Here is a 57,671-nt window from a genome sequence, read left to right as displayed (position 1 = left end):
AACCACCGCCAGAGCCACCACGCCCCAGGGCGGAACCAAGCAGCGCGCCGGCCAGCAAGCCACCGCGACCTCTACGCCGTCCGCGACCGCCTCCACCGCCGCCGCGCGAAATTAGCATGACGATGACGAACATGACGAAGAACCAGATTGAAGCAGGTCCCGCCTCCCTGTCGCTACTCCCGGAAGCCTGTCTTTTCGGCTCCGCCAGGGGGTCGCCGCCCAGCACCTGAATCATCGCCGCCGCCCCCTGGGTAATACCCTTGGCATAATCGCCCTGCTTGAAGGCCGGAGTGATGACCTGGTTGATGATGACCGAGGACTGGGCATCGGTCAGCCGTCCTTCCATGCCGTAGCCGACCTCGATGCGCAGCTTGCGCTCCTCCGGCGCGACGATCAGCAGGGCGCCGTTATCTTCGCCCTGCTGGCCGATACCCCAGTGGCGACCCAGCTGATAACCGTAGTCCGCAATGTCATAGCCTTGCAGGCTCGCTACGGTGACCACCACGACCTGCTCCGTGGATTGCTGCTCATGCGCCTCGAGCATCTCGGTCAGCTGAGCTTCAGTTTGTGGATCCAGCAATTCTGCCTTGTCGACCACCCGACCTGTCAGCTCAGGGAATTCAGGTTGCTGGGCCTGAGCGCTCAACGTCCAGACTGGCAAGAATAAAAACAGTAGCAGCAGTACCGGCGTGCGCAGATTGATCGCCATCAGAATTCCACCTGTGGCGCCTGTTCCGCGTTCTCGGCAGTCGCCTCGAAGTTCTCGCGTACTGGCATATCGCTGTAGAGAATGCTATGCCATATACGGCCCGGGAAGGTACGAATCTCAGTGTTGTAATGCTCGACGGCGGCAATGAAATCGCGCCGTGCTACCGAAATACGGTTTTCGGTGCCTTCCAACTGAGACTGCAGCGCCAGGAAATTCTGATTGGAGCGCAACTCTGGATAGCGCTCGGAGACCGCCATCAAGCGGCTCAGTGCGCTGGTCAGCTGTCCTTGAGCCTGTTGGAATTGCTGCATCTTCTGAGGGTCATCCAGCGTATCCGCGTCGACCTGAATGGAGGTCGCCTTGGAGCGTGCCTCGATCACCGCTGTGAGGGTTTCTCGCTCTTGATTGGCAAATCCCTTGACCGTCTCTACCAGGTTGGGTACCAGATCCGCCCGACGCTGATACTGATTCTCGACCTGAGACCAGGCTGACTTCACCTTTTCGTCCAGACGTGGAATGTTGTTCACACCGCAGCCCGTCAACACGAGCACGATGAATAGAAGCAGTATCGAGCGCCAGAGATTTCGGTAAGAAGGCACTAATTGTTGCATTGGCATGGTCGTGTTCATTCCCATCGTTACGTAATCAATAGGTAACCAAGGTACAGGTCGGCGCTCGAAGAAGAAAGCGGCGGTTTGGCGACCCGTGAGGATACGGCTTATAGTGCTTGCGCCATCGTCATAAAATCAACGCGGGAACAGTCATGAGCAGGCCATATGTCGGACGGGGTCGACAGTCGGGATACAACGCCTTCTTTCGCGGCTTTATGATATTCACCTTGTTGTGTGTTGCTTCTATTGCCCAGTCCAATTCGGATATGGAAAAGCCGAGCGTCAGGATTTTTGCCGCCGCTTCGTTGACCGACGCCTTGAACAAGGCCATCGCACGATACGAGTCCCAAAATGAGGTGGATATCGTGCCGGTCTATGCATCCTCTTCCACCGCTGCACGCCAGATCGCCAGCGGCGCGGCCGCCGACCTGTTTTTTTCCGCAAGCAGTGAATGGATGAACTGGCTTGCGGGCCAGGGCATCGAGCTGGACGAACGCGCCGACATAGTGCAGAACCGCCTGGCGCTGATCGCTCCCAGCGGGCGTGAACACGCTTCTTTCACTCCGGTGGATGGAGAAACGCTGAGTTCATCATTAAGCGGCCGGGAACGTTTGTCGGTCGGTGACCCGGACCATGTGCCCGCGGGTATCTATGCCAAACAAGCACTGCAGTCCTTGGATGAGTGGAAAACGCTGCAACCACGACTAGCCCGGGCTGATAATGTACGCGCCGCCCTGGCGCTGGTGGAGCGCGGAGAAGTCCCCTTGGGCATCGTCTATCAGACCGATGCCCAGGCCAGCAACCGGGTTCGTCAACTTGGGTTGTTTCCCAGCGATAGTCATGACCCAATCCTCTATCCGCTGGCTCTGGTCAACCCACCAGCCAGCGGTGCCGCCCGGGACTTCCGTCAGTGGTTACATGGCGACGAGGCTTTGGCGATCTTCTCCGAGGTCGGTTTCTTTCCCGCTGCTGCTGTCAGCCGCTAGTCAGGAAGCATTACCATGCTCTCCAATGCCGAATGGGAAGCCATCCTGCTCAGTCTTCGGATCGCAGGTACCGCCGTAGGCTGGATCTTGGTGCCCGGCGTGGCACTGGCCTGGTTCATGGCACGCTTTGAGTTTCGTGGCAAGGCGCTGCTTGATGGCCTGCTGCACCTGCCCCTGGTGCTGCCCCCCGTAGTGGTCGGCTATCTTTTACTTGTCTCGCTGGGCCGCCAGGGTTTTATGGGACAATGGCTGGATCAATGGTTCGGCATCACTCTCCCCTTCACTTGGCAAGGCGCGGCCATTGCTGGCGGCATCATGGCTTTCCCGCTGCTGGTACGCGCCGTGCGGCTTTCCCTGGAAGCGGTGGATATGAAACTCGAGGCGGCGGCCAGCACCCTGGGCGCCAGTCGTTGGCGGGTGTTCTTCACCATTACCCTACCACTGGCGTTTCCCGGGCTCCTGACCGGCACGGTACTGGCCTTCGCCCGGGCGCTGTCCGAATTCGGCGCTACCATCACCTTCGCCTCGAACATTCCCGGCGAAACACGCACCCTGCCGCTGGCGCTCTATACGCTGATCCAGAGTCCGGGCAAAGAAGCGGCGGCGGCACGCCTGTGCGCCATCGCCATCCTGATCGCCATGCTCTCCTTGCTGATATCGGAATGGCTGGCGCACAAAGCCAAGAAGCGGCTACGGGAGCGCGATGATTGACGAACCCCACGACGAGCCCGGGCTCCGTGTCGCAGTGGACAAGCGCCTGGGAGATTTCTCGCTCAAGGCATCGCTTACGATACCAGCACGTGGCGTTACCGCCCTGTTCGGCGCCTCGGGCAGCGGCAAGACCAGCCTGCTGCGCTTGATCGCCGGGCTCGATGTTCCCGATAGCGGCGTCATTCGCATCGGTGAGCAAACCCTCGTCGACACTCAGAAAGGCGTATTCGCCCCCCCCCACCGACGGCGCCTGGGTGTGGTGTTTCAGGAAGCGCGACTCTTTCCCCACTACCGGGTGCGCGGCAACCTCACCTACGGAATGCGCCCGAGTGCACGTCCGCGCTTCGACGCGATCGTTTCCTTGCTAGGCATCAAACCCTTGCTGAACCGTTTTCCCGCCACCCTCTCCGGTGGCGAGGCCAGGCGTGTCGCCATCGGCCGGGCCTTGCTTACCGAGCCGCGCCTGCTGTTGATGGACGAGCCCTTGACCGGCCTCGACGGCCCGCGCAAGCAGGAACTGTTGCATTACATCGCCCGCCTGGCCCGGGATATCGACATCCCCATCGTCTATGTCAGCCATGACCCGGACGAACTGATCGCCATTGCCGACCATCTGGTGCTGCTCGACCAGGGTCGCCTGCTCGCCCATGGCCGCCTAGAGGAGTTGCTGATGCGCTTCGATCTCACCGAATACCTGGGAGGGTTCGATGCCGCCTCAGTCATTACCGCCACCATCGCCGAGCACGATCATCACTACGCCCTGAGCCTGCTGCGCCTGGAGGATGGACAACGCCTCAACATTCCCCTCGTCGACAATCCCCCTGGCACCACGCTGCGCCTGCGCATCCCGGTGCGCGACGTGGCCCTGGCCCTGTCGAAACCCGAACAGGTCAGTTACCGCAACCAGCTAAACACCAAGATAGAGCAGATAGGCCTGGTAGCCGGCAACAAGACCTCTATCGAACTACGTCTGCGCATCGGCGAACAGGTATTGAGAGCTCGACTGACGCGCAAATCCTTCGATGAACTGAGGATAAAGGAAAACATGCCGATCGTGGCGTTGATACGCAGTGTGGCGTTCGATACGCGGTAGCGCCACTCGTTGACCTGATGTGCGAATCCTGAGCGTGCTGGCAAAAACCTCCATTAATGCCGACACTGGGCAGTAGTGGGTGTTCAAGCATGTTTCAGGAGGTTTGAATGTCGGAACTTCCCTTTGCCAATCGCCTCGCGGCAGGGCGAGCCCTCGCCAAGCGACTCTTTGCCTATGCCGGTAGTGAGACACTCGTATTGGGGCTACCTCGTGGCGGTGTACCGGTGGCTGCAGAAGTCGCCCGGGAATTGAAGGCACCTCTCGATGTCATGGTGGTGCGCAAGCTGGGTGTGCCGGGTCATGAGGAGTTTGCCATGGGCGCCATCGCTAGCGGCGATGTGACGGTGCTTGATGAGGCACTAGTCAAGCGGTTGAGTATCGATGAACAGCGCCTGCAGGCGGTGATCGACAAGGAACGACGCGAACTCAATCGACGCGAGGCGAGCTATCGCGGTGAGCGGCCCTACCCCGATCTGGAGGGACGTCAGATCATTCTGGTGGACGACGGTATCGCCACCGGCGCCAGCATGCGCGCGGCAATTCAGGCAGTGCGTCGCCTGGGCGCCAAGCGCCTGGTACTGGCGGTGCCAGTGGCGCCTCAGGAAACCCTGGAGCAGCTCGCCGGGGAAGTGGACGAGGTCGTCTGCGTGGCCACGCCGGATCACTTTCATGCAGTGGGGCAGTGGTATATCGATTTCGGCCAGACCACCGATGCGGAGGTACATGAATGCCTGGAGAAACATAACTAACGCTCTCCGTTCTGGTACTGCTCGCCGCATGGTCAACGACCTGTAACAACGGGTATGCTGATTATTTTCCGGTAAGGTGCTGACCATCCTTCATGGACGATAGCGTTTCCAATCCACTTCCCGATGTTCTGGCAGGCCCCATCCTTCGTCGTGTCGAGACCCGACGCCTAGTGCTATGGCTGGCGGCAACGCGTCCTCTGACACTGCGCCTCGTACTCCACCCGGATCATCTCGAGCCCCGTTCCATCGCGCTCGACAAGACGCTATGCCGATGCGTACCGATAGGCCGGCACGCCTATGTCCACTTGATCGACGTCGCCCTGGATACACCGCTACCCCAGGACGTTGTGACCGGCTACGACCTGCGGATCGCTCAATCCGACGGTGGCGATATCGGCATCGCCGAGTGGGCGCCGCATCTTTTATATGGCGATGAATCGCATCCGGGCTTCGTGATCAAATCGCGTCTGGACGGCATTCTTCATGGCTCCTGTCGCAAGCCCCACTACGGCTCCGGTGATGGCTTGGCGCGCGGGGATGCCTGGCTGTCTGAGCGTCACGATGACGCCCAGGAACGCCCTGCGCTGCTGCTGCTGACCGGCGACCAGATCTACGCCGACGACGTTGCCGGACCCATGCTCACCGCCATTCATGAGCTGATCGAGCGTCTTGGGCTTTGGGGCGAGCGCCTTGAAGGCGCGGTGGTAGACGATAGCGAGGCACTTTATGCCGCAGAGGATACCTATTACCACCGGGAGCGCCTGTTGCCCCAGTTCGAGTCCGCAGAGGCCCTTCGAGAGCGTTTTTTTGGCGGGGTGCGCAAGCCAGTCTTCACCACGGACAGCGCCGCCAACCATCTGATCACTCTGAGTGAAGTCCTGGCCATGTACCTGCTGGTATGGTCGCCAGTGCCCTGGGGGCTGATTCAACGTGGCGAGCCATCACTGAACGACGAGCATCGCGAGCGATTCGCCGCAGAACGTGAGGTGATCGATGCCTTTGCCGCCGAACTACCGGCGGCAGCGCGGTTGTTGGCCCAGGTACCGACGTTGATGATCTTCGACGATCACGATGTCACCGACGATTGGAATCTGACTGCCGCCTGGGAGGAGACCGTCTACGGACACCCGTTTTCACGCCGCATTGTCGGCAATGCACTCATCGCCTATTTGCTTTGCCAAGGCTGGGGCAACGCCCCGGAACGATTGAAAGCTCCTCTCGATCAGTTGCAGCAGTTTCTCGAAGCATGCGGCGCAGAGGGTTATCTGCCGAACAAACAACAGGATGACTTGATCACCGAACTTATGCGCTTCGAAGGCTGGGGATTCTGTCTGACCGGGCCGCCCAAGCTTGTGGCCCTGGACATTCGCACCCGGCGCTGGCGCAGCGAGCGCAAGCGACATCGCCCCTCGGGACTGATGGACTGGGAGGCGTTGACGGAGCTGCAGCAGGAATTGCTGGATGAGCCCTCGATCATCATCGTCTCGCCTTCGCCGATGTTCGGGGTCAAGCTGATCGAAGGCGTTCAACGCCTGTTCACTTGGGCCGGCAAGCCCTTGCTGGTGGATGCGGAAAACTGGATGGCGCATCGTGGCGCGGCCCAGGTCATGCTCAACGTCTTTCGCCACACCCGCACGCCACGCAATTACGTCATCCTATCCGGCGACGTGCACTACTCCTTCGTCTACGACGTGCGCATCCGTCATCGCGATGAGAAACCGCATATCTGGCAGATCACCAGCAGCGGGATCAAGAATGGTTTTCCCGATACGCTGCTGGACTGGTTCGATCGCATCAACCGCTGGCTTTACGCCCCCTGGTCACCGCTCAACTGGTTCACTAAGCGTCGGCGCATGCAAGTACGCCCCTTCATCCCGGATCGGGCCAAGGCCGGCGAGCGCCTGTGGAACGGCTCGGGTATCGGCCACGTGCGCCTGGATGAACAGGGCCGCCCGTCAGAAATCAACGAGCTGGGCGTCAACGGCGTCACGGTGTGCTTTCATCCCAAACGGGACTGAGCACCTTGCTCTGATGTCCCGTATCCAACCTCTCGACGCTTCACCCCCACTTCAGGCAACCGTCTTCTCACGCGTTGGACGCAACATCAGCACGCTCAAGGGCGGCAGACTCAAGGCAAGACTCGCGGACTGGCCGTGCAGGGATTCGTCTCGCGTGGTGAGTTCTCCCAGATTGCCCTGGTTCGAGCCGCCATAGTGCTCCGCATCGCTGTTGAAGGACTCCTCCCAGCGTCCGGGCAAGGGCACTCCAAGACGGTAATCGTCGTGAGCCACCGGTGTCATATTGGCGACCACCAATAGCGGCTCACCGTCAGCGCTGAAGCGCAGCCAGGCAAAGACGCTGTTGCTGGCATCGTCACCCACGACCCAGGTAAAGCCGGAGGGTTCCGTGTCCCGCTCGTGCAGCGCCGGCAGATCCGCATACAGCCGGTTGAGGTCGCGCACCAGGCGTTGAATGCCTTCGTGACGCGGTTCGCCGAGCAGCGACCAGTCGAGCTCCCGGTCATGACTCCACTCCCGCCACTGGGCGAACTCGCAGCCCATGAACAGAAGCTTCTTGCCGGGCTGGGTCCACATAATGGCAAGGTAGGCCCGCAGATTGGCGAAGCGCTGCCATTCATCGCCGGGCATCTTGTTGATCAGCGAGCCCTTGCCGTGTACTACCTCATCGTGAGAAATAGGCAGCACATAGCGCTCGGAGAAGGCATAGACCAGCGGAAAGGTCATCTCGTTATGGGCGTAACTGCGATAGAGCGGATCATTGGCCATGTAGCTCAAGGTGTCGTGCATCCAGCCCATGTTCCACTTGTAGGCAAAGCCCAATCCGCCTTCTGCTGTAGGCTCGGTCACTCCAGGCCAGGCGGTGGATTCCTCGGCGATGACCGCTGCACCAGGCACTTCCTCGGCGATGACGTCGTTGAGATGACGCAGGAAATCGATCGCCTCCAGATTCTCCCGGCCACCGTGGCGATTGGGAATCCACTCGCCGTCATTGCGGGAATAGTCCCGATACAGCATCGAGGCCACCGCATCCACCCGCAGGGCGTCCACATGAAAGTGCTTCACCCAGTGAAGAGCCGAGGCCAGCATGAAGCCATGCACTTCGCGCCGGCCCAGATTGAAGATGTAGGTGTTCCAATCCGGGTGAAAACCCTCGAAGTGGTGCTCGTACTCATACAGCGCCGTGCCGTCGAAGCGCGCCAGGCCATGGGGGTCCGTGGGAAAATGCGCCGGCACCCAGTCGAGAATCACGCCAATTTCGGCGGCGTGACAGGCGTCGACGAAATAGGCGAAATCCTGAGGGCTGCCGAAGCGCCCGCTCGGGGCAAACTGGCCCAGGGGCTGATAGCCCCAGGAGCCGCCGAAGGGGTGCTCCATGATCGGCAGAAGTTCGAGATGGGTAAAGCCCATCTCCTTGACGTAGGGGATCAGATGCTCGGCGAGATCACGCCAGCTGTACAGTTCGCCGTCATCCCCGCCGTGTTTGCGCCAGGACGCTGCGTGCACCTCGTAGATGGCCATTGGCCTGTTCAGGGCCTGATGCTCGCCGCGCTTTTCGATCCAGTCGTCGTCCTGCCAGGTAAACGGCGTGGTATCCGCCACCACCGAGGCGGTATCCGGCGGCATTCGGGTCGCCAGGGCCACCGGGTCGGCCTTGAGCGTCAAAGCGCCATGGGCATCGATCATCTCGTACTTGTAAGCCTCGCCGGGCCCCAAACGCGGCAGGAAAAGCTCCCACACCCCCGCGGGGTGGCGAAGGCGCATCGGGTGACGCCGACCGTCCCAGCTATTGAACTCTCCCACCACGGACACCCGGTGTGCGTTCGGTGCCCATACCGCAAAACGCACCCCTTCTACACCGTCGATGGTCATGGGCTGCGCGCCTAGGCAGTGACCCAGGTTGCGATGATTGCCTTCGCCGATCAGGTACAGGTCCATCTCGCCTAGCAATAGGCCAAAGGCGTAGGGGTCTTCCGTTTCCTGTTCGCCGCCCTGGGGCCATCGGATACGCAGCTTGTAGGGAGCGGCATGAGGCAATTTCGCTGCAAACAGACCCGGAATCTGCACCGGCGTCATGCAACAGCGAAACTCACCGCTATCCCGATCCAGCACATCCACCCCCAAGGCACCGGGCAGATAGACCCGCAACAATGGGCCGTCCGACCCTTCTTGCAGGCCTAGCACTGCAAAAGGGTCCGCGTGAGAGCCTCGGGTCAATGCTTCCGCGTCATCCGCGGCCAGCTTCAGCCCATCGTCTCTTGTATGTTTGGCATATTCGACGCGTTGATTACTCATTCGCTCCCCCCATCCATTGATCGGCGATAGTCATCAGGCCCCGCAAGGGCACGCTCAACCAGGCCGGACGATTGGCGGCCTCGTAGGCAAGCTCGTAGACCGTTTTTTCAAGCAGGAACAGATCCAGCGCTGCCTTGGCCTTGGCGTCATCCTGCAGGCGGTGCGGCAAATCCTGGGTGGCGTGATCATAACCCTCAAGGAACAGGCGCCGGCATTCGCCCAGAATCTGCTGTGAAAGCGCGCGGGAATCACTACTGCCACTTTCCCCCTCGAGACCGATTTGCCCTTCCTCGAGCTTCACACCGGCGTAATCGAATGAGCGCAGCATGCCCGCCACGTCCTTGTACGGGCTATCCTTGGCACGACGCTCCTCCAGGGTTCGCGCGGGCTCGCCCTCGAAATCGATGATAAAGGCGTCCCCGTTGGCCACCAGCACCTGCCCCAGGTGCAGATCACCGTGGTTGCGAATCAGCAGACTTCCCTTGGCCTGCTGGGCCAGCGGCGCAATGGCGCCCAACAGCTGGTCACGGCCTTCAAGAATCCTGTCGATCATGCGCTGCTCGGCTTCTGCAGCCTCGCTTCTATGATGCGACAACAGCTCGAGGGCGCTTTCGACTTGTTGATGAATGCGTCGGGCCCAATCTGCTACCTGCCCCTCATCTGCGATTTCGGGACTGAAATCCACATTTTGAGTAGAGGCAGCTAGAGCCTGATGCAGTTCACCCAAGCGCTGACCCAAGATCTCCGCAAAGGCCTCGAGTTCGCTTCTGGCGCCAAAGCTCTCTTCCATGGCCTGGGTTTGTGTTTCCTCCTCCGCGTCCCGTAGGGCGCGCTCAAGCGTCGTGCGCGTCCAGGACCAGGCGTCCCCTTGATTGTTGATATAGCCTTGCAACAGCATCAAGGTTTGAGAACCCTCTTCTTCGATGCGTGCTACTTCACCGTACAGCGGAGCCATGTTGGCAAAGCCTTGTTCGCTCAGATAGCGGCCCATTTCCGCTTCCGGGTGCTGACCGCTTTCGACACGACGCAGTACCTTGAGCACGACCTGGTAGTTGACGATGATCGAACTGTTGGACTGCTCTACCCCTTGCTGCACCACCTCGGGCTGCTCCGGCAACTCGAGTTCGTTCATGAGAGAAGTGGGCAAAAAGCGTATCTCGCCGGCAGTGCTTGGTAAGGTGGCAGCGTTGCGCAACGCATCTACTACCGCCAAGGCAAACTTGTCCCGAGTGATCGCATCCGTCAGCAGACCGACCTGGTTGGCGCGACGCACTCGAGCCATGGCCAGCTGTCTGGGAAGCACCCGCTCCTGCTCCTCTTCGCCGAGAAACGCGAAAGGCAACTGATAGCGCTCCACCCCTTGAGCATGGCGTACTTCGATTTCACTGAGTAGCCCGACACGCCCCGAGTTCGTGAGAGGCGTGGCGTACAACAGCGTCACCTGTTCGATGCGCTGCTGCTTGGCGGCGAACCAGCGCCGCTTGGGCAGGTAACTGGGCAGTATTTCGTTTTCAAGCAGTTTCCGTGGCGAGCCCTCAAGGATCTCCTCGAGCTTGCGTTTGACGATCAGGGTGGCGTAATCAGGCATCGGCTCCGGTGTCGGCACGTGCCATTCGGGCATGGCGGTTTCCGGGGCCAGATAGAACCAGTAGAACCCGTAGGGCGGCAGCGTCAGCAAGTAAGGCAATTTGCCTATCGGCGGGAAGGCGCTGCCACCCACCATTTCCACCGGCACCTGACCGGCAAAGGCGCTCATGTCCAGCTCCACCGCCTGGGCGGAGCGGGCCAGGTTGGCCACACACAAAAGCACTTCCGTCGTGCCATCGTCCAGGGTCATCTCCCGCAGGTAGGCCAGCACATGACGGTTGGCGGGATGCAGTGTACGCATGCTGCCACGGCTGAAGGCACGGTGCTTGCTGCGCACCGCCAACAGGCGGCGCATGCTGTTCAAAAGCGAATGCGGATCCCGGGATTGGGCTTCTACATTGATGGACTGAAAGCCATACAGCGGGTCCATGATCGGCGGCAGTACGAGACTTGCCGGATCCGCCCGGGAAAAACCGCCGCTGCGATCCATGGACCACTGCATGGGCGTGCGCACGCCGTCGCGGTCGCCAAGATAGATATTGTCTCCCATGCCGATCTCGTCGCCATAATAGAGCACCGGCGTACCCGGCATGGACAGCAAGAGGCTGTTGAGCAGTTCGACACGTCGACGATCCCGCTCCATCAGCGGCGCCAGACGGCGACGAATGCCCATATTGATTCGAGCGCGCCGATCCGCGGCGTAATGGTTCCAGAGATAGTCCCGCTCCTTGTCCGTGACCATTTCCAGGGTTAGCTCATCGTGGTTACGCAGGAAAATCGCCCATTGACAGTTGGGCGGAATCTCAGGGGTCTGGCGCAGTATATCCGTGATGGGAAAGCGGTCTTCCTGGGCGAGCGCCATGTACATGCGCGGCATCAGCGGGAAGTGAAAGGCCATGTGGCACTCGTCGCCTTCGCCGCTCTCATTACCGCCAAAATAGGGCCGGGTATCCTCCGGCCATTGATTGGCTTCCGCCAGCAGCATGCGGTCCGGATAGCGCTCGTCCAGGGCTTGCCTGATTTTCTTGAGCACCACGTGGGTTTCCGGCAGGTTCTCGTTGTTGGTGCCTTCCCGCTCCACCAGATAGGGAATGGCATCCAGGCGCAGGCCGTCGATCCCCATGTCCAGCCAGTAGCCCATGACCCTGAGCACTTCCTCGAGCACCTTGGGGTTGTCGAAGTTGAGATCCGGCTGATGGGAGTAGAAGCGGTGCCAAAAATAAGCGCCCGCCACCGGGTCCCAGGTCCAGTTGGAGGTTTCCGTATCGAGAAAGATGATGCGGGTGCCCTGATAGGCCTGATCCGTGTCCGACCAGACATAGAAATCCCGCTCTGGTGAGCCCGGCGGCGCGTTACGGGCCCGCTGGAACCACTCATGCTGATCCGAGGTGTGGTTGATGACCAGTTCGGTGATGACTCGGAGGCCGCGCTTATGGGCCTCGTCGATGAAGCGCTGGGCGTCTTCCAGGGTGCCGTAATCCGGGCTGACGTTGCAGTATTCGGCAATGTCGTAGCCGTCGTCCCGCCGGGGGGACGGGTAGAACGGCAGAATCCAGATCGTATTGACGCCGAGGCTGACGATATAGTCGAGCTTGTCGATCAACCCCTGAAAGTCGCCGATACCGTCGTCGTTGGCATCGAAAAACGACTTGACGTGTACCTGGTAGATGACCGCGTCCTTGTACCATAGCGGGTCGTCCAGAAAATCAAACGTCTCGACGCTGTGGGTTTCGCTGCTAGCATCCATCATGTGCTGTGTCTCCCTGCCTGTTCTGTTCCATGCGAGCGGTTCTTGCGACCGCTGCAGCGTCTAACCCAGTGGCTGAATGCGCCAGATGGCAAAGGGCAGATGCGCCGGATCAAGCCGCATCCACTGGTGTTTTCCTTGCCAGGTGAAGCGCTGGCCGGTCATCAGATCCTCGACCTGGAGTGCCGCATCATCCGGCAGATCCAGCTCCCATAGAGGCAGTTCGAAGCTGCCCTCTTGAACTTCAAAGGGATCGAGGTTGACCGCGACCAGCACGAAGTTGTCTTGCGCGTCGTCGCGCTTGCCGAAATACAGCAGCCGCTCATTGGCCACTGGATAAAACGCTATTCCCAGGTGGGTCTGCAGCGCCGAGTTTTCCCGGCGAATGCGATTGAGCTGAGCGATCTCGTAGATGATGTTGCCTGGTGCGGTATAGTCCCGTGGGCGTATCTCGTACTTCTCGGAATCGAGATACTCCTCCTTGCCCGGCACCGGGGCACCTTCGCACAGCTCGAAGCCGGAATACATGCCCCAGAGCCCGGAGCCCATGGTGGCAAGAGCCGCCCGAATCAAGAACCCGGGCCGACCGCTGGACTGTAGAAAATAGGGGTTGATATCCGGTGTATTGACGAAGAAGTTGGGCCGGTAGCACTCCCGCAGCGGCGACTCGTTCAATTCGGTGAAGTACTGGGTCAGCTCGGCCTTGGTATGGCGCCAGGTGAAATAGGTATAGCTCTGGGTGAAGCCTACCTTGCCCAGCCGCGCCATCATCGGCGGCCTGGTGAAGGCCTCGGCGAGAAACAGCACGCCGGGATCGCGACTTCTGATATCCGCGATCAGCCACTCCCAGAAAGGCAAGGGCTTGGTGTGGGGGTTGTCGACCCGAAAGATGCGCACGCCTTCATCGACCCACAGCTGCACGATGTCGCGTAGCGTCAGCCATAGATCCGGCACTGCATCTTCGGCGTAGAAATCGACATTGACGATGTCCTGATACTTCTTCGGCGGATTCTCCGCATAGCGAATCGAGCCGTCCGGCCGCCAGGAAAACCAACCCGGGTGCTCTGCAAGCCAGGGGTGATCCGGGGAACACTGAATGGCGAAATCCAGCGCAATCTCAAGGCCATGGCGAGCCGCTGCCTGCACCAGCTCTCGAAAATCCTCGCGGCTGCCAAGCTCCGAGTGAATGGCCTCGTGGCCGCCTTCCGGGCTACCGATGGCATAGGGGCTGCCCGGATCATCGGGGCCCGCTTCCAGAGTATTGTTGGGCCCCTTGCGATGAGCCCGCCCGATGGGATGAATGGGCGGAAAATAGAGCACATCGAAGCCCATGTCGCGGATCATGGGCAGACGTTTCTGCACATCGGCAAAGGTGCCATGACGTCTGGAACCCGTCGTTTCCGAGCGCGGGAAGAGCTCATACCAGCTGGCGAAATTCGCCGCCCTGCGATCCACGTCCAAGGGGTAGACGGCATCGCTCACGCTCAGGTGCGCTTGCGTATCCGCCGCTGCCATCAGGTTTGCGGTATCGGCGCCAAGCAGCACTTCCACCCGCTGACTGTTCTGCTCGCTCTGCTCAAAGCGCGCCAATACCGCAGAAAGGTTTTCGCCCAGCTCGCCCTCGCTTCGCTGCGCGGCCTTGGCCACCAAACGGCACCCTTCCTCGAGTTCGAGCTCGACAGGAACGCCGGCCTGATGCTTCTTGGCCAGTTCATCCCGGTAAGTGCCATACAGATCCCACCAGGCCTCGATGATGAAATGATGACGCCCTACCTGAGTCGGGACGAACTGGCCCTCCCAGACATCCTTTCCCAGAGGGCGTACCAGATGCAGGGGCGCCTGCTGGGTAAGCCCTTGGGGGTCAGTCCAGCTAATCCGCGCTGCCAGCACGTCGTGACCGTCCGCAAAGATGACCGCCGATACAGACACAACGTCGTTTACCACGGCCTTGGGTGCGAAGCGGCCACCGGTGAGACTCGGCGTCACCGACTCGATGGCGATACGGGCTGATCTTGCCGCCGCCAGCACATTGGAGCCTCTTGTTTCAGCGCCATCTATTTCAACGTCATCCGATTCGACGTTCTGGTTGGCGGCGGCGTCTTTCGACATCCGAGAACGAGATGAAAGACTCATCGCGACATGCTCCTTATGTCTTTTCGCGCAAATGAACGATCAGGCATCGATCTTGAGTGACATCGGCCTAAAGCACGGGCGGTGATTGGGTTGCGCGCACCAGCTCGAGCATTACCAGAGAGTGTGCCGCCACCGTATAATTGTCGCCTACGCCGTAATGCCGGTTATCCACGTCAAGACCTTGCTGGGTATCCAGGCGGCAGATCCAGCTGCCGCTGTCCGGCACCTCCGGCAGGACGAAGCTTTCTTCTTCATGATTGGCATTGAACAGCAACAACAAGGTGACATCGACCCCCGCTCGACGAATCCCCGAGGGACGCGCGCGACCATCGAGCAAGAGCCCTAGACTGCGCGCTTGAGGGTCTTCCCATCGCTCGACACTCATCTCATCGGCTTGCGGGGTAAGCCAGGTTACCTCTTTAAGGCCCATCTCTTCGCTGTACTCGCCGCTCAAGAAACGTCCGCGACGCAGGATCGGATAGCGTTCGCGCAATTCGATCAGTCGGCGTAGATACTCGATCATGGCGTGGGCATCTGCGCCCAGATTCCAGTCCAGCCAGCTGACTTCGTTGTCCTGACAATAGGCATTGTTGTTGCCTTGCTGAGTGCGCAGCAGTTCATCCCCGGCCAAGAGCATGGGCGTACCCTGGGCAAACAGAGTAGTGGCGAGGAAGTTGCGGATCTGGCGCAGGCGTAGATCGCGAATCTCGGGATTTTCCGTCGGGCCTTCTTCACCGAAATTCCAGGAACGATTGTCGTCGTGACCGTCGTTGTTATCCTCGCCGTTGGCATCGTTGTGCTTGTCGTTGTAGGCGACCAGGTCATACAGCGTGAAACCGTCGTGGGCAGTAACGAAGTTGACCGAGGCAAAGGGGCGGCGCCCGCGATGATCGAATATGTCCGCGGACGCGGTCAGGCGCGCGGCAAGCTCTGGCAAGGCGCCTTCGTCGCCTTTCCAGTAGGAGCGTACGGTATCTCGGAAACGATCGTTCCACTCCGACCAGCCCGGGGGAAATTTGCCGACCTGATAGCCACCGGGTCCGCAATCCCAGGGTTCGGCGATCAACTTGACCTGGCTGAGTATCGGATCCTGGCGAGTGGAGTCGAGAAAACCACCGCCTTCATCGAAGCCATGGGGTTCGCGCCCCAGGATGGTGGCCAAGTCGAAACGAAACCCGTCGACCCGCATCTCGGTGGCCCAGTAGCGCAGAGAGTCCGTCACCATCTGCAACACTCGCGGATGACTCATGTTGAGTGTATTACCGGTACCGGTATCGTCTATGTAGTAGCGTGTTTGATCCGGCAGCAGTCGATAGTAAGAGGCGTTGTCGATACCCTTGAGAGACAGGGTCGGCCCCAGCTCGTTGCCCTCGGCGGTGTGGTTGTAGACCACATCGAGAATGACCTCGAGATCCGCCGCATGGAATCGCGCCACCATCTCCTTGAACTCATTGATATTGTCACCGGCCATATAAGGCGAATGCGGTGCAAAGAATCCCAGGGTGTTGTAGCCCCAGTAGTTGTGTAGCCCTTTCTCCTGCAAGTGCTGATCGTCGACGAACGCGTGGATAGGCAACAATTCCACGGAGGAGACACCGAGGGAACGGATATAGTCCACTACTTCACTGACCATCAAACCCGCGAAAGTGCCCCGCAGCGGTTCCGGCACTGCTGGATGGCGCATGGTGTAGCCGCGAGCGTGGGTCTCGTAAAGAACGGTGCGATCCCAGGGCACGTGCACCGGCTGCGCCCGCCCCCAGGTAAAGGCCGGATCGACGACACGACAGCGCGGCATGAAAGGCGCACTGTCCCGTTCGTCGAAACTCAGATCGCCATCTTCATGGCCGATGGTGTAGCCGAACAGCGCCTCGTCCCATTTTATTTCCCCGACGATCTGCTTGGCATAGGGATCAAGCAGCAACTTGTTGGCATTGAATCGGTGCCCTTCTTCCGGAGCGTAGGGGCCATGTACCCGATAGCCGTAGAGCTGCCCGGGACGCGCATCCGGTAGATAGCCGTGCCATATCTCGTCAGTATATTCCGGCAGTTCGATACGCTCGATTTCATGCTCGCCGCTGGCGTCGAACAGACACAGCTCGACACGGGTAGCATGAGCAGAGAACAAGGAAAAATTTACTCCCAGCCCGTCCCAGGAAGCGCCCAGCGGAAACGATTTGCCCTCGCTTACCTGGGAGCGATCTCTCACCCCAGGTGCCTCGACGCTGGTAGCATTCGTTTCATTGCCCTGGTCGGTATTCTCAGTATCCATGGTTCATCCTTGAGGTGATATGCCAAGCGATATTTGCAAAGCGCAAAAGCACCGCGCCAATAAAGGGTTCGATCGATAGAAGCTCAGGGCTTGCGTGCCCGGGTCGCGGTTTTCCTTGTCGCTGTCGTCTTGGCTGTCGTCGTCTTCTTTGCAGCGGGTTTGGCTGCTTTCTTCTCAGACTCCTTGCTTGAAGCCTTCTTGTTCGCGGATTGCTTGCTCGCAGCGCTCTTGCTCGCAGTACACTTACTCGTCTTGGGTACGCGCTTGAACTCGACCTCCGACTCTGCAGCGGAAGCATTCACCTCGACGGTGCTTTCGAGCGGTTCCTCCGTGGGCTCGGCCCGGTCTTGTACCGGAACATCCTGGGTAATGACCGTATCATCCCGATAAGGCACCTCCTCCAGGGTTGGGTCGCCCTCCGGGTCGATCATGGAGTCGGCAGCCGGATCTTCAAGCGGTAGACGATTCTCCTCGATGCCTCGCTCATCGTCTTCAAGCGGCAGCTCGTCGTCCAGAATGGGCTCCTCTTCTTGAACCTCCCCTTCCTCTTCCAGATACGTTTCATGACCGGCGTCCTGTTCCGCCCTCACGATCTTGAGTGCCATATCCCAATGGCGCTGCTGCTGGCCGTCGGGGCGCCCTTCGGATTCCCAGATACGATAGGCCAACTGGCGTACACGCGGTTCGTCATCCGTCATCTTTCACTCCCCCTGCACTAACGCTGACAAAAACACCGGCAGTAAAATGTGCCAGCAATTCACTGATCATTATCGTCTCTTGAGTCAATTCCACGGTATTACCGGTCAGCACGTCGCGCCATTGGCCTTGCAGTGATTCCGGTATCTGCAGCCGCGTATTGCTCCACTCTTCGTGAGGTATCAATGGCAAAGAGGCGGAACCGAGCAGGGTCGCGGGCAGCCGGGGCACGACCACCAGCAGCGCCTGCTCCCCATGCTCGCGGCTGAATGCCACCACATGCTCCTTTCGGCCACCCTCTACCGTAATGGCTGTGTAGTCGCCCTGGGCAAAAAGCGTCGGAGCCCCCTGGCGCAATGCAAGCAATCGAGCAATGACCGCTTGCTTGACCCGCCCATCACGCCAGTGCGTCAATGCCTCCTGAGGCAAATGACTTTCCGCGAGTGCCGTTTGACGTGCCTGATAGTGGACACTGCGGCGATTGTCCGGATCCACCAGGCTATAGTCCCAAAATTCCGTGCCTTGATAGAGATCCGGCACGCCGGGCACGGTCAGGCGCAATACCACCTGTACCAGGCCATTGACCGCGCCGGGCAGATCAAGGGCTCGCGCCGCATCGCTCAACTCATTGCGCAAGGCGGAGTCTTCGATCAGGCCAAACAGGAAATTCCGACAGGCTGCCTCATAGTCGCTGTCAGGCCATAGCCAGTGACTGCGCAGTTTGGCCTCACGCAGCGCTTTCTCTTGCCACTGGGCGATACGCTCAGCAAAGCCGCGCATGGCCTCATCGTCTTCACGATCCTGGTTGGGCGCCCAGGCGCCCAGCAGCATCTGGTAAAGAATCAGCTCATCTCCCGGTGAAGGCGCACTCCCCGCGCTCTGCTCTTCTCGCATGGAGGACGCATTCTCGTGCCAGCGGCGCATCTGCTCTGCAAACACCCCAGGCAGTTCACTGAGTACCGCCAATCGTGCCCGCACGTCCTCTCCGCGTTTGTGATCATGGGTGGCCGTAGTGACAAGGGATAGAGGAAACTGCTCCGCGCGCCAGCGACATGCCTCATGAAAATAAGCCGGAGTATGGCTGAAATGCTGTGGATCGAAGCCCACGTCGTTACGCGAAATCAACACCGTGGAACGATAGCCGGCAGTATCTTCCACCGCCTTGGCAGCCACCGGCGAGGTCAGCTGCTGAAAGCGCTGCATGGCACGCAGCCGTAGTGCACGCGCCTCTTCATCCTGACACTCGTCGGGCGCTTCTTCTCCCAGCCAGCGATCGAGCTGATCGAGCAGATCGCGCTCCGGTGGATTCACGTCACCGCGCGCCTCGACCTTGGCTTGCTCGAAATGCGTCCGGTCGGCCTCGGGGCGCCCTTTCGCATCCGCATAAGTGCGATAGACAGGGAAATGCACCACCAGCGCCTTGAGCACTCGTTCGATGGCGCCGAGAGTGATGTCCCGGGTAGCAGTATCGTGTCGTGCCAGGGCCAGCAGCGCCCGAGCGCAGGCGTGAAATTCACTGGACAAGGCGCTTTCGAGCATTTCCGCCCGGGCCTTGCGCACCTCGACAAGAAAATCGCTGCCACGACCGCTTGTTTCCCGCCATAGCGCGCGCAATGGCGCCGCGCCTGCCGGATCATGCTGCAGTCCGGATACTTCGTTCATGAATTCATAACCGGTGGTGCCGTCCACCCCCCAATCGGTATGCAGGGCTTCCCCCTCAGCCAGAATTTTCTCGACGTAAAGCGCAACATAGCGCGGCACATTATCCGGGCGATGCTGTGCCAGACTCTCCAGGCATTGGCGCAACTTGCGGCAATAACCCCCGGGATCCGCCAGACCATCCACATGATCGACCCGCAGGCCGTCGACCCAGCCTCGTTCCACCAGGCGCAGGATCACACTGTGGGTTGCATCGAAGACCTCCGGCACTTCGACACGGAGCCCGCCCAGCTCGGTAATATCGAAAAAGCGCCGCCAGTTGATCTCATCCGAGGCGGTACGCCAGAAGGCCAGACGATAGTGCTGTTTTTCGAGCAGTTCGTGCAGTGCAGCCGCGCCCTGTCGATCGGTCGTATCGAAGCAAGCCAAGGCCTCCTGTAACGCGGTCTGAACATCCGCTTTTTCATTGGCATGAGCAAGACGCTCCCGCGCCTCGATCAGAACGTGTTGAGAATCAGCACTACTCTGTGCCTCATCGAAGCGCCTCGCCAGAGACTGCAAAGTGTCCTCGTTGGCATGACGCAGGATGGCGCCATAGTGCAATGGATCGATGGGGAAATGATGCTCATGATAGGCGACGTAGAAGCCTGCGGTTGACGCCTCGTAACTCAGTTTCAGTTCCCCGGAATGCAGTACTTCGCCATAGGGGCCGCCGAGAAACGGTAGCAGCACCTTACCGCTGAGTAACGGGTCCGGCGAGTGCCAGTCGATATCGAAGTAGTTGGCGTAGGGGCTGCGTTGACCCTGAGTCAATACATCCTGCCACCACAGATTTTCGGAGCCGCCCACCGCCACATGATTGGGTACGATATCGAGTATCAGCCCCATATCCCGTTCGCGCAGCTTGGTGACCAGACGCTCGAGTGCTTCTTCGCCACCCAGTTCCGGGTCGAGGCGGGTCGGATCGATACCGTCGTAGCCGTGGGTCGATCCGCTACGCGAGGCGAGCAGCGGCGAGGCATAGACATGACTGATGCCTAGATCCGCATAGTAGTCGATCCAGGGCAGCGCGTCGTCCAGGGTGAATTTGGAGTGAAACTGTAGTCGCACGGTGGCGCGAATACTGTTAATCAAAGATGACCTCCTCGTCGCATTTCTTGCTGTGCTATCGGTGCGTTCGTTCGGCAATTGTGTCGGGGATGCTTGTTCCAGCGCCTCTTTCCTGGAAGTCGAGTTTTTATGGGCAGCGTGACGCGCCGTATCGAGTCCACTCAGGCGCTTGCGTATCGAAGCCCCGGCGAGCAGTTCTCCCGCCGGTTCGGCCCAGCGTCGACGCCAGTTGGGATGTTCATCCACGGTGCCCGGTAGATTGGGCTGGCGTTCAAGACCCAGCGCATCTTCCATGGGAAGCACCACCAAGGGCGATGGGGTATGGCCAAGGTAGGCGGCGCTGGCATCCAGTATCCTTGCAAGGGGAATATCGTCGGCGGCCAGCCTGGCGGAGTTGGCGGTGGCGTCGCTTACACCCAGCGCTCGTGCCAGGCTAACTCGCTCCCGGTCCCGCTGACGGTGCTCCAAGGTAGCGTCCTGCTTCTCGCCAAGCAGGCCGAAACGATCTCGCAGATCGATGTCGTAACCCGACCACCACCCCGCCACGGTGGGCAGATCGTGGGTCGAGGACATTGCCGCGGCCTTGTCAGTCCACTCATCTGGAGCGATGAAATCCCCCTGGGTATCCTGCTCGAACCAGAGCACGCGCATGCCCAGGATGCCGCGCGCCGCGAGCTGGTCGCGAAAGCCCGGCGCCACGGTACCCAGGTCCTCCCCGATAACGATGGCGCGATGACGCCAGGATTCCAAGGCGACCAGCCGCAGCATGTCGTTCAATGGAAAGCGGATGTAGCCGCCCTGCTTGGCAGAGGCGCCATGAGGCACCAGCCACAGTCGCAGCAGACCCAGAATATGATCGATACGCAGCCCGCCAGCATGACGAAACGCGGTGCGCAGCATATCGATGAAACTGCGAAAACCGGAGCGCACCAGGCCGTGGGGCGAGAAGGACGCCAGGCCCCAATCCTGACCGTGCACGTTGAACGAGTCCGGCGGCGCACCGATGGAGACGCCTTCGAGCATTTCTTCCTGGCGGCTCCAGGTCTGGCTGCCGGCACCATCCGCCCCGACCGCCAGATCGGCGATTAGCCCAAGGGCCATGCCAGCATCGCGCATATTGTCCTGGGCATACTCCAACCCTTCCGCGACCAGCCATTGCAGGAAGGCATGGAAAGTCACTTCCTGGGCATTGTCCTGGGCGAATCGCGCAACATCATGACTGCGCGGATCGCGTAGCGCTTCGGGCCAGTCACGCCAGTTGCCTTCAGAACGCGCCATTTGCAGGGCTTCGAAACGACAGTGATCCTCGAGGAGTTCACCACCGGCGGCCCGGAAGGCATTGAATTTGCGCTTCAGCACATCGGTTTCATCATCCTGATCGCTGCGCTTCTGGAACAGAACGAAAAGCTCGCGCAACCAAGTCAACTTGGCTTGAGCCGCCCCAGGCCAATCGATGAGCTCTGCCGCCTCGAGACGAGCGAGCTCTTCCTGCAGTCCGCACCGATCGATGGCCTCTTCCACCAGTTCCTTGCTCAGTACGATCCTCGGCGATGCATACAGGACGTTGAACAACAGGCGGCTGGAGGGAGAATAAGGGCTATAGCGCTGAGTATCCGCGCTGAACATGGCATGCATGGGACTGATGACCAAGGCATCCGCCTGGCGTTCGGCGGCGGCGCGTCCGAGCGCTGCCAATGCCAGGGTATCGCCGATGCCGCCAGCACCCGTACGACGCAGGGAATACACCTGCACCGCCAGCCCCCACAGGTGCGGTTCCGATTGAGTCTCGCCGTCGATGTTGCCGCAAGCATCCGCCACGCCAAAGCAGCGCCGGGGTGCCACGGCCAGAGTCAGCGTTGTCTCGCCCAGCTGCAGGCGATGGTAACCCGGACTCTCGATGGCGGGTAAGCGGCCTTCATGATCGGCTTGCCCTTCTCGCTTTTCACCGGTTTCCAGTATCACCGTGAATGTCGTACCCGATGCGAGCGGACAGGGCAGCTCGATGGGAGTATCACAATCCACGCTGATCAGCGGCGGCAGCTCATCCGGGCCGGCAGGATGATATAGCCGCTGCAGGCGTTCGGTGCTGGCACGCAGCGCGACTTCATTGTCGACATCAAAGCCCAGCGCCTTGAGCAGTGTATGGCGCGTCTCGTCGTCAAGATGGCATAGGTTGCCTTCGCTATCTTCCCATTGCTCGATCAACCCGACGGCGTCGGCAAGTTCTCTCAAGGCCGCATCGTTCATACCCATCATCCTTGCGTATCGGTGTGCAACCAGGCAACGGCGCTATATCTTTCGAGCCATCCTTCCTCTGCGCTTGCTGCGGTCCCTTCCTGAGTCTCGTAGAGAAGCCCTGTTATGCCGGAAAGCCCTGTCACAGTGACTCTGTCATCGCGCAAATTCAATGCGATGACGAGTTGACTGCGATCATTCAGGCGCCACCGGGCAAGCCATGCCTTTTCTGCCAGCACCTCGACGGTTTCGGCGACAGCGCCGGGCAAGCGAGGTACGATCTCACGCTGACGCAGCGCCAGCAGTTTTCGATAACGTGTCAACCACATGGCATGAGACGGCGTTTCCCGGTAGTCGAAGTCCGGAATGGAATCGACGAAGGTCTGACGATCGTTGGGGTCCGGGATCGCTTCTCGCGTGGCTGCATCGCTGAAGGCGCTGAAAGCCGCGAATTCGTTACGCCGACCTTTACGTACCGCCTCGGCCAGTTCGCCATGATGAGAAGTGAAGAAGCAAAAAGGCTGCGTCGAGCCCCACTCTTCCCCCATGAACAGCAGCGGGATCATCGGCGACAGCAACAGGGGCACCGTTGCCGCGACCAAAGCCTGCGGCTCGGTCAACAACCCAAGCCGCTCGCCCAGGGCGCGATTGCCGATCTGATCGTGGTTCTGCAGAAAGATCACGAAGGCACTGGGGGGCAGATGCGCGCTGGACTCGCCTCGCGCATGGCCGCCGCGAGTCGTCTCACCTTGATAGATGAAGCCTTCGCCCAGGCAGCGCGCCAGGCGCTCGGTAGCGCCTTCGGTAAAGTCGCTGTAATAGCCTTCATACTCGCCGGTGAGCAGTACATGCATGACATTGTGCCAGTCGTCATTCCACTGGGCATCGAAAAGTGTCGGATCGAGCAGACTGGCCTGATTGCTCTCGTTCTCGAGCATCAGATGTACGTGACGCCCGGGCTCGACCCGCGCACGAATCTCCCGGGCCATCTCCGTAAGAAAATCCTGCTCACCAATGGCATGCACCGCATCGAAGCGAAGTCCATCGAAGCGATACTCCAATAGCCACATCAAGGCATTATCAATGAAGTAGCGGCGCACCTGGGGCTGGCGAAAATCGATGGCGGCACCCCAGGGGGTGGGCAGGTCTTCACGAAAGAAGGTGCCTGCGTAGGCGGCCAGATAGTTGCCATCCGGCCCGAAATGGTTGTAGACGACATCGAGATACACCATCAGTCCATGACCGTGCGCCTCGTCGATCAGCGCTTTCAGATCGTCCGGATCGCCATAGGAGGCTTCCACTGCGTAGGGCAGTACGCCGTCGTAGCCCCAGTTGCGCCCGCCGGGAAACTCCGCTACCGGCATCAGCTCGATGGCGGTGATGCCCAGAGAAGCAAGATACGCCAGACGCTGACGCACTCCCTCAAAACCGCCAAGCGTTCCGACATGAAGCTCGTAGATGACGCTCTCGTGCCAGGGACGACCTTGCCATTGAGGATGTTGCCAGGTGTAACGATCAGGATCGATTACCAGGCTGGGCCCGTCGATATCATCGAGCTGGGCGCGAGAAGCAGGATCGGGGATCGCAAGTCCTTGAGCGTGTTCGTCGCTGAACACTCGGTAGCGATAACGCGCCCCTGCCGCGCATTGAACGATCAGCTGATGATGGCCGTCTTGCATAGGCTGCATTGACTGGCTGTCGCCCCCCTCTATCTCGAGCCACACCTGCTCTGCGGTAGGCGCCCATAGCGTGAAGCGTGTTCTGCCATCGGTCTGTAACTGGGCGCCGAAGCGGGGATCGAATCGGAAGCTGGCAGCAGGTGTTTCGTCCATACTCATGCTGGCCAATCTCCTTGTCTCAAGAACAACGCCCCTAGGGGCGGTAGCGTCAATGATACGGATACCGGGAAACCATGACTCGGCTCCAGCAGGGCCTCGACGCCATTGGCATTGCCCACGTTCGAACCGCCGTAAAATACGCTGTCGCTGTTAAGCACCTCGTGCCAGGCGCCCAGGGTCGGCACACCGATGCGATAATTCTCAAGGACGCTGGGGGTAAAATTGATGACGACCAGCAACGGCGCGGTACCCTCACTGCCATAGCGCAAGAAAGCGATGACACTATTGGTGACGTCATCCCCTATCACCCAGGTGAAGCTACTGGATTCGATGTCGCATTCGTGAAGCGCCGACTCGTTGCCATACAGGCGATTGAGATCCGCCACCAGACGCAGCATGCCCGCATGGAAGGTTTGGTCCAGCAATTCCCAATCGAGGGATTTACCAGACTGCCATGCATGCCCCTGCGCAAACTCGCTGCCCATGCCCAAAAGCTTCTTGCCGGGGTGCGCCCACATGTAACTCATGGCAGCACGCAGATTGGCGAACTTCTGCCAGGGGTCTCCCGGCATGTGCTCGAGCCAGCCCTGCGGCTCACCTTCCGATGACTCGTCCGGCAGCGGCAAAATAAAATGCATGTCAAAGGCTGTGCCCGTGTTTTCATGCAGCAGGTGGTGCTCCCTACCTCGCCACTCCGCAGGCACGCGTAAATAATTCAAGGTATTACGTGACCAGCGCGTGTGGCATATCAGCACTCGAGTCAACAGATGAACCGGCATATCTACCGGCCGATCAATCAACATGAGAACGTCGTGGCGGCGTTTCGCGATGCCCTGTATCAAGAACTCGATGAGACCGTCATCGACCCGTTCTTCACGCTCTTTCAGATGGAGTCCGTCGATATGGTAGTGCTCTACCCACCCGAGCAACTGGCGGAGCAGATCGTCAAAGGCCTGGGTGTCTTCATCGGCTGCACGTTCCGATTGCGGGGCAACCTCCCAGTCCAGTATCACGCCGATATCGCTTTCATGGCAGGCGAGAATGAAAGTGGCAAATGCTTCGTCATCGACTTGCCTTACATTCACTCCGGTCAATGCGATATGGGTGAAGCCAAGATCCGACACATAGGGCAAAAGACGATCGATCAGCGCCATCCAGGACAAAGGTCTGCCTATCCCGTCCAGACGCCAACCCGCTGGACTGAAGCGGTAGACGGAAAGAGGCGCCGAGGTGAAGTTCTGACGGCTCCGCCGTAATAGCCATTGCCCGTCGTACCAACGATCAGCCGGCGCCAGGGGTGGAAGAAGCTCCGGCAGACTCGAGGTGGTTCTTCGATTGGGCGTGGACGATTTCTCGTCCATTTGCAGCATCACGTCAATTGCCAGCTTGCCCATGGGAAAACTCCATTTCGTCGAGGGTCGTGCTGTACAACTGGTTGTAGGGCTCGATGGATTGGCACCAGTGGTAACGCCCCGCCATTGCAGCACGACGCATGGCGTAGAATAGATCCGTCGCACGAAAGACCCTGAACGCGCGGTCGATGGCTTGCATGTAGCTTGCAAATGTCACTTCGTCGAACAAAAAACCGGTCACTCCATCCTCGATGGTATCCACCAGCCCGCCGGTACGATGGGCAATGGGTAGCGAGCCGAAGCGTTGGGCGTACATCTGACTGAGCCCGCAGGGCTCGAAACGCGATGGCATCAACAGGAAGTCGCTACCGGCGTAGATGCAGCGTGCTTCGCCTTCGTCGAAACCGATATTGACACCGATCGCCCCGGGGAATCGGTCTGCCAGAGTGCACAACGCCCGCTCGGTCCCACGCTCGCCACGCCCGATGAACACGATCTGCCCGCCTCGGCGAATGATGGACTCCGCCACACCAATGGTCAGGTCGATACCCTTTTGATGCACCAGACGCGAGACCACGGCAAACAAGGGGCCAGTGCATACTGCCAGACCGAACAGCTGGCGCACATAGTCAGCATTGGCACGCTTGCCGCGCCAATCGTTCTTGGCGAAAGCCCGCGCCAGATGGGCATCGGTACGCGGGTTCCAGCTTTCATCGATACCATTGGGTATACCGATGAGGCGCCCCTGCTCGGCCTTGGTGCTCAGCAACCCTTCGAGCCCGCAGCCAAACTCCGGCGTAGTAATTTCCCTGGCATAGGTGGCGCTCACCGTGGTCACTCGACCGGAGTAGGCAATCCCGGCTTTCATGTAGGACAACTGGCCGTGATACTCCACCCCTTCAATGGTCATCGCTTCTTCCGGCACGCCGAGCACCTTGCAGCGAGAAGCGTCGAACACGCCTTGATAGGCAAGATTGTGGATGGTGAATATGCAGGGCGTGGCTTCCCCCCACCACTTCAGATAGCCTGCGGTCAGCCCACAGGTCCAATCATTGAGATGCAGAAGCTGAGGACACCAGTTGAGTCCTGCGTTGCCCGCGGCGATTTCAGCGGCGGCCAGACTCAGGCGTGCGAAGCGTATATCGTTGTCTTCCCACCCGACTCCAGAATCGTCGCAATAGGGATTGCCCTCTCGCTCGTACAGCTCGGGGCATAGCAACACATAGATAATCAGTCCATCAGGATAGGTAATCTGGCCTATGTCGCAGGCGGGGATGTCGGCTAGTGCCGGGAGGTGCCCCACCACTTCGATCCTGCGCTTCGACTGAATGACTTCGCGGTAAGCCGGCAGCAGAACGCGCACGTCGTGACGCAAGCGAAGCGCGCGAGGCAGCGCCGATGAGACGTCGCCCAGTCCTCCCACCTTGACTAGATCGGCTATTTCAGGCGTGACGTATAAAACGTCATATTCGTTCTTGCCTTCCTTGTCGATACGCCTGGAAGGGGTTCTTGCTCTGGCCGCCTTTTCGATAACGGCAGGTAGTGTGATTTTCTGCTGGTCCTTCGCAAGTGGATCATCCATATCCACGTCGGCAGGAACCATCTCTTGCGAAATGCTACGCAACGCCGTGTTGCCCATAGAGCAACCTCCTTGTACGACTACGACTCACAAGCTCTTAATAATCCAATTTGTGCAAAAAAACATTAACTTAAGTAATTACCGTCTTTTTATTACGAACTAACCATACTTAAGAATTAGATTAACAACATTCGAATGTTAAGTTTCTGATGTATCTTCATGATTGAAGGCGTGGCGGCACTACTCTTCGGCCGTGACCGCTTGGTCCAAGACACAGTTGCAAACGGTCACCAGAAAATAAGTCTGGCGACCGTTTGCTGAAAACTCGTTATTACTCAAAGTCTCTTATCGGCGTTCTCTACTCCTACCAGATCTTCGTAAGCATGCCAGCTGGCGTAACCCAATACTGGCAGAATCACGGCGAGCCCTAAGTAAAAAGTGACGAATCCCAGGATCGTGCAGCCCGTCAGGATGACGGCCCATAGCAGCATGACTCGGAAGTTGTTCGTAACACTTTTCACGCTGGCTTCGATGCCTTCCATAAAGGTCAGATCGCGATCCATGAGCGTGGGAATGGCGACCACACTGATCGCGAAGGCGCCAAAGGCAAGGCTGCCACCCAGCACCGTGCCCGTCAGCATCATCCCATAGCCTTCAGCAGTGGTGAAAAAGGCGATGAGCAGCGCCTCGGGATTAGGTGCCGATAAACCAAAGAACAATGCAAACAGCATCATCGATAGGTTGAACCAGGCGATGAAGAACAACAGCAGCATTAACCCAATCATGGCCAGTTGACTAGTATGAGAGGTCCAGGCCTTCAAGGCGTCGCCCAACGTGGCTTGTTTCCCTTGTCCAAGACGACGACTGATACCGTAGCAGCCCACTGCCACTAGCGGACCAACAAACATGAAGCCGCCCAGCAAGACGGGTAGCCAGTGCCATAGCCCTAGCAGATAGGCTTCCAAGGTAATTATCAGACTCACCACAGCCCAAAATAACCCATAGAGCAAGCTGGTGACAGGTGCATGACGAAAGTCGTCTATTCCAGCCATCAACCATCGTCGCGGATGATCGAGAGAAACGCGATGAATGGTCAACTGGGACCCTCGAGGCGTCGAAATATTCTTGTTGGTATCCACCATCATAGCGCTACCCCTTGATACTGACTGCTCATTGCCGGTCACATCCGCCTAGCCGGAATCTCTAACTTGCGGATGGCTTGTTAGGAATGATGGGAGCGGCACATCAGGGGTGTTGCAGAGGGTTGGAGCAATAGTACGCCGGTCGCCAGCATGCCTGTTTTTACTATAGTCGACCTTGCTGATCACTGCATGAATGCCTACAAGGCTTCGCTGCTTGAACGAATGGCTCCGTTGCAAGGCACAAAAAAACGCCCGGTAGTCAAGCTACCGGGCGTTATCGCCCTGATGACAATCAGCGAACGATCAATACCGACACGCCGGCGTGTCGCATGACGTGCTCGGCATTGGGTCCCAGCAGATAATCCGCAAATCGACGTTTGTTATGGGACGCCATGACAACCAAATCGGCGCCTACTGCCTTGACCGACTTGATGATGCCTTCGTAAGGAGAACCATCAACGACCATGCAATGCGTCTTGATCTCGCTAGGAACATGCTTTTCCACGAATGTTTGCTGGGTCTCGGCAAGTAACTTGTGCGCCTTTTTATGGAAGTCCGCAGGGAAGTAACTCCCCACTAAAGGCATGCGATAATCCGGCAAGACGGTAACGACGAAGAGTTCGGCACCGAAAACCCTGCATAGCGCCAACGCTTCCGGCAAGGCTCTTTCCCAGGACTCGGCGGCGTCGAGATCAATGGGCAATACGATCTTCTTGTGCATGGTCGTCTCCTCCTCTCAGGCGGTGGCCTTCTGTGTGCGACGCCGACGTCGCTGCAGCAGTACAACCAGCGCAAATACCGCAAGTCCCGGAATCCACATCCACTCCTTGTCCCAGCGCTCTACCGGCGCCCTGACGGATACAATTTCCTGGTCGAATTCAAAGCCCAGCTCCTCCGCTTGGCTGCCGAAGGTGGTCATGTCTACCAGCGTACGATCATCCTCCTGCATCAGCTGAAGCCCGAGGTTTTCCATACGTGTGGCACCTGTATCCCCTTCTGGCACCGGCACCAGCACCACGAAGCTGGTGGGATTGCCATAGGCATCGAGACCATCGATACGTACCCGCAGGTTGCTGTTCTTGTCCACATCGCCCAGGGCCTGCTCGAACTGGCTCGGCGGTACATCGCGATAGGGGTCGTGGATCATGTCCATCCAGAAACCGGGGCGGAATAGCGTGAAAGCGACCAGCAGCAGCAGCAAGCTCTCGTACCAGCGGTTGCGAGTCAGCATGTAGCCTTGGGTCGCCGCGGCAAAGATCAGCATCGCAAAGGTTGCGACAATGAATATCACCACACCCTGCAAAGGGCTCACGTCGATCAGCAGCAGCTCGGTGTTGAAGATGAACAGGAACGGGAGTGCTGCAGTGCGAAGGCTATAATAAAACGCCTGGAAGCCGGTTCGGATCGGGTCTCCTCCCGAGACCGCCGCGGCAGCAAAGGAGGCAAGCCCTACTGGCGGGGTGACATCAGCCATGATGCCGAAATAGAACACGAACAGATGCACGGCGATCAGCGGCACGATCAGACCATTCTGCTGACCGAGCGAGACCACGACCGGCGCAAGCAGCGCCGACACCACGATGTAGTTGGCGGTGGTCGGCAATCCCATGCCGAGAATCAGGCTGAGCACGGCGGTGAGCAACAGGATCAGCAGCAGATTGCCCATGGACAGGGTTTCGACCAGATCCGCCAATACCAGTCCTACCCCGGTCTGGGACACCGCGCCAACGATGATACCCGCCGCCGCAGTGGCAATACCTATCCCGATCATGTTGCGCGCGCCGGCAATCAACCCGTCCCACAGATCGACAAAGCCGCGCTTGACGTCCGCCGCCATATCGCTTTGGCCGCGAAAGAGCGCATTAATCGGGCGCTGGGTGATCATGATGAAAATCATTAGCACCGTAGCCCAGAAAGCAGAAAGCCCCGGCGATAGCCGCTCCACCATCAGACACCAAACCAGCACGATGACCGGCAGTATGTAGTGCAACCCGACCATGACTGTGGGTTTGGTCTGCGGCAGCTCGGTAATATCATCGTTGGGATCGTCTACGTGAAGCTCTGGATATTGCGCGCCCAGCTTCAGCAGTAGCACATAAACAACGGCCAGAACGACGGCCGCGACCCAGGGGGTGGCATCCCCCAGCACGGGTTTCAACCAGCCCAGGCCGTAGTAAACCGCAAAGGACAAGGCCATCAACAGCAATAGGCCTGTTAGAAAACCAATGATCTTGCGCAACCAGGGTTTAGCTGGGTTGCTGCTTTCAAGCCCCTGCATACCCGCCTTGAGCGCTTCGAGATGGACGATATAGATCAAGGCGATATAGGAAATCAGGGCAGGCAGGAAGGCGTGCTTGATGACCTCGACATAGGAAATGCCGACGTACTCCACCATCAGAAAGGCGGCAGCCCCCATGACCGGCGGCATGATCTGGCCGTTGACGGAAGACGCCACTTCCACTGCGCCGGCCTTTTCGGCGGAAAATCCGACACGCTTCATCATGGGAATGGTGAAAGTTCCGGTGGTCACCGTATTGGCAATCGAGGAACCTGAGATCAGCCCTGTCATGCCCGAGGCTACCACCGCGGCCTTGGCGGGCCCACCGCGGTAGTGCCCAAGCAGGGAAAATGCCACCTTGATGAAATAATTGCCCGCGCCGGCCTTTTCGAGCAAGGCGCCAAACAGCACGAACAGGAAGACGAAGCTGGTCGATACTCCCAAGGCGATACCGAAGACCCCTTGGGTCGTCAGCCACTGGTGATTGACCAGGCCATACAGACTCACCCCTTGATGGGCCAGCATGGCCGGCATGTAGGGGCCGGCAAGAGAATAGATCAGAAATACCAGTGCCACGATCATCAAGGGAGGGCCGAGCGCTCGCCGGGTGCCTTCGAGCAGCAGCACCAACCCCATCAGCCCCACGATGACATCCTGCAATATTGGCGCCCCGGGGCGCTGCGACAGCTGATCGTAGAAGATATAGATATAGGCTGCGGCAAACGCCGCCGCAATGCCCAAAACCCAGTCTAGAAGGGGCACTCGGTCCCGAGGCGAGCGCTTGAGCGCCGGGTAGGCCATATAGGCCAGAAACAGCGCGAAGGTCAAATGGATAGAACGCGTTTCGGTAGCGCTGAAGACGCCAAACCCCACCATGTAAGGGACCGGCGACGCTATCCACAACTGGAATAGTGACCAGGCTGTCGCAAGACCCAGGAAGAGCTTATTGGGCATGCCGCTGAGTGAGCGGGATCCTGTATCGGTGGAAAGCAGGTCATCCAGATCCTTCGACGAAGACGATGTCTGCTGTTTATCTTCAGCCATATTGTTTCCCTACTTATCGATGGCGGCACAAGAACATTGTAAGAGCTCTCCTGCAACATCCCCTAGACCAAAAGATGCGCGAGGCCGATTGGCACCCGCGCATCCCTGATATGTCAACGACCGATTGCCATGGTCGATGTCATCATCACTATCACTCGATCCAGCCACGCTCCTTGTAATAACGCTCGGCGCCTTCATGAAGCGGTGCTGTCAACCCTTCGCTGACCATCTGCTCAGGTTCAAGGGTAGAGAAAGCGGGATGCAGACGCTTGAAGCGATCGAAATTGTCGAAAACGGCCTTGACGGTGGTATAGACCACATCCGCATTCGTGTTGGCATCCGTCAGAAGAGTCGCCGCCACACCGAAGGTTTCGGTATCCTCATCGTTACCCTTGTACAAGCCGCCAGAAATGGTCGACTTGGTGTAGTACGGATACTCCTCGACAAGTTTGTCGACTTCCTCTCCGGTGATCGGCACGAGATTGGACTCCACCGTGGTGGTGGCTTCCTGAATAGAACCATTGGGATGACCTACCACATAGGCCATGGCGTCGATATTGTTGTCCGCCAGTGCGGAGGCCATTTCAGCAGCAGTCAGCTCAGAGGCCAATGAGTAATCGTCCATGGACCAGCCCTTGGCATCCATCAGCACTTCCATTGTAGCGCGCTGTCCGGAGCCTGGGTTGCCAACGTTGACTCGCTTGCCCTTGAGATCGTCAAACGACTCGATACCCGCATCCGCCCGGGCCAGAATCGTCAGCGGCTCACCGTGCATGGCAAAGACCGAACGCAACTCTTCGAAGGGCTGATCGAAGTTGTCTTCACCGTTGTAGGCGCGATAGGCCACATCCGACTGCACGACTCCCATGTCCAACTCACCGGACTTCAGGCCGTTGACGTTGGCAACCGACCCGCCGGTGGATGGAGCATTACATTTGATGTTGGCTTCCTTGACGCGATTTACCATACGGCAGACCGATTGGCCCACCACATAGTAGACCCCGGTTTGTCCACCGGTGCCGATGGTAATAAACTTCTGCTCTTGGGCCATCGCTGGCGCAGAGAACATGGCTGCACTGAGTAGCGCACCTGAAGTCAATGCTGCAGAGAAGAAATGACGTTTCATGCAAGATACCTCATAAATTTGCATTATTGTAAAACATTGTGGTGAAGCGTTGTCCGCAATGGCCGATACGTATCCGCCTTCGTCAATAGTGCCATATCTTATTGCCTTGAAAACAATTGCCAAGAAGCGTGTATGCCTGCACGACGAACATGTTTTCACTATTGATGCCGACCATAACCGGACTTGCGTACCCTGATTCTCATGCGAGTCGATCATTCATTCAGCATCGAGTATCGCTTTGTAAACATACCGGCTCTACCGACGCGGTGCAAAAGACATTGCTAAACTTGTGTTATGCACGTCAACCCTCTTAGGAGCAAAATCCTTCAAAAGGTTAGCTCAGGATTAGCGTTTAAGGTACGTTAAACTTGCATTGGGCCATTGTTTCAGCCCTAATTAACACTTTCGAATTAGGTGATTAGAACGGCAAAGTCGATCGATCGAAACCCATGTCGCTACCCTTGATCCATCATCCCGGCTATACCATCGACCTACCGGCCAGCCACCCTTTCCCCATGGCCAAGTTTCGCGAGCTGAAAAAACAGCTGGACAAGGAAATCGCCGGACAAGAAGCACGCTGGCTGATTCCCGATACGGTCTCAGAAAGCGATCTGCGTCGCGTACATACCCGTGATTATCTGCAGACTTTTCTAAACGGCAAGCTCGACCACGCCGACCAGCGACGCAGCGGCTTTCGCTGGTCAGAGGAACTGGTGGAACGCACGCGACTGGAAGTTGGTGGCACCTTGCTTACAATCGAAGCCGCGCTGGAATATGGCCTAGCCTGCAATACCGCCGGCGGAACACATCACGCCCATGCGGATGCCGCCAGTGGCTATTGCCTACTCAACGATCTCGCCGTGGCAGCGGCTTACGCGCTGGCCAAGCGCTGGGCAAGGCGCATTCTCATCGTCGACCTGGACGTGCATCAAGGCGATGGCACTGCACTGATCTTTCGCGACGATAAACGGGTCTTCACCTTTTCCATGCACGGTGCCGATAACTTTCCTGCCCGCAAGCAGCAAAGCGATCTCGATATTCCCTTGCCTCGGGGCACCGGTGACGATGACTATCTCGCCACTCTTGCCGCCCATCTCCCCAAGCTGCTAGAGCGTGTAATGCCGGATCTTGTGATCTTCGATGCCGGCGTCGATGTGCACGCGGATGACCGGCTCGGCCATCTGTCACTAAGTGATGGAGGGTTGGCGCGTCGGGACGCCTATGTGATTCGTCTGTGTCGCAAGGCGGACATTCCGATTGCCGCCGTCATTGGCGGCGGCTACGATCGCGATCTTGTCGCCCTGGCAAATCGCCATGCGCAGCTGCATCGTGCCGCCCATCAGTATTGGCTCGCACAGCGCTAACTAGTTGCGCCGGTTAAACGGAATAGCCCAGTACCCGTGGCAACCACAGAGCAATCTCCGGAAACAGCGCCACCATCAGCAGCGCCCCGCCCATGGCCACGACGAAGACTAGCGCCCAGCCCAGGGTCTGCTCGAGACGGATCTTCGCCACCTCGGTGGTCACCATCAGATTGACCGCCACCGGCGGTGTAAACTGGCCGATGGCGATATTCATCGCCAATAGAATGCCGAACCAGACCGGATTCCACTCGAAGTGCTGCATGACCGGCACCAGGATCGGCATCAGGATCAAATAGATGGAGATGGCATCCAGCAGCATGCCCGCCAGCAGTACTGCCAGCATGATCAATATCAGCAGTACCGCGCCGTTATCCGACAGCGCAATCAACCACTCCGCCATATGCCGGAAGGTGCCCAGCATGGTACCTGCCCAGGCAAAAATGCCCGCCAGGGCGATGATCAGCATCACCACACCAGAGATCGTTGCCGCCTCACCAAACAGTTGCCACAGCTCGCGCCAGTCGAGTTCCCGGGTGATGAACAACCCCACTAGCACCCCGTAGGCCACCGCCACCACTGCCGCTTCCGTCGGTGTGAACAGGCCACTACGCAGGCCGCCTAGAATGATCACCGGCGCGAACAGCGCCGGCAATGCCTGGCGAAAACTTTGCCCTAGAGGCGGACGCTCTACCTCTGTAGGGGTTTCCCAGCCATGGCGGCGTGACAGGTAGAAAACCGGCACCAACAACGACACGCCAGCTAGAATGCCCGGAAACAGACCCGCGGCGAACAAGGCACGCAGATCGACCCCCGGCACAACGATAGAGTAAAGGATAAGCGCCACGGAAGGCGGTATGAGGATTGCCGTGGAAGCCGACGCTGCAATCAACGTGGCGGAAAATGGTTTGGGATAGCCCGCGCGTGTCATGCTGGGCAGCATCACCATGGCAACGGCAGCGGCATCCGCGGGCCCGGAGCCGCTCATGCCCCCCATGATCATGCATACCAATACCGCTACCAGGGCCAAGCCCCCGTGGCGCGGGCCAATCAGCGCCTGGGCGAAACGCACCAGCCGTGCTGCCACCCCAGCCCGCTCAAAGATCAGTCCGGTGAGGATGAACAGTGGAATTGCGATCAGCGGATACTTGGCGATGCTATTGTAGGTATTGGTGCCAAGGGTGGCGAGCATCATCGGCGATAAGCCGGTGACGATCCCTATCGCGCCTGCCAATCCTAAGGAGAGCGCCACCGGCACGCCGGCGATCAGAAGCCCCAGGAAACTCAGGACCATCCAAAGATCAGGGCTCATCATCAAGCGTTCCACGCAGGCGATCCAGGGTCTGTTGTGCCTGGCGCAACAACATCAACGCTGCCAACACTGGCAACCAGATCAGATACCACCACTGCGATACGCCAAGCCCCGGCGATTGAGTCTGCCACTGGTACTCTTCTAGGGTCAGTTTGGCGCCGAACCACAGGATCAGGCCCAGTACCGTGGCCCCTGCCAGCCCCTGGAAAACGATCAGCGCTCGGCGTGGCGCTTCAGGCAAGGCGCGCTCCAGCAAGCTGATGCGCACATGACGATTGCGCCGCAGGGCCACCGCCGCCCCGGCAAAAGTCAGCACCACCAGCAGAAACACCGAGATTTCCTCGGTGAAGGCGAAAGACACATTGGTCACATAGCGCACCACCACATTGCCTAGGCTGATCATGGCAATTATCACCAGCGCCAGAGTCGCCAGGATTCGCTCGAGTCGAGCATCCGGTTGGGATTTCATGACTGATCCTTTGACACAAGACCGGCCTCGTCTCGAGGCCGGCCAGTTACCATTGAAATGGCAGGCAGTGTTTCAGCGCTTTTCCACCGCTTCGCGCGCTGTCGCGACCAACTCTTCACCGATCTGTGGCGTCCACTCCTCATACACGCTTTGAGTGGCCTCGATGAAGGCTTGACGCTGATCCTCAGTGAGTTCGCTGACCTCGACCCCGCGCTCCTTGATCGCCGCCAGGCGCTCGTTTTTTTGCTCGCGGGACATCTCGATCTCCCACTGCCCGGCATCAATGGCTGCCTGGCGCAGAAGTTCGCGATCTTCTTCGGGGAATTGCTGCCAGATTCGCTGATTGACGGCAAAGATCAGCGGATCGTTCATGTAGTGCCATAGAGTCAGATATTTCTGCCCCACCTGATCGATTCGCGCCACATCGAATACCGACAGCGGGTTTTCCTGGCCATCCACGGCGCCGGTAGTCAGGGCCGGCTTGGCATCCGCCCAGCTCATCTGCGTTGGATTGGCCCCTAGCGCAGTGAAGGTGTCCTGGAACAACGGCGAGCCAACCACACGGATCTTCAAACCGTCGAGATCTTCCGGCGACACAATCGGCTGTTTTGAATTGGAGAGTTCGCGAAAGCCGTTCTCGCCCCAGGCCAAGGGCATTACGCCACGGGATTCGATGGTATTGAAGACCATTTCACCAGCCTCGCCGCCGGTGATCGCATCCACCGAACCAGTATCCGGCATCAGAAACGGCAGCGAGAACAGGTTGAGCTCCGGCACCTGAGGCGACCAATTGATGGTCGAACCCACTGCCATGTCGATCAGCCCCTGGCGCATCGCCGAGAACTCCCGGGTCTGATCGCCATTGACCAGCTGGGAATTGGGATAGACGCGTAGCGTGATATCGCCATCGGAACGCTCCTCGACCAGTTCCGCCCATTTTTCCGCGGCCTGCCCCCAGGGGAAGTCCGCAGAGAGTACGGTAGAGACGGAATATTCCCGCGCCTGGGCACTCAAAGAAAAGCACAGAAGCCCGGCACCCAGAGCAGTGGCGGAAAGAGATAGCAAGCGGCGTGTCAACATGGGCGGTTTCCTTGCATTAGGCCGGTGTTCGGCCCGGATGTCTTATTATCGATGGAGCCTGCATTGTAGAAAAAGCACGCTTAGAAGTGGAAGCGTATTATCAGGGAAGCGTCAAACGATCACCAACCTTGATGCCTCGAGCGTCGAAATAGCCCGCATTGACTTCCAGCGCCGCATGAAACGGCACCCCTGCAGGATAGGAAGGGCATCTTGCCACTTGCTCGCTTTCGCAGGGCGGCATGGATCGAATGGCGCGAATCTCGCCATCATTCCCGAGAAAGGCAATATCCAACGGGATGCGAGTACGATACATCCAGAAACCGCTGCTGGCTGGCTGGCGCTGGGTATAGACGAACAGCATGCCGGCCTCTTCTGCCAGACGATCCCGCTCCATCAAGCCAAAAGAACGCTCCTGAGGTGTGCGGGCGATTTCGGCCACAAGACGGTACGTTTCATTCTTGCCTTCAATGACGATGCTATCCCGTTCCAAAGACCAGGCCGGGCTCACAAGGCACATTGTGAAGAGCACTATCACCACGCAGATAAAAAAATTCGATTGCCTGTTCATCTTCCCATGCCACCTTGCCAAGCGATGTTTATTCGAAAACTCTTCTCGAGGCCCCTATACTGGCGCCCGCCCTACTCTTCAATCAAGGACGCTTCGTGCCCCTTCGCGACCTGCTGCTCGGCCTGGTGGTCATTGCCATCTGGGCACTCAATATTATCGTCATCAAGGTGGGCGTGGCGGATATGCCACCCCTATTGTTGATGACGTTGCGTTTCATGCTGGTGGCAGTGCTGGTCGTACCTTTCGCGCGTATCGATCGAAACCAATTGCCGTGGCTGCTATTGCTGTCGGTGACCTTCGGCGGCCTGCACTTCCCACTGCTCTTTATCGGAATGGGGCAGGCAGAAGCCGGCACCGGTGCCCTGCTGGTGCAAATGGGCACCCCCTTCGCCACGCTACTGGCCGCCGCCTTTCTCAAGGAGCGCCTTGACCTGCGCCGCTGGCTGGGGCTGGTATTGTCATTTGCAGGGATCATAGTACTGGCAGGCGGCCCATCACTGCCAGCGCCATTACCTACGGCGCTGTTACTCGCCAGCGCCTTCTTCTGGGCGGTATCCAATATGCTCATCAAGGTCGCCCCGCCTATAGCTCCCTTCACCTTGGCCGGCTGGATCGCGCTGTTCGCAATTCCACAGGTGGCATTGGGATCATGGATATTCGAGAACGATCAACTCGCCGCCTTGTCGCGCGCCGGCTGGGCTGGCTGGGGTGCGGTGCTTTACACCGCCATCATGTCCTCGATCGTCGCTTATACGCTATGGTATCGCCTGCTGCAGAAACATCCGGTCAGCCGCGTCGTGCCCTTGACGCTGCTGATGCCGGTATTCGCGGTACTGCTGGGAATGTGGCTACTGGGCGACCCCTTGGGCATCAACAAGCTGGCGGGCGGGATCATGGTGATCCTGGGTCTGGCGATCATCAACATCCGCTTTGGCAGGCTTCGTCGAGCCCGTTCTTTAAAACGGTCGCCCGATGGGCTCTGACGAAGCCTAGATTCTTTTCAGCCTTGGCGTCGCGATGAATCTTCAACATCAGATTTCTTGTCGATATTCTCTTTCTGAGAATTCTTATTCGTGACATTAGGCGCCGTCGGCGCATCCTTGGCTACGTTGGTGTTGTAATCGGGTGTCGCAGGACCATTGCTGACACCGTCGGCACTGCCACTCGACATCGGCGGCAATCCTGAGCCGTGAATGGCAGGATCGCTCTTGGCCGATTCATCGTCTCGCATCGATGTATCCCGATCGACTATTTTACGCGCTTCATCCGCTTGCTCTTTTCTCTCCTTCTTGTCTTTCGGCAACGATCCTGTATCGACTCCATTGGATTCGGACATACGACAACTCCCGGTTTCAGGATATCTATTCTGTAGTGTCACTTGCCGGTTTTAGTCCAGCGCTAATCGTGCTGTCTCTGGCAAGGCATGGGTAGACAACGAAAACGGGCCGCCGGTTCATCACCGGCGGCCCGCTAATATCCCGTGTCGAACACGGAATCACGACATCTTACTTGGTCGCTTTCTGAACGTTCTGCTGTGCAGTCTCATTGACAGACTTCACGTTTTCCTGAACCAGCTGCTGGCTCTTCTCAGCGAATTCCTGGTTCATCGCAACAACTTTCTGGGTATCGTCCTTTAGACGCTCGCCCATTTCCTGAGCGACCTTCTGCTGGCTGTCGACGAAAGAACGCAGATCGTCGGAGTTCTTGATGTTGAGCATTGAACGCGCCTGGCTGAAGCTGGCGTTGGAATAGGCCTTGGCAAACTCATATTGAGTATTGAGAACGCGCTCGGCGTATTCTACGGTCAATGATGCATAGGAACGCATCGGACCAAAGAACAGAGACTGAAACTGCTGGTTCATTTGGTTGGCTTGCTTGTTCATGCGATCAGTATTCGTGTTGGCCATGTGGCACCTCCATTGAGTGACGTATGTAAGGGCCTCGCCCTTTGCTGCTATGCACAATAACAAAGACATTGCTGCAGTGCAACAACGAGTTCGAGCTTTTTACTAAACGCTCCCTTCTTCATGATTATCGTTCTCTCGCTATCGATCAGAATGGCGTAGAATGGCTCGCCTAGTCCAAGTAAGTGCAGCGTCGGTTCAATGAGCGAGACGGCGCTGGCCAACGCGCCCTGACACACTACCGCTCCAGAGACACACTATGGGATTGAGAGAAATAGCGCTGGGAGGTATCTATTTCAGCCCCTTGCTTCTGTATGCACTTCTCGGTGTCTTCTTTGCCGCCGTGCTGCGCACTTTCCTGCACCGCTGGCTGGGGCCCCGGATTCTCTGGTTCGAGGCCTGGTTCGATCTGGCCCTGTTCGTAATCGTCACGGCTGTAATCGCCTTTCTGTTTTCTTTGACCTGGTGACCTTGCTTCATGCGCACTTCAATACGCCTTTTGATTACCCTGGCGGTGGTTCTGCTTGCTATCGCGGCAGGCGCCTGGCTATGGCATTACTACCTCTATACCCCCTGGACGCGGGATGGTCGTGTGGCCGCGGATGTGGTTACCATTTCCCCGGATGTCAGTGGCTGGATCGAAGAGCTCGCCGTCAAGGACGCACAGCAGGTCGAGAAAGGCGAGGTACTGCTCACGCTGAATACGGCGCGCTACGAAGCAGAGGTGAACGAGGCCGAAGCAGAGGTCGCCAACCGCAAGGCGCAGCTCGAGTTGAAGCGTCATGAAGAGAATCGCCGTAATCGCCTGAGCAGTCAGGCGATCAGCAAGGAGGATCGCGAGGTATCGCGTATCAATACGCGCCTGGCACAGGCGGAACTGGCAAAGGCCCAGGCGCAACTTCAGGCTGCGCGTCTGGATCTGGAACGTACCACCGTGGAAGCGCCAGCCACGGGCTACATCCTCAACCTGCAGCTCGCACAAGGCGATTATGTCTCGCGGGGCGAGCCGGTCATGGCGCTGGTCAAGGCCGATTCCTTCTATGTCATCGGGTATTTCGAAGAGACCAAGTTGACGCGAATCCATCTGGGCGATACCGCCCATGTGCTGCTGATGAGCGGCGATACCCGACTGAAAGGTCATGTTTCGGGGATCGCGCGCGGTATTGCCGATGACAATCAGCAACTCGATGCGCAGCTGTTGCCCCAGGTCAAACCGACCTTCAACTGGGTGCGCTTGGCTCAGCGTATCCCGGTACGCATCACTCTCGACGATGTTCCCGAGGATGTGCTGCTGAGCGCCGGCATGAGTGCCTCGATTCGCATTATCGGCGACCCCGATTCCCCGCAGGAATAGAGCGTCCTTCATGTCACCCTTTCTGCAAGCCTTTCTGACGCCCTCCTCCACGGCGGTAAAATTCGCCCTCAAGGGTGTGATCGCCATGTTCCTGGCGCTTTACATCGCACTGTGGATGGATCTGGAGCGTCCTCACTGGGCGATGATCTCCGCTGCCTTTCTACAGATACGTCCCATGAGCGGCATGGTGATCGAAAAAGGCCTATGCCAACTGGGGGGCACCATCATCGGCGCTCTGGTCGGCATTCTGATCATGTCCCTATTCACCCAGGCCCGGGTGCCAGCGCTGATGATGCTGACCTTCTGGGTCATGACGTGCATCTACAGCGCCTCGCTCACACGCAACAACTTTGCCTACGGCTTCGTCATGGGGGCGGTTACGGCAATGCTGGTGGTGGTCATTTCCCATAGCGGCGCGTCCAGCGTATTCGATGTCGCCGTGGCACGCATTTTGGAAATAGGGCTCGGCGCGCTGTGTGCCACTCTCATCAGCGCCCTACTGTGGCCAACTCACGTACGCCATCACCTGGCCAGGCAGGCGGACGAAACTTTAAAACATGCCTTTACTTACTCCGCGCGACGTCTCGAGGGCCATAGCAGCCGTGAGATGCTGGCAACGTTGACCGCAAGCCTCGAAGCATTGATGACCCTGGAAACGGATAGCCAGGCCGCACGCTATGAAGACCCTTCAGGCCCGGGGCGGATCCGGGGTGCTCATCTGCTGACCCGGCGTACCATGCGTCTGCTGGCCACTACGGAAGCCCTCGATCAGTTGTTGCTCGATCCGCGCTCTCGGCTGAACGATGATGTCCGACATCTGGCTCAGGAAACCTCGGTGATCTTTCTAGAGGCAAAGGCCATAGACGACCCGGCGGCTGCGCGTGAACGCCTGCAGCAGCAGCGCCATGTTACCTACGAACTCGAAACCGAAGCGCTTTCCACGCTGTCGCTACGAGTACTGCTCGGGCTGCGGGAGATCCTGGGGCATGCGTCCATCATGCTCGAGGCCCGGGCCACCATCGACCATCCCGAGGCTCACCGCTTGCGCAGCCCTTCGCTTTCCTGGCATCGGGATCATCTGGTCGCCGGCCTCAATGGACTGCGTGCCGGGGTGGTATTCAGCTTCGTGGCAGTATTCTGGCTCATGACCGCCTGGACCAGTGGCACTACCGCGCTACTTCTGGCAACGCTTTTTTCGGGTATTTTTGCAAGCTACCCTAACCCCGCCAAGGTTGGCACGGTGCTGCTCAAGGGGATGCTGGTAGCGATACCCAGCGCCTTTCTGTTCGGCCATGTGCTGCTATCCCAAGCCAATGGCTTTCCCATGCTGGCCATGTTGATGGGAGTACCCTTGTTTATTGGCCTCCTTGGCGCAGGTCATCCGGCCACCATCGGCTATAGCCTGCCCTTTACCGTTGCCAACATCCTGCTGACCATGCCCGGCAACGACATGAACTTCGCTATCGATAACTTTCTCAATCGTGGGCTCGCGGTGGTGATTGGCGTCTGCGCCATGGTCATGGGTTTTCGCCTCATTCCTGCCTTCAGCGAGAAGCTCATCCGACGCCGTTTGACCAGCTCCACGACCCAGGATCTGGATCGGGTGGCGCGGCGGCCTCCGCAGCAGACGGATATCTGGTTCAGCGACCGCATGGCGGATCGCCTGCTGAAATTGGCACGCCACGACGAGATGCTGCCTGAGGATCAGCGCCACTTGCTCGCCCTAGGCCTTTCCGGACTCGACATGGGACGCGCCTGCCTGCGCTTGCGCCGGCGCCTGGACGATGTCGACGACACCAAGGTACAAACGGCTTATCGCCATTTGCTCGAGCTCTTCGCCGATGGCTATGCGCAAAGCTCGGTCGGCCAGGTTCCCCGGAACTTCATCGATGCCGCCCACACGTTGCGTGAGCGCGTGGCGGACAGCACTGCGATCTCTTCCAAGCAGCGCTTGCTGGTCGAGGGCCTCATCGAGCGCATGGCGCACTCCTTCGAACGCCAAGCAAGTCAGATGGCCAAGGCCCCGGCCAGGCCTGTTGAGTCAGGTCTCTTGAATATCGACGCGGCGTAAGGCCTTGCGTCCCAACCCATCGTGCAGATCAAGCATCCGTTCAACCCAGCCATGCACCGGATCAGTGCTAGAGACAAGCTCGACCCTCGAGACGTTGCGTGCCCACATGAAATGACCGAAGACTAGATAATCCGCGCCGGCCGGTGCCTCGCCATCCAGGAAATCGGCTTCTTCCAGGCGGCCACGCAGCGGCCCAAGCGCCTGATCCAGCATGTTCAATCCTGTACTGGGGTCATGCATCTCTTCCAGCGTACAACCTAACGCCTTCTCTCGACTTTGACGAAAGTAGTCGCGATCATTCGGGTGTACCGCATTGAACAGATCCATCACGACGATACGCAGGATGCCTGGGGCCAGGGAGCGCTCGCTGTAGAACTTGAAAAACCGCGCCCGGGCTTCGGCTTTTCCTTCATCCGATTCAGCGCCCAGCAACGGCTTGTCCGGATAGCTGCGATCGAGATGGCGAAAGATAGCGTAGCTATCGACAACCGTCGTTTCACCATCGACCAGCACCGGCACCTTGCCCTGCTCGGAGAACTCGAGCGCCTCTTTTTCCGTGAAATGCCAAGGCCTCGTCTCGTAGGCCAGCCCCTTGTGAGCCAGCGCGTATTTCACACGCCAGCAGTAAGGGGAAAAACGCAATTCATCATCGATACCGCACAGATCGTAAAGTAAACGGGTCATGCAATGTCCTCTAAGGTGGCTAATCGGTCGACGCTAACACTCTGCCAGCATGAGCGCCAATCCCCCATTACGAACACTTCCTGACTTGTCTATTGGTCTAATGATTCCCCCATGACACTCTGGCCACTCCTGAGGTGTGGATGCCGACAATAGAATTTATGCTTTACGAATCAACCAGATAAAAAAATAAGACGACTGGGCCTTAGCGCTCTTGTAAATGTCCGCACAATGGTAAAAAACAAAACTGGCGTTTATTGTTCAGCGGTGTATCCCCTAATGCGACAGTCGATAACGACGCTATCCGACGCAACGCATGAACAAAAACAAGCGAGGCTAACCCCATGAATCAAACGCTGCTGGCCCTGCTGGCTTTCACTCCCCTGCTGTTGGCGGGCATTTTGCTGATCGGATTTCGCATGGCGGCAAAAATCGCCATGCCCATCGTCTTTCTGGTCACGGCCCTGATTGCGCTATTGGCCTGGGACATGACCTTTACTCGGGTACTGGCATCGACCTTTCAAGGACTGATGCTGACCGTGGCGATCCTGTGGATCATCTTCGGCGCCATCTTGCTGCTCAATACGCTCAAGCATTCCGGCGGCATCGCCGCCATTCGCAATGGCTTTTCGGGTGTCAGCCCGGATCGTCGCGTGCAAGCCTTGATCGTCGCCTGGCTGTTCGGCTGTTTCATCGAGGGGGCCTCGGGATTCGGCACCCCGGCGGCGGTCGCCGCCCCGCTGATGGTGGCACTCGGCTTTCCGGCACTTGCCGCCGTGGTGGTGGGTATGATGATCCAATCCACGCCGGTCTCCTTCGGCGCGGTAGGCACGCCCATCGTGGTCGGGGTTACCGGCGGCGTCGATAAAGCCGGCATCACCGAGCAGCTCGTCGCCAATGGCGCCAGCTGGGAGAGCTACTTCCGTCTGATCACCTCCGAGGTGGCGATCACTCACGCTATCGTCGGCGTATTCATGCCATTGATCATGGTGATCATCATGGTGCGCTTCTTCGGTGCCAATCGTTCTTGGAAGGAGGGTTTGGACATTGCGCCTTTCGCTCTTTTCGCCGGTGTCAGCTTCGTGGTGCCCTACGCCCTGGCCGGGGTGCTGCTGGGACCGGAGTTTCCTTCCATGATCGGTGCCATGGTGGGCCTGGCCATCGTCGTGCCGGCAGCGCGCAAGGGTTTCCTGCTGCCCAAGACGACCTGGGATTTTCCGGAATCCACCTCCTGGCCGGATGAATGGATCGGCAAGTTGGAAATCAAGGTCGACCAGATTGCGGGGCGCACGCCAATCTCTACCTTCATGGGCTGGGTGCCCTATGTGCTGCTGGCGGTACTGCTGGTGATTTCTCGCACCGTCGATCCGATCACGAACGCATTGAAATCCCTGGCCTTGAGCTGGAACGACATCCTGGGCGAGGCCGGTATCTCCGGCAGCATCCAACCGCTTTACCTCCCCGGCGGCATTCTGGTGATCGTGGTACTGATCACCGCCCTTCTGCACCGCATGCGCGGCGGCCAGCTTGGCGCGGCCTTGAATGAATCCACCAAGACCATCCTGGGCGCCGGTTTCGTGCTGATCTTCACCATTCCGATGGTGCGTATCTTGATCAACTCCGGGATCAATCAGGCGGATCTGGTCTCCATGCCCGTGGCCATGGCCCAGGCAGTCGCGGATGGCGTCGGCGGTATCTACCCGCTCTTCGCGCCCGCCGTGGGGGCACTTGGTGCTTTCATTGCCGGTTCCAACACCGTGTCCAATCTGATGCTGGCGGACTTCCAGTTCAACGTTGCCGAACAGCTGGGGCTCTCCACCGCCATGATGGTCGCTCTACAAGCCGTCGGCGCCGCCGCAGGCAACATGATCGCCATTCACAACGTGGTAGCCGCCTCGGCCACGGTCGGCCTGCTTGGTCGTGAGGGCACGACGTTGCGCAAGACCATCCTGCCCACCATCTACTATGTGCTCTTTACCGGCATCATCGGACTGATCGCCTTCTACGGCATAGGGGTTGCCGATAGTTTGTTGAATGGCTGATGGCTAGCCTTGCGATGCAAAGTCACGCCGGTGCGCAGCTGGCGTGGCTTTTTCTTCAGGAAGAGAATGGCTCGACAGCGCCGTTTCGCATACGCGCGTAACGACGGGCCAATATGGCACATACGAATAGCTGTATCTGATGAAACAGCATCAGCGGCAGAATGATACTCCCCACCTGCTGGGCGGAAAACAGCACATGGCCCATGGGTATCCCGCTGCTCAGGCTTTTCTTGGAGCCGCAGAAGACGATGGTGATTTCGTCTTCTTGCGAAAATCCCAACCGGCGGCTTGCCTGGGTCGTAATGATCAATACGGCTGCCAGCAACACGCAGTCGACGACCACCATGACAGCCAATGCCTGAAGCGATAGCTGCTCCCAAAGTCCAGCGACTATCGCCTCGCTAAACGCCATGTACACCACCATCAGGATCGCGCTGCGATCCACCAGTCCGACCATTCGTTTATGCCGCACCATCCATGTCCCCAACCAGCGCTGTACCACCTGGCCGAGTAGAAACGGCGCCAACAGCTGCAGCAGGATGGCGCCCAAGGCATCGAAAGAGACGCCCCCGGCCTGGGCACTCATCAACAGCCCTACGAGCAACGGGGTAATGAACATGCCGAGAATGTTCGATGCAGAGGCCGAGCAGATCGCCGCTGGCACATTGCCCCCGGCAATGGAGGTAAAGGCAATGGATGACTGTATCGTCGAAGGTAGCACGCACAGAAACAGAATGCCCATGGCCAGGGCTGGCGGTAGCAAGGTGGGCGCCAACAGACCAAGGAGTAGCCCTAGTATCGGAAACAGCACAAAGGTGCTGGCGAATACCACCAAATGCAGGCGCCAGTGGATCATCCCCTTGAGCACCGTGCGCGGCGACAGCTTGGCGCCGTGCAAGAAGAACAACAGCGCAATGGCCAGTTTGGTCGCCAGGGAGAATGCCTCGGCGGCCTCGCCGCGCACCGGCAGCAGCGAAGCGAGGAACACCGTGGCGAGCAGCATCAATACGTAGCTGTCGATGTTCAACCGTTTGAGTAGCGTCACAGGAAACCTTCACGTCACGGATCAGGATAGCGGCAGACATCATACTAGGCGTGAGACGCTGCCGCTTACTTTCCCTTGCCTAGGCATCCATTCAAACGTTTTTCCAGGCCCGGGAATTGACGCATCGGATGTCCGTTCGCTTCATGCTTTTGGAAGGCATTTCCACAAATTAGACCAATGGCTGGGCCGGTCAATGCCCTAGGTACTGGACAGTGCCTTCAGTAACGCTCAGATTGAAGGACACCTTGCGACAAGAAACCGAGGCGATCATGAACATTCTCTACGACGAACGGATAGATGGTGTGTTGCCCGCCTCGGACAAGGCGAACGCACTCCAACACTTGCAACACGCCTTGCCCGACATGACCTTGCTGCATCGGGAAGAAGATCTGCGCCCTTTCGAATGCGATGGTCTCTCCGCCTATCGCGTACTGCCGATGCTGGTCGCCATGCCCCACACCCTCGAGCAGATCGAGACACTGATGCGCACCTGTTTCGAGCTGGGCGTGCCGGTGGTCACTCGGGGCGCCGGTACCGGTCTTTCCGGAGGCGCTTTGCCACTGGAAAAAGGCGTGTTGCTGGTCATGTCACGGTTTTCACGCATTCTCGACGTTGATCCGAACGCGCGCATCGCCCGCGTCCAGCCCGGGGTTCGCAACCTGGCTATTTCCGAAGCGGCAGCCCCTTACGGGCTTTACTACGCCCCGGACCCTTCTTCCCAAATTGCTTGTTCGATCGGCGGCAACGTAGCCGAGAACGCCGGCGGCGTACACTGTTTGAAATACGGCTTGACGGTGCACAACGTGCTCAGAGTCGAGGTCGTCACCATCGAAGGCGAACGCATGACCCTGGGCTCGGAAGCCTTCGATGCCCCCGGCTTCGACCTGCTCGCCCTGTTCAACGGCTCCGAAGGCATGCTCGGCGTGATTACCGAGATCAGCGTGAAGCTGCTGCCCAAGCCCGAGAGCGCCAAGGTATTGATGGCCAGCTTCGACGACGTCGAAAAAGCCGGCAAGGCCGTCGGCGACATCATTGCCGCGGGCATCATCCCCGGGGGCCTTGAGATGATGGACAAGTTGGCGATTCAGGCTGCGGAAGACTTCGTCAAAGCAGGCTATCCGGTAGAGGCCGAGGCGATACTGCTGTGCGAGCTTGACGGCGTGGAAGCGGACGTCGACGACGACTGCGCCACAGTGCGAAAGGTACTCGAAGAGGCCGGCGCTAGCGATATTCAACAGGCCCGGGACGAAGCCGAACGTGCCCTGTTCTGGGCCGGACGCAAGAACGCATTCCCGGCGGTCGGGCGCATGTCGCCGGACTACTACTGTATGGACGGCACCATCCCCCGCCGGGAACTGCCCAAGGTGCTCAAGGGGATCGCCGCTTTGTCGGAAGAGTACGGCCTGCGGGTCGCCAATGTCTTTCATGCCGGCGACGGCAACACCCATCCGCTGATCCTGTTTGATGCCAACGAACCCGGAGAGCTGGAAAAGGCCGAGACCATCGGCGGCAAGATTCTCGATCTGTGTGTCGAGGTGGGCGGCAGCATCACCGGTGAACATGGCGTGGGGCGCGAGAAGATCAACCAGATGTGCACCCAGTTCCAGCCCGACGAGATCACCACCTTTCATGCGGTAAAGGCAGCCTTCGACAGTGCGGGCTTGCTCAATCCAGGCAAGAACATTCCGACGCTGCACCGCTGTGCCGAATTCGGCGCCATGCATGTGCATAATGGGGAGTTGCCGCATCCCGAGTTGCCCCGCTTCTAGGTGAAAAGTGGCTGCGCTCGCTGCCTTTTCACAGAAATTGCCAAGGAACTAAGCAATGCAACAGCATGAGCAAGATCAATGTCACGCACATGCGGAACCTCAGCAGGCGACGGGCCAGAATAGCGCCGAGGCGCTCTGCGAGCGTGTCAGTCAAGCCAATATCGACAAGACACCACTAAGAATAGAAGGCGGCGGCACCAAGGAATTTTATGGTTGCCGGGTCGAGGGCGACGCATTATCGCTTACCGAGCATCGCGGCATTACCCATTATGACCCGGTGGAACTGGTGGTTTCAGTGCGCGCCGGTACGCCGCTGGCGGAGCTCGAGGCGGCGCTGGATGCGGAGCATCAACAGCTCGGGTGCGAACCGCCTCACTTCGGTCCTGCCGCCACCGTCGGTGGCATGATCGCTACTGGCTTGTCCGGTCCGCGTCGCCCCTGGGCAGGTGCCGTACGCGATTTCGTGCTGGGCACCCGACTCATTACCCATGAAGGCAAGCATCTACGCTTCGGCGGTGAGGTGATGAAGAATGTCGCCGGCTACGATCTATCGCGGCTGATGGTCGGTGCCCAGGGCACCCTTGGCGTCATCACCGAGGTCTCGCTCAAGGTATTGCCCAAGCCCAGCGCGCTTCACAGCCTGCGTCTCGAATTACCCCTGGATGATGCGTTGGAGCGTTTTACACAGTGGGGCCGCCAACCGCTGCCGATCACCGCCGCGGCCTATCATGAGAATGCGCTGCATCTGCGTCTGGAAGGCGGCAGGAGTTCCGTGGCCGCGACGCGAGAGCGACTGGGTGGAGACGATCTCGACAGCCGCTTCTGGGAAAATCTGCGCGAACAGCGTCTGGCTTTCTTCGACGACACCGATCCGCGTCCGCTGTGGCGTCTATCGCTGCCCAATAACACCCCGCCGCTGGCGCTTGCGGGTGACGTACTCTATGACTGGGCCGGCGCCCAGCGCTGGCTGCGCAGTGACGTCGAGGCCAATACGTTGCGCGAGACCTTAACTCAGGCCGGCGGTCATGCCACCTGTTTCACCTTCGGCCGCACTGAGCCATTTACGCCGCTCGCTGAGATCGTTGCCCACTACCATCGACGGCTCAAGACTCAGCTCGATCCCAACGGTATTTTCAATCCCGGCCGGCTTTACCCGGAGTTTTAAGCATGCAGACCAACTTCACTGAAGCAGAGCTGCAGAAATCGCATATCCGCGAAGCGGATCGCGTGCTGCGCACCTGTGTGCATTGTGGCTTCTGCAATGCCACCTGCCCCACCTATCAACTGCTTGGGGACGAACGTGACGGCCCCCGCGGGCGCATCTATCTGATGAAAGAGCTGCTGGAAAGCCCCGAGGATGACGACCAGATAACCAAGGAAACCCAGCTTCATCTGGATCGCTGCCTGCTCTGTCGCAACTGCGAAACCACCTGCCCCTCCGGGGTCGAGTATCACAAGTTGTTCGATATTGGCCATGCAGAGGTCGACCGTCGCGTGGGACGCACGCCCAAGGAGCGCGCCTTGCGCTATGGCTTGCGCCACGCCTTGGTCGATCCCAGACGGTTTGCTTCGCTACTCAAGCTAGGGCAGGTCTTTCGCCCCTTGGTGCCTGGTGTTTTCAAGGACAAGATGCCGGCCAAACCCGCGGACCCCGGCAAGCGGCCAGAAGGAAAGCAGCATGCCCGGCAAATGCTCATTCTCGAGGGCTGCGTTCAGCCGGGGCTCTCTCCCAATACCAATGCCGCAACAGCCCGAGTGCTCGACAAGCTGGGTATCGGGCTGACTCCCGCACCAGACGCCGGCTGCTGTGGCGCCATTGATTATCACCTCAGCGCCCATCAGGCCGGGCGGCAACGCATGCGCCACAACATCGATGCCTGGTGGCCCCATGTGGAAGCCGGCTGTGAAGCCATCGTACAAACTGCCAGCGGCTGCGGCGCGTTCATCAAAGAGTATGGCGAGATGCTCGCAGACGACCCGGACTACACGGAGAAGGCCAGACGCATCAGTGGCCTGACCAAGGATCTGGTCGAGATTCTGCGCGATGAGAATCTCGAGGCACTGAAGATCGATGGATCACGCAAGCTGGCCTTTCACTGCCCTTGTACCCTGCAGCATGCGCAGCGCCTGGGTGGCGTGACGGAAAGCGTACTCACCCGCCTCGGTTTCAGCCTGACGCCCGTGCGAGACGCTCATCTTTGCTGTGGCTCTGCAGGCACCTACTCGGTCACCCAGCCGGAACTGGCAAAACAGCTACGGGACAACAAGCTCGACGCCCTGGAAGCCGCCAACCCTGAAACGATCGTGACCGCCAACATCGGCTGTCAGACTCACTTGGACGGCGCCGGTCGAACCCGGGTTCGGCACTGGATCGAGATCGTCGACGAGGCGCTGGTATCGACTTGAGTCTTTTCACGAGTCTTCAATAAAAGGAATAACAACATGCAACAAAAACCAGTACTGACTCTCCAGGATACCAACGCCATCCTCGATGCCGCTCAGCGGGAAGCCGAAACCAATGGTTGGGCAATCACGGTCGCCGTGGTAGACGATGGCGGCCATCTGTTGGGTTTGCGTCGTCTCGATGGCTGTCCGCCGGTGTCCGCCTATGTTGCCAGCGAGAAAGCACGAACCGCCGCGCTGTCACGGCGAGAAACTCACATCATCGAAGAGATGATCAATAACGGCCGCACCGCGTTTGTAACGGCGCCGGTAATGCAGGGCATGCTGACCGGCGGCGTCCCGGTGCTGGTGAACGGCCAGGTCGCGGGGGCTGCGGGTGTTTCCGGTGTCAAACCCGACCAGGATGCCCAAGTGGCCAAGGCAGGTATTCAGGCGATCAGCAGTTGAGTCAACGCAATGTCACCTGAGAAATGAAAAACGGAAGGCCCCGAAAGGCCTTCCGTTGTCATTCTTGCTTCACACATTCCATCGGCATCGTACCAATGGAACATCACCTGCACTCAGCGCCGGGCAATGATCCAGATGGCGTGAATGATCCCGGGAATATAGCCAAGAATCGTCAGCAGGATATTGATCCAGAAGTGCAACCCCAGGCCTACCTGTAGAAACACGCCTACCGGGGGCAGCAGAATGGCGAGAATGATGCGAACGATATCCATGTAAAACCTCCTTGTTGTCGATTGTTTGCCAATGAAATTGGCGACTGACCGCATCCATCATACGTGAGTGTTTTCTAGTCGTCATTCTCCTGCCGGGACGCGCGCGAATGGATCTTTTGCGTGAGCTGCCCCGAGCCCTCTGCCAACTGATCATGATAGCGCTCCCAATCTTCCCAATCAAAGGGCGTTCCGCTACGGGGCGGGTGGCTACCAGCCTCCCGCGCTCGCGCCCAGGCCAGCTCTTCGAGGGTTTGAGGTTTGGCATCCTCCTTGTCTAGGTCAATCCCTTTTTTGGCCATGTAATCCCGTGCATTCATACTGGACTCCTGAGATAAAAAATTACCATGACCTGAAGCGTGGCAAGCGCGTTTCTGACGCCCCAGAGATGCATGGCGATATTGCGACTGGCAAGATTCGTCTATAACTATTAGCGTTTGGATAATCGTGTACCGTGAAGGTTCAGCGTATGGCCACGGAAAGCATGCTATGACATGAAATCACATGGCATTGATTACGCGGTATGAAGAGCGCAGCCATAGGCGCTTCACGTCGCTCGAAGAGGACGATTCGACTCCAGAACGGGTAAATGGATGGGAGAACATGGTCATGCAGGAACGCGATGTCGACATTGCCGTCATTGGCGCCGGAACAGCGGGCTTGGGCGCCTATAGCGCTGCCAGAAAGCATACCGATTCGGTACTTCTCATCGAACAGGGCCCTCATGGCACCACCTGCGCCCGGGTCGGCTGCATGCCTTCGAAACTTTTGATCGCGGCTGCCAATACCGCCCAGGATGTACGCAATGCCGCGCCTTTTGGCGTCCATCCCGAAGGCGAGCTTCGCATCGATGGCCGCAAGGTGCTTGAGCGGGTACGCCAGGAGCGAGACCGCTTCGTCGATGGCGTATTGCGTTCTGTCGAGAACATCGAGCATGACAACAAGCTGACCGGGCGGGTCTGCTTCGAGTCGCCTCATATCCTGAAAGTCGATGATCATACGCGTGTTACCGCCAAGCGCATCGTGATCGCCACCGGCTCCAGTGCGACATATCCCGATGCTTTTCAAGCCGCCGGCGATCGCCTGGTCATCAACGATGACGTTTTCGAATGGGAAACCTTGCCCGAGTCGGTCGCGGTCTTTGGTCCGGGCGTCATTGGACTCGAACTGGCTCAAGCGCTGCACCGCCTTGGAGTGCGAGTGCGTGTATTCGGCATCGGTGGCGGCTTGGGGCCAGTGAGCGACGAGCGGGTGCGCGACTATGCAGACGACGCCTTCAACCAGGAGTTCTACCTTGATCCGGATGCCACCACCGAGACTATCGAACTTCACGGCGACAGCGTTGCCATCACCTTCATTGAACGCAACAGCCGTGAACGACTTACCGAACACTTCGATTATTTACTGGCAGCAACGGGGCGTAGCCCCAATATCGAGCATCTGGGGCTCGAGAACGCCGGTTTGACGCTCAACGATCATGGCGTGCCTCTGTTCGACGAACATCGCCTGCAATGCCGGAATACGGACGGCAGCCAGAGCCATATCTTCATCGCCGGCGACACCAACAATGAGTTGCCGGTGCTGCATGAGGCCTCGGATGAAGGTCATATCGCCGGTAACAACGCCGGCCGGTTTCCCGAGACCCGGAAGGGATCTCGGCGAGCGCCGCTTTCCATCGTCTTCTGCGATCCACAAATCGCTATCGTAGGATTGGGCTATGCTGGATTGAAAGCGCATTACGACGACAAGGCATGGGCATCCGGCGAAGTCTGTTTCGAGGATCAAGGGCGCGCTCGCACGATGCGAGTCAACAGTGGGCTGCTGCGCGTCTATGGCGAACATGCTTGCGGACGGTTTCTTGGTGCGGAGGCCTTCGGTCCCAGAGTGGAGCATCTTGCCCATCTGATGTCCTGGGCATTGCAGCAACGCATGACCGTGGCCCAGATGCTCGAAATGCCTTTTTATCATCCGGTCATCGAAGAGGGGCTACGGACGGCACTGCGCGACCTGAACGCCAATCTGCAGCTGGGTTCGGCGATCGCTGAGCGCTGCATGGAGCATGGCCCGGGAGATTGATACCTTCGACGCGCTAGCGAGCAGCGAGGCGCCTCATCATGAACCCGATGTATTCGCGACGTATGGCGTACACACTACTGACAGAAGGAATGCTTCATGAGCAAGAGAGCCCCCACCACTGTCGGCGAGATCATGTCCCGGGACTGCTTTCGGGTATCCGGTTCGACTTCCGTGGCCACTCTGGTCAGCGGCCTTACGCTTCATCGCTTGCCCGGCGCTCCCGTCGTGGACGATCACGATCGCCTGATCGGCTTCATTTCCGGACAAGATATTCTAGGCAAGCTGCTCGACAGCGCCTACCACGGTGGCCAGCCTGCCCTGGTAAGAGAGTTGATGCGCGAGGAAGTGCTCACGGTTTCGCCGGACAAGAGCATCGTCGACTTGGCTCAGGAGATGCTCGGCAACAAACCCAAGATCTATCCGGTAGTGGATGAACATCGTTTGCTGGGAATCGTCACGCGCCGGGATATCCTGAACGCCATTGCTTCGATGCGCGGTGGCCTGTAAGCAGACCTAGGTGATGTACCACGCACAAAAAAGACCGCCGCGTCGATGACGCGGCGGAAAAGGATCGATTACAGTAAGTAAGACGCAATATCCAATATTGCAGGAATGTTGCGCTGCTCTTTATGACCGCGAGATGTGGAAAATTCTCCTCAGGAGATTAAAGTTTTCCGCGGCCGTGTCGATTTCATGGATTTCGCGACCCTTGCAGGAATACTTGCTGATTCACTATCATGCGTCTCAAGGCGGGTATAGCTCAGTTGGTAGAGCATCAGCTTCCCAAGCTGAGGGTCGAGGGTTCGAATCCCTTTGCCCGCTCCATGCGACTATTGGTCATGTGATATCTGGTAAAGCTGTCTAGTGTCTAATCTGTACCCGGATCGGCCTCTTTGGCGTCGTCCCAGTCAGCACGATTGGAACTTTTCATGCTTTCCACTTCGTACTGGGCATCCTCATAATTATCGTATACTCCCAACGAAGTGCCGGTATCGCTGTCATATACTTCATAGCGTACCGCCGCATCATCATCTGAATCCTTCAATTCACGAATTTCGATCGCGTCGTCAAGCATTGGTGCTCCTCGTTGCAGTGAATTGCGCTCGACTCCTGTCTTGCAGGGTGTTTGAGTGAGGCAACAATAAATCGTTTCCGACAATGATATAGCGACAAGGATAATGCAATGCAAGTTCCCATGAGCCATCCCCCTTCGGCCTCGGTTTGCCACTCGAGAGCCGCATCGCCGTACGATTCGAACAGGCCGGGTTGACCGCCATGCTCGTTTATCTTGTTGCCTTTGCAGTGTGTCTGCTGGTGATCGGTGCCAGCATGGCCTTGCTCATGGGCATGAGTACGCCGCGCTACCGCACCGAGCCAGAACATTTGCTCGGGCTCTTCGACCGGGTGTTGAATCATCAGGCATCGGAGGCCGAGTGGCATGCATTGGTGGGCTATCCCATTCGTCATGACGAATCTCTGGAATCCGTCCGACGCAGCGCACAAGACATCATGGATGATCATGGTCGCCCCTGGCAGGCCGCGCAAGGGGGGTGTCTGTTATCTCGCAGCGGTCGCGGGGAGTTGACCATTCTGCGTGATGAACTGGCCTCGCGTGTGCTTCAGGAGCAGGGCAAGCAGTCGTTTTAATCACGCAGACAGTCATTTCCCATTCCGCCTATTCGACGTTACGAGGCTATCCATGACCAATGCCATTCGCTTGATCCCCCTCGATAACGCCATCAAGCATCACGCCCACAGCTACCATCAGATCGTGATTGGTCTTGAAGGTCATGCCAGATTCGAGATCGAAGGCTTGAAAGGACGAATTGCCCCCCTGTCCGGGTGCATCGTGCCCGCCAACCACACTCACTACTACACTGGCCTCGGTACCAACCGCCAACTGATTTTTGATCTTTCCACGGATGTTCCGACTCTCTCCGGCGATCATCGCGCCCTGGTACAGCTGTTCGACGCACCACGCTTTTTCACGCTAGACGAATCACTGCAGGCCTATCTGCGCTTTCTGACGATGGAGATGGAGCAACCCCACAGCGCACCAAGCGAGCTGCTGGCGACCACCTTCTTGGGCTGTCTGCATGCACGTCTTGCCACTTCCTCGGCTTTCATCAAAGCAGCGCGGCTCGACCTTGCCGTCATCGACCGCTACATCCAGTCGCACCTGGCGCAGCGTCTGAGCGTTGCCGACCTGGCGAGTCTTGTCTGCTTGAGCCAGGCACACTTCAGTGACTGCTTTCGCCGGCAGACAGGCCTTTCACCCTATCAGTACGTACTGCGCCAGCGCTTAGCGACCGCGCGTGAGCTCCTGACCTTCTCTCGGCTGCCGTTGAGCGAGGTAGCCGCCCGCACCGGCTTTTCCAGTCAAAGCGCGCTATCCCATTCGGTTCGCCGCGCTTTTGACAAGACACCGAATCAACTGCGCCAGGCGACCCCTATTCGACACGCAGGCGCAGTGGCTCACGTTTAGCAATTGTTAGACCAACGTATAAGTTTTTCTCCATTGCCATATTTTTTCCTCGATTTATGCAAATGTAACCGGGGAATTGGCAAGACGGAGGGCTATCGTCCACCCTAGATTCAACAACTCGCGCGATCCATGCGCCCCTGAACGGTACCCTCACGCCATTCATGGCAGCGTCTGTCGTCCATTTTACAAACGACGACAAGGGATTCGGGTCGGGAACCACGATGAGAGGCCATTTCATGCTTACTGCCAAGACCATGCTGGATACTGCCACCTGGCAACAGGACCCGGATGCACTGCTCGAGTATGTCAGCGACCATTACATCGTCGATGAGGAGCAGTTCGTCGCGGAATTCGTCGACTTTCTTCAGGCCGACGAGGACGACTTCACGCGGATCGCCAAGAAAACCGCGGAACTGGTGCGGGAAGTGCGCGGCATGGATACGGCGGTGGACTCCATCGATGAACTGCTGCAGCAATATAGCCTCGATACTCATGAAGGCCTGATGCTGATGTGCCTGGCGGAAGCCATGCTGCGCATTCCCGACAAGGCCACCGCGGATGCGCTGATCGACGATCGCTTGGGGCCGGCGGACTGGAAATCCCACCTGGGCCAGAGTGACTCCTGGTTCGTCAACGCCTCGACCTGGGGGCTCTTGATGACCGGCCGGGTGCTGCAGATGGACAAGCCCAGGGAAGGCAAGCCCGCCAATTTCATCAATCGCATGACCAACCGCATGGGCGAGCCGGTCATCCGGAAAGCCATGTATCAGGCGATGAAGATCATGGGGCGTCAGTTCGTGCTGGGCCGCACCATCGACGAAGCGTTGAAGCGCTCTCAACCACTTTTCGACAAGGGCTATACTTACTCTTACGATATGTTGGGTGAAGCCGCACGAACCCAAGATGACGCCCGGCGCTACTTCGACGCTTACGCCCACGCCATCAAGCAGGTCGGCGCCACCAGCCAGAAACTCGACGACAAGACACCAGACCCTTCGGTCTCGATCAAGCTGTCGGCGCTGCACCCACGCTACGAATTCGGCCGTCGTGAACAGGTACTCGACGAGCTGGTGGGCGTAGTCAAGGAACTCGTGGTCATGGCCCGGGAGCGCCAGGTGGAGCTCACCATCGACGCGGAAGAGGTGGATCGTCTGGAGCTCTCTCTCGAGGTCTTCCGTGCCGTCTACGAAAGCGAGGCCTGCAAGGGTTGGGGGCATTTCGGCATCGTCGTTCAGGCCTATGCCAAGCGCGCCCTGCCGGTGCTGCACTACATCAATCGCCTGGCGGATATCCAGGGTGACGTGATTCCCATGCGACTGGTCAAGGGCGCCTATTGGGACACCGAGGTCAAGGAGACCCAGATGGTGG

Annotated in this window: 46 protein-coding genes and 1 tRNA gene (2 of these 47 only partly in view); 21 read left to right on the top strand and 26 right to left on the bottom strand. The window is 58.6% G+C overall.

All coding sequences use genetic code 11. From position 1 onward, the window contains the following. On the bottom strand, positions 1–709 hold the 5' portion of the coding sequence (locus H7850_RS14165) for a TPM domain-containing protein (RefSeq protein ID WP_227370237.1). The gene continues 68 nt to the left of window position 1, outside the view; 709 of the gene's 777 nt are visible here — the first part of the coding sequence; its start codon is at positions 707–709; its stop codon lies off the left edge, out of view. Further along, positions 709–1,320: a LemA family protein gene (locus H7850_RS14160; protein WP_413614165.1), complete on the bottom strand. Its 612-nt coding sequence runs from the start codon at positions 1,318–1,320 to the stop codon at positions 709–711. Before H7850_RS14160 ends, H7850_RS14165 begins: the two co-directional genes overlap by 1 nt. A 152-nt stretch (positions 1,321–1,472) precedes the next feature. On the opposite strand from H7850_RS14160, the gene modA reads away from it, so the two are divergent. From modA to H7850_RS14135, 5 genes are all read left to right on the top strand, one after another. Then, positions 1,473–2,306, top strand: coding sequence for a molybdate ABC transporter substrate-binding protein (modA, locus tag H7850_RS14155; RefSeq protein ID WP_227370235.1), 834 nt, complete (start codon positions 1,473–1,475; stop codon positions 2,304–2,306). 15 nt (positions 2,307–2,321) lie between these two features. Beyond that, positions 2,322–3,017, top strand: a complete 696-nt coding sequence (gene modB / locus H7850_RS14150) for a molybdate ABC transporter permease subunit (RefSeq protein WP_227370234.1) — start codon at positions 2,322–2,324, stop codon at positions 3,015–3,017. Beyond that, on the top strand, positions 3,010–4,110 hold the full coding sequence (modC, locus tag H7850_RS14145) for a molybdenum ABC transporter ATP-binding protein (RefSeq protein ID WP_227370233.1): 1,101 nt from the start codon (positions 3,010–3,012) through the stop codon (positions 4,108–4,110). The genes modB and modC overlap by 8 nt, the downstream gene beginning before the upstream one ends. A gap of 107 nt (positions 4,111–4,217) precedes the next feature. Next, positions 4,218–4,859 carry a phosphoribosyltransferase gene (locus H7850_RS14140; RefSeq protein ID WP_227370232.1) on the top strand — a complete coding sequence of 214 codons (642 nt, stop codon included), beginning with the start codon at positions 4,218–4,220 and terminating at the stop codon, positions 4,857–4,859. A gap of 92 nt (positions 4,860–4,951) precedes the next feature. Next, positions 4,952–6,877 (top strand): alkaline phosphatase family protein, encoded by a 1,926-nt coding sequence (locus tag H7850_RS14135; protein WP_227370231.1) that lies wholly within the window; start codon positions 4,952–4,954, stop codon positions 6,875–6,877. Positions 6,878–6,928: 51 nt separating this feature from the next. On the opposite strand, the gene glgB is transcribed toward H7850_RS14135, so the two are convergent. The 13 genes from glgB to H7850_RS14070 form a co-directional block, all read right to left on the bottom strand. Beyond that, the gene (gene glgB / locus H7850_RS14130) at positions 6,929–9,172 is read right to left on the bottom strand and encodes a 1,4-alpha-glucan branching protein GlgB (RefSeq protein ID WP_227370230.1); all 2,244 of its coding nucleotides are present in this window, start codon (positions 9,170–9,172) and stop codon (positions 6,929–6,931) included. Next, entirely contained in the window at positions 9,165–12,509 is a 3,345-nt protein-coding gene (treS, locus tag H7850_RS14125; protein ID WP_227370229.1) for a maltose alpha-D-glucosyltransferase, read from the bottom strand. Before treS ends, glgB begins: the two co-directional genes overlap by 8 nt. A 60-nt stretch (positions 12,510–12,569) precedes the next feature. Then, a complete protein-coding gene (locus tag H7850_RS14120) occupies positions 12,570–14,639 on the bottom strand; it encodes an alpha-1,4-glucan--maltose-1-phosphate maltosyltransferase (protein ID WP_227370228.1) in 2,070 nt (689 codons plus the stop codon). A 67-nt stretch (positions 14,640–14,706) separates the two neighbouring features. Then, positions 14,707–16,908 carry a glycogen debranching protein GlgX gene (gene glgX, locus H7850_RS14115; protein WP_227370227.1) on the bottom strand — a complete coding sequence of 734 codons (2,202 nt, stop codon included), beginning with the start codon at positions 16,906–16,908 and terminating at the stop codon, positions 14,707–14,709. 83 nt (positions 16,909–16,991) lie between these two features. Continuing rightward, on the bottom strand, positions 16,992–17,606 hold the full coding sequence (locus H7850_RS14110; RefSeq protein ID WP_227370226.1) for a DUF2934 domain-containing protein: 615 nt from the start codon (positions 17,604–17,606) through the stop codon (positions 16,992–16,994). After that, positions 17,596–22,620 (bottom strand): malto-oligosyltrehalose synthase, encoded by a 5,025-nt coding sequence (treY, locus tag H7850_RS14105; protein WP_227370225.1) that lies wholly within the window; start codon positions 22,618–22,620, stop codon positions 17,596–17,598. Before treY ends, H7850_RS14110 begins: the two co-directional genes overlap by 11 nt. Positions 22,621–22,625: 5 nt before the next feature. Further along, positions 22,626–24,446, bottom strand: a complete 1,821-nt coding sequence (gene treZ, locus H7850_RS14100) for a malto-oligosyltrehalose trehalohydrolase (protein ID WP_227370224.1) — start codon at positions 24,444–24,446, stop codon at positions 22,626–22,628. After that, the gene (locus H7850_RS14095) at positions 24,443–25,840 is read right to left on the bottom strand and encodes an alpha amylase C-terminal domain-containing protein (RefSeq protein ID WP_227370223.1); all 1,398 of its coding nucleotides are present in this window, start codon (positions 25,838–25,840) and stop codon (positions 24,443–24,445) included. The genes treZ and H7850_RS14095 overlap by 4 nt, the downstream gene beginning before the upstream one ends. Further along, positions 25,821–27,437 (bottom strand): glycogen synthase GlgA, encoded by a 1,617-nt coding sequence (gene glgA, locus H7850_RS14090; RefSeq protein ID WP_227370222.1) that lies wholly within the window; start codon positions 27,435–27,437, stop codon positions 25,821–25,823. The genes H7850_RS14095 and glgA overlap by 20 nt, the downstream gene beginning before the upstream one ends. Before the next feature lie 275 nt (positions 27,438–27,712). After that, positions 27,713–28,522 carry a DUF2189 domain-containing protein gene (locus H7850_RS14085; protein WP_227370221.1) on the bottom strand — a complete coding sequence of 270 codons (810 nt, stop codon included), beginning with the start codon at positions 28,520–28,522 and terminating at the stop codon, positions 27,713–27,715. Positions 28,523–28,811: 289 nt separating this feature from the next. Next, positions 28,812–29,240 (bottom strand): universal stress protein, encoded by a 429-nt coding sequence (locus H7850_RS14080; protein WP_227370220.1) that lies wholly within the window; start codon positions 29,238–29,240, stop codon positions 28,812–28,814. A 15-nt stretch (positions 29,241–29,255) separates the two neighbouring features. After that, complete coding sequence (locus H7850_RS14075) at positions 29,256–31,841, bottom strand: TRAP transporter permease (protein WP_227370219.1); 2,586 nt, start codon at positions 31,839–31,841, stop codon at positions 29,256–29,258. A gap of 151 nt (positions 31,842–31,992) precedes the next feature. Next, positions 31,993–32,967 (bottom strand): TAXI family TRAP transporter solute-binding subunit, encoded by a 975-nt coding sequence (locus H7850_RS14070; RefSeq protein ID WP_227370218.1) that lies wholly within the window; start codon positions 32,965–32,967, stop codon positions 31,993–31,995. 449 nt (positions 32,968–33,416) lie between these two features. On the opposite strand from H7850_RS14070, the gene H7850_RS14065 reads away from it, so the two are divergent. Beyond that, positions 33,417–34,331: a histone deacetylase gene (locus H7850_RS14065; protein ID WP_227370217.1), complete on the top strand. Its 915-nt coding sequence runs from the start codon at positions 33,417–33,419 to the stop codon at positions 34,329–34,331. A gap of 13 nt (positions 34,332–34,344) precedes the next feature. Here the strand turns inward: H7850_RS14065 and H7850_RS14060 are convergent, their stop codons facing one another. From H7850_RS14060 to H7850_RS14045, 4 genes are all read right to left on the bottom strand, one after another. Then, positions 34,345–35,640, bottom strand: coding sequence for a TRAP transporter large permease (locus tag H7850_RS14060; RefSeq protein ID WP_227370216.1), 1,296 nt, complete (start codon positions 35,638–35,640; stop codon positions 34,345–34,347). Continuing rightward, positions 35,630–36,109, bottom strand: a complete 480-nt coding sequence (locus H7850_RS14055) for a TRAP transporter small permease (protein WP_227370215.1) — start codon at positions 36,107–36,109, stop codon at positions 35,630–35,632. The genes H7850_RS14060 and H7850_RS14055 overlap by 11 nt, the downstream gene beginning before the upstream one ends. Before the next feature lie 72 nt (positions 36,110–36,181). Next, positions 36,182–37,189 (bottom strand): DctP family TRAP transporter solute-binding subunit, encoded by a 1,008-nt coding sequence (locus H7850_RS14050; RefSeq protein WP_227370214.1) that lies wholly within the window; start codon positions 37,187–37,189, stop codon positions 36,182–36,184. 100 nt (positions 37,190–37,289) lie between these two features. After that, the gene (locus H7850_RS14045; protein ID WP_227370213.1) at positions 37,290–37,679 is read right to left on the bottom strand and encodes a DUF192 domain-containing protein; all 390 of its coding nucleotides are present in this window, start codon (positions 37,677–37,679) and stop codon (positions 37,290–37,292) included. Between the two features lie 173 nt (positions 37,680–37,852). Here H7850_RS14045 and H7850_RS14040 point away from each other — a divergent pair, with 173 nt between their 5' ends. Further along, positions 37,853–38,740 (top strand): DMT family transporter, encoded by an 888-nt coding sequence (locus H7850_RS14040; protein ID WP_227370212.1) that lies wholly within the window; start codon positions 37,853–37,855, stop codon positions 38,738–38,740. Between the two features lie 17 nt (positions 38,741–38,757). Here H7850_RS14040 and H7850_RS14035 read toward each other — a convergent pair whose 3' ends face one another. Beyond that, positions 38,758–39,093 carry a hypothetical protein gene (locus H7850_RS14035; protein ID WP_227370211.1) on the bottom strand — a complete coding sequence of 112 codons (336 nt, stop codon included), beginning with the start codon at positions 39,091–39,093 and terminating at the stop codon, positions 38,758–38,760. A gap of 169 nt (positions 39,094–39,262) precedes the next feature. Next, positions 39,263–39,664, bottom strand: coding sequence for a phasin family protein (locus H7850_RS14030; RefSeq protein ID WP_227370210.1), 402 nt, complete (start codon positions 39,662–39,664; stop codon positions 39,263–39,265). Between the two features lie 256 nt (positions 39,665–39,920). Between H7850_RS14030 and H7850_RS14025 the strand changes: the two genes are divergently transcribed. Genes H7850_RS14025 through H7850_RS14015 form a run of 3 tightly spaced genes read left to right on the top strand, consistent with a single transcriptional unit; the run spans position 39,921 to position 43,086 of the window. Next, on the top strand, positions 39,921–40,130 hold the full coding sequence (locus H7850_RS14025; protein ID WP_227370209.1) for a DUF1656 domain-containing protein: 210 nt from the start codon (positions 39,921–39,923) through the stop codon (positions 40,128–40,130). Between the two features lie 9 nt (positions 40,131–40,139). Further along, entirely contained in the window at positions 40,140–41,015 is an 876-nt protein-coding gene (locus H7850_RS14020; protein WP_227370208.1) for an HlyD family secretion protein, read from the top strand. A 10-nt stretch (positions 41,016–41,025) separates the two neighbouring features. Further along, a complete protein-coding gene (locus tag H7850_RS14015; protein ID WP_227370207.1) occupies positions 41,026–43,086 on the top strand; it encodes an FUSC family protein in 2,061 nt (686 codons plus the stop codon). Here the strand turns inward: H7850_RS14015 and H7850_RS14010 are convergent. Continuing rightward, positions 43,057–43,770, bottom strand: coding sequence for a glutathione S-transferase N-terminal domain-containing protein (locus H7850_RS14010; protein WP_227370206.1), 714 nt, complete (start codon positions 43,768–43,770; stop codon positions 43,057–43,059). The genes H7850_RS14015 and H7850_RS14010 overlap by 30 nt on opposite strands. 341 nt (positions 43,771–44,111) lie before the next feature. Between H7850_RS14010 and H7850_RS14005 the strand changes: the two genes are divergently transcribed. Beyond that, entirely contained in the window at positions 44,112–45,809 is a 1,698-nt protein-coding gene (locus H7850_RS14005) for an L-lactate permease (RefSeq protein WP_227370205.1), read from the top strand. Positions 45,810–45,864: 55 nt separating this feature from the next. Here H7850_RS14005 and H7850_RS14000 read toward each other — a convergent pair whose 3' ends face one another. Next, entirely contained in the window at positions 45,865–46,854 is a 990-nt protein-coding gene (locus H7850_RS14000) for a bile acid:sodium symporter family protein (protein WP_227370204.1), read from the bottom strand. 269 nt (positions 46,855–47,123) lie between these two features. Between H7850_RS14000 and glcD the strand changes: the two genes are divergently transcribed. The 4 genes from glcD to H7850_RS13980 are packed head-to-tail and all read left to right on the top strand — an operon-like array spanning position 47,124 to position 51,473. Then, positions 47,124–48,623: a glycolate oxidase subunit GlcD gene (glcD, locus tag H7850_RS13995; protein ID WP_227370203.1), complete on the top strand. Its 1,500-nt coding sequence runs from the start codon at positions 47,124–47,126 to the stop codon at positions 48,621–48,623. Between the two features lie 55 nt (positions 48,624–48,678). After that, complete coding sequence (glcE, locus tag H7850_RS13990) at positions 48,679–49,788, top strand: glycolate oxidase subunit GlcE (RefSeq protein WP_227370202.1); 1,110 nt, start codon at positions 48,679–48,681, stop codon at positions 49,786–49,788. A 2-nt stretch (positions 49,789–49,790) separates the two neighbouring features. Then, positions 49,791–51,029: a glycolate oxidase subunit GlcF gene (gene glcF, locus H7850_RS13985; RefSeq protein ID WP_227370201.1), complete on the top strand. Its 1,239-nt coding sequence runs from the start codon at positions 49,791–49,793 to the stop codon at positions 51,027–51,029. A gap of 36 nt (positions 51,030–51,065) precedes the next feature. Next, positions 51,066–51,473, top strand: coding sequence for a GlcG/HbpS family heme-binding protein (locus H7850_RS13980; protein ID WP_227370200.1), 408 nt, complete (start codon positions 51,066–51,068; stop codon positions 51,471–51,473). A 113-nt stretch (positions 51,474–51,586) separates the two neighbouring features. Here the strand turns inward: H7850_RS13980 and H7850_RS13975 are convergent, their stop codons facing one another. After that, entirely contained in the window at positions 51,587–51,745 is a 159-nt protein-coding gene (locus H7850_RS13975) for a YqaE/Pmp3 family membrane protein (RefSeq protein ID WP_227370199.1), read from the bottom strand. 74 nt (positions 51,746–51,819) lie between these two features. Beyond that, positions 51,820–52,062, bottom strand: a complete 243-nt coding sequence (locus H7850_RS13970; protein ID WP_227370198.1) for a hypothetical protein — start codon at positions 52,060–52,062, stop codon at positions 51,820–51,822. 184 nt (positions 52,063–52,246) lie between these two features. On the opposite strand from H7850_RS13970, the gene H7850_RS13965 reads away from it, so the two are divergent. From H7850_RS13965 to H7850_RS13955, 3 genes are all read left to right on the top strand, one after another. Continuing rightward, the gene (locus H7850_RS13965; protein ID WP_413614163.1) at positions 52,247–53,818 is read left to right on the top strand and encodes a dihydrolipoyl dehydrogenase; all 1,572 of its coding nucleotides are present in this window, start codon (positions 52,247–52,249) and stop codon (positions 53,816–53,818) included. A gap of 96 nt (positions 53,819–53,914) precedes the next feature. Beyond that, positions 53,915–54,325 (top strand): CBS domain-containing protein, encoded by a 411-nt coding sequence (locus H7850_RS13960; RefSeq protein WP_227370197.1) that lies wholly within the window; start codon positions 53,915–53,917, stop codon positions 54,323–54,325. 242 nt (positions 54,326–54,567) lie between these two features. After that, positions 54,568–54,643: transfer RNA gene (locus H7850_RS13955), tRNA-Gly, on the top strand. A gap of 43 nt (positions 54,644–54,686) precedes the next feature. On the opposite strand, the gene H7850_RS13950 is transcribed toward H7850_RS13955, so the two are convergent. Next, a complete protein-coding gene (locus tag H7850_RS13950) occupies positions 54,687–54,893 on the bottom strand; it encodes a hypothetical protein (protein WP_227370196.1) in 207 nt (68 codons plus the stop codon). Between the two features lie 146 nt (positions 54,894–55,039). Between H7850_RS13950 and H7850_RS13945 the strand changes: the two genes are divergently transcribed. From H7850_RS13945 to putA, 3 genes are all read left to right on the top strand, one after another. Then, on the top strand, positions 55,040–55,465 hold the full coding sequence (locus H7850_RS13945; RefSeq protein WP_319799286.1) for a hypothetical protein: 426 nt from the start codon (positions 55,040–55,042) through the stop codon (positions 55,463–55,465). A 52-nt stretch (positions 55,466–55,517) separates the two neighbouring features. Beyond that, on the top strand, positions 55,518–56,303 hold the full coding sequence (locus tag H7850_RS13940) for an AraC family transcriptional regulator (protein ID WP_227370195.1): 786 nt from the start codon (positions 55,518–55,520) through the stop codon (positions 56,301–56,303). A 236-nt stretch (positions 56,304–56,539) separates the two neighbouring features. Beyond that, positions 56,540–57,671: the beginning of a bifunctional proline dehydrogenase/L-glutamate gamma-semialdehyde dehydrogenase PutA gene (gene putA / locus H7850_RS13935; RefSeq protein WP_227370280.1), read on the top strand. 2,060 nt of this gene lie beyond the right edge of the window; only the first 1,132 of its 3,192 coding nucleotides appear in the window; it begins with the start codon at positions 56,540–56,542; its stop codon lies beyond the right edge, outside the window.

Source organism: Halomonas sp. M20, assembly GCF_020622265.1.
Lineage (GTDB): Bacteria > Pseudomonadota > Gammaproteobacteria > Pseudomonadales > Halomonadaceae > Modicisalibacter.
Note: the sequence above shows the minus strand (reverse complement) of the source record. Positions and strands in the feature narration are given on the sequence as shown.

Excerpts from the sequence above, each read along its gene's own strand:
- H7850_RS14160 (WP_413614165.1), bottom strand. The coding sequence starts at position 1,320 with ATGCAACAATTAGTGCCTTCTTACCGAAATCTCTGGCGCTCGATACTG.
- modA (WP_227370235.1), top strand. The coding sequence starts at position 1,473 with ATGAGCAGGCCATATGTCGGACGGGGTCGACAGTCGGGATACAACGCC.
- modB (WP_227370234.1), top strand. The coding sequence starts at position 2,322 with ATGCTCTCCAATGCCGAATGGGAAGCCATCCTGCTCAGTCTTCGGATC.
- modC (WP_227370233.1), top strand. The coding sequence starts at position 3,010 with ATGATTGACGAACCCCACGACGAGCCCGGGCTCCGTGTCGCAGTGGAC.
- H7850_RS14140 (WP_227370232.1), top strand. The coding sequence starts at position 4,218 with ATGTCGGAACTTCCCTTTGCCAATCGCCTCGCGGCAGGGCGAGCCCTC.
- H7850_RS14135 (WP_227370231.1), top strand. The coding sequence starts at position 4,952 with ATGGACGATAGCGTTTCCAATCCACTTCCCGATGTTCTGGCAGGCCCC.
- glgB (WP_227370230.1), bottom strand. The coding sequence starts at position 9,172 with ATGAGTAATCAACGCGTCGAATATGCCAAACATACAAGAGACGATGGG.
- treS (WP_227370229.1), bottom strand. The coding sequence starts at position 12,509 with ATGATGGATGCTAGCAGCGAAACCCACAGCGTCGAGACGTTTGATTTT.
- H7850_RS14120 (WP_227370228.1), bottom strand. The coding sequence starts at position 14,639 with ATGAGTCTTTCATCTCGTTCTCGGATGTCGAAAGACGCCGCCGCCAAC.
- glgX (WP_227370227.1), bottom strand. The coding sequence starts at position 16,908 with ATGGATACTGAGAATACCGACCAGGGCAATGAAACGAATGCTACCAGC.
- H7850_RS14110 (WP_227370226.1), bottom strand. The coding sequence starts at position 17,606 with ATGACGGATGACGAACCGCGTGTACGCCAGTTGGCCTATCGTATCTGG.
- treY (WP_227370225.1), bottom strand. The coding sequence starts at position 22,620 with ATGAACGATGCGGCCTTGAGAGAACTTGCCGACGCCGTCGGGTTGATC.
- treZ (WP_227370224.1), bottom strand. The coding sequence starts at position 24,446 with ATGAGTATGGACGAAACACCTGCTGCCAGCTTCCGATTCGATCCCCGC.
- H7850_RS14095 (WP_227370223.1), bottom strand. The coding sequence starts at position 25,840 with ATGGGCAAGCTGGCAATTGACGTGATGCTGCAAATGGACGAGAAATCG.
- glgA (WP_227370222.1), bottom strand. The coding sequence starts at position 27,437 with ATGGGCAACACGGCGTTGCGTAGCATTTCGCAAGAGATGGTTCCTGCC.
- H7850_RS14085 (WP_227370221.1), bottom strand. The coding sequence starts at position 28,522 with ATGATGGTGGATACCAACAAGAATATTTCGACGCCTCGAGGGTCCCAG.
- H7850_RS14080 (WP_227370220.1), bottom strand. The coding sequence starts at position 29,240 with ATGCACAAGAAGATCGTATTGCCCATTGATCTCGACGCCGCCGAGTCC.
- H7850_RS14075 (WP_227370219.1), bottom strand. The coding sequence starts at position 31,841 with ATGGCTGAAGATAAACAGCAGACATCGTCTTCGTCGAAGGATCTGGAT.
- H7850_RS14070 (WP_227370218.1), bottom strand. The coding sequence starts at position 32,967 with ATGAAACGTCATTTCTTCTCTGCAGCATTGACTTCAGGTGCGCTACTC.
- H7850_RS14065 (WP_227370217.1), top strand. The coding sequence starts at position 33,417 with ATGTCGCTACCCTTGATCCATCATCCCGGCTATACCATCGACCTACCG.
- H7850_RS14060 (WP_227370216.1), bottom strand. The coding sequence starts at position 35,640 with ATGAGCCCTGATCTTTGGATGGTCCTGAGTTTCCTGGGGCTTCTGATC.
- H7850_RS14055 (WP_227370215.1), bottom strand. The coding sequence starts at position 36,109 with ATGAAATCCCAACCGGATGCTCGACTCGAGCGAATCCTGGCGACTCTG.
- H7850_RS14050 (WP_227370214.1), bottom strand. The coding sequence starts at position 37,189 with ATGTTGACACGCCGCTTGCTATCTCTTTCCGCCACTGCTCTGGGTGCC.
- H7850_RS14035 (WP_227370211.1), bottom strand. The coding sequence starts at position 39,093 with ATGTCCGAATCCAATGGAGTCGATACAGGATCGTTGCCGAAAGACAAG.
- H7850_RS14030 (WP_227370210.1), bottom strand. The coding sequence starts at position 39,664 with ATGGCCAACACGAATACTGATCGCATGAACAAGCAAGCCAACCAAATG.
- H7850_RS14025 (WP_227370209.1), top strand. The coding sequence starts at position 39,921 with ATGGGATTGAGAGAAATAGCGCTGGGAGGTATCTATTTCAGCCCCTTG.
- H7850_RS14020 (WP_227370208.1), top strand. The coding sequence starts at position 40,140 with ATGCGCACTTCAATACGCCTTTTGATTACCCTGGCGGTGGTTCTGCTT.
- H7850_RS14015 (WP_227370207.1), top strand. The coding sequence starts at position 41,026 with ATGTCACCCTTTCTGCAAGCCTTTCTGACGCCCTCCTCCACGGCGGTA.
- H7850_RS14010 (WP_227370206.1), bottom strand. The coding sequence starts at position 43,770 with ATGACCCGTTTACTTTACGATCTGTGCGGTATCGATGATGAATTGCGT.
- H7850_RS14005 (WP_227370205.1), top strand. The coding sequence starts at position 44,112 with ATGAATCAAACGCTGCTGGCCCTGCTGGCTTTCACTCCCCTGCTGTTG.
- glcD (WP_227370203.1), top strand. The coding sequence starts at position 47,124 with ATGAACATTCTCTACGACGAACGGATAGATGGTGTGTTGCCCGCCTCG.
- glcE (WP_227370202.1), top strand. The coding sequence starts at position 48,679 with ATGCAACAGCATGAGCAAGATCAATGTCACGCACATGCGGAACCTCAG.
- glcF (WP_227370201.1), top strand. The coding sequence starts at position 49,791 with ATGCAGACCAACTTCACTGAAGCAGAGCTGCAGAAATCGCATATCCGC.
- H7850_RS13980 (WP_227370200.1), top strand. The coding sequence starts at position 51,066 with ATGCAACAAAAACCAGTACTGACTCTCCAGGATACCAACGCCATCCTC.
- H7850_RS13975 (WP_227370199.1), bottom strand. The coding sequence starts at position 51,745 with ATGGATATCGTTCGCATCATTCTCGCCATTCTGCTGCCCCCGGTAGGC.
- H7850_RS13970 (WP_227370198.1), bottom strand. The coding sequence starts at position 52,062 with ATGAATGCACGGGATTACATGGCCAAAAAAGGGATTGACCTAGACAAG.
- H7850_RS13965 (WP_413614163.1), top strand. The coding sequence starts at position 52,247 with ATGGCATTGATTACGCGGTATGAAGAGCGCAGCCATAGGCGCTTCACG.
- H7850_RS13960 (WP_227370197.1), top strand. The coding sequence starts at position 53,915 with ATGAGCAAGAGAGCCCCCACCACTGTCGGCGAGATCATGTCCCGGGAC.
- H7850_RS13950 (WP_227370196.1), bottom strand. The coding sequence starts at position 54,893 with ATGCTTGACGACGCGATCGAAATTCGTGAATTGAAGGATTCAGATGAT.
- H7850_RS13940 (WP_227370195.1), top strand. The coding sequence starts at position 55,518 with ATGACCAATGCCATTCGCTTGATCCCCCTCGATAACGCCATCAAGCAT.